General features: G+C 71.2%; 51 protein-coding genes and 4 pseudogenes (1 of these 55 running past the window's edge). 26 read left to right on the top strand and 29 right to left on the bottom strand.

The window, feature by feature from the left end; all coding sequences use genetic code 11:
• The 5 genes in view from ACK1X7_RS02680 to ACK1X7_RS02660 are tightly spaced (at most 52 nt apart) and all read left to right on the top strand, a layout consistent with a single transcriptional unit that may run on beyond the window.
• Nucleotides 1–4,547, top strand: the 3' portion of a protein-coding gene (locus ACK1X7_RS02680; protein WP_413114586.1) for an SDR family oxidoreductase. It extends 1,675 nt beyond the left edge of the window; 4,547 of the gene's 6,222 nt are visible here — the last part of the coding sequence; the start codon falls outside the window, past its left edge; its stop codon occupies nt 4,545–4,547.
• A 25-nt stretch (nt 4,548–4,572) separates the two neighbouring features.
• Nucleotides 4,573–5,613 carry a 3-oxoacyl-[acyl-carrier-protein] synthase III C-terminal domain-containing protein gene (locus ACK1X7_RS02675; RefSeq protein WP_385155393.1) on the top strand — a complete coding sequence of 347 codons (1,041 nt, stop codon included), beginning with the start codon at nt 4,573–4,575 and terminating at the stop codon, nt 5,611–5,613.
• An 8-nt stretch (nt 5,614–5,621) separates the two neighbouring features.
• Nucleotides 5,622–7,082: a cytochrome P450 gene (locus ACK1X7_RS02670; RefSeq protein WP_390794329.1), complete on the top strand. Its 1,461-nt coding sequence runs from the start codon at nt 5,622–5,624 to the stop codon at nt 7,080–7,082.
• Between the two features lie 4 nt (nt 7,083–7,086).
• The gene (locus ACK1X7_RS02665) at nt 7,087–8,196 is read left to right on the top strand and encodes an aromatic ring-hydroxylating oxygenase subunit alpha (RefSeq protein WP_385155386.1); all 1,110 of its coding nucleotides are present in this window, start codon (nt 7,087–7,089) and stop codon (nt 8,194–8,196) included.
• A 52-nt stretch (nt 8,197–8,248) separates the two neighbouring features.
• Nucleotides 8,249–8,551: an acyl carrier protein gene (locus tag ACK1X7_RS02660; RefSeq protein WP_382960187.1), complete on the top strand. Its 303-nt coding sequence runs from the start codon at nt 8,249–8,251 to the stop codon at nt 8,549–8,551.
• 102 nt (nt 8,552–8,653) lie between these two features.
• On the opposite strand, the gene ACK1X7_RS02655 is transcribed toward ACK1X7_RS02660, so the two are convergent.
• On the bottom strand, nt 8,654–9,577 hold the full coding sequence (locus ACK1X7_RS02655) for an alpha/beta hydrolase (RefSeq protein WP_390794327.1): 924 nt from the start codon (nt 9,575–9,577) through the stop codon (nt 8,654–8,656).
• Nucleotides 9,578–9,644: 67 nt separating this feature from the next.
• On the opposite strand from ACK1X7_RS02655, the gene ACK1X7_RS02650 reads away from it, so the two are divergent.
• Entirely contained in the window at nt 9,645–10,121 is a 477-nt protein-coding gene (locus tag ACK1X7_RS02650) for a MarR family winged helix-turn-helix transcriptional regulator (protein WP_390794326.1), read from the top strand.
• 23 nt (nt 10,122–10,144) lie between these two features.
• Here the strand turns inward: ACK1X7_RS02650 and ACK1X7_RS02645 are convergent, their stop codons facing one another.
• The 3 genes from ACK1X7_RS02645 to ACK1X7_RS02635 are packed head-to-tail and all read right to left on the bottom strand — an operon-like array spanning nt 10,145 to nt 13,932.
• On the bottom strand, nt 10,145–12,373 hold the full coding sequence (locus ACK1X7_RS02645) for a molybdopterin cofactor-binding domain-containing protein (RefSeq protein WP_385145064.1): 2,229 nt from the start codon (nt 12,371–12,373) through the stop codon (nt 10,145–10,147).
• A gap of 9 nt (nt 12,374–12,382) precedes the next feature.
• A complete protein-coding gene (locus ACK1X7_RS02640) occupies nt 12,383–13,366 on the bottom strand; it encodes an FAD binding domain-containing protein (RefSeq protein ID WP_385145066.1) in 984 nt (327 codons plus the stop codon).
• A complete protein-coding gene (locus ACK1X7_RS02635) occupies nt 13,363–13,932 on the bottom strand; it encodes a 2Fe-2S iron-sulfur cluster-binding protein (RefSeq protein WP_385145067.1) in 570 nt (189 codons plus the stop codon). Before ACK1X7_RS02635 ends, ACK1X7_RS02640 begins: the two co-directional genes overlap by 4 nt.
• Nucleotides 13,933–14,271: 339 nt before the next feature.
• Between ACK1X7_RS02635 and ACK1X7_RS02630 the strand changes: the two genes are divergently transcribed.
• Nucleotides 14,272–16,395, top strand: a complete 2,124-nt coding sequence (locus ACK1X7_RS02630) for an ATP-binding protein (RefSeq protein WP_385145069.1) — start codon at nt 14,272–14,274, stop codon at nt 16,393–16,395.
• On the opposite strand, the gene ACK1X7_RS02625 is transcribed toward ACK1X7_RS02630, so the two are convergent.
• Nucleotides 16,322–18,088: a hypothetical protein gene (locus ACK1X7_RS02625; RefSeq protein WP_390794323.1), complete on the bottom strand. Its 1,767-nt coding sequence runs from the start codon at nt 18,086–18,088 to the stop codon at nt 16,322–16,324. The genes ACK1X7_RS02630 and ACK1X7_RS02625 overlap by 74 nt on opposite strands.
• Nucleotides 18,089–18,378: 290 nt before the next feature.
• Between ACK1X7_RS02625 and ACK1X7_RS02620 the strand changes: the two genes are divergently transcribed.
• Entirely contained in the window at nt 18,379–18,609 is a 231-nt protein-coding gene (locus ACK1X7_RS02620) for a DUF6480 family protein (protein WP_361498875.1), read from the top strand.
• A gap of 124 nt (nt 18,610–18,733) precedes the next feature.
• A pseudogene (locus ACK1X7_RS02615) lies at nt 18,734–18,871 on the top strand (iron-containing redox enzyme family protein); the annotation flags it as partial.
• Here ACK1X7_RS02615 and ACK1X7_RS02610 read toward each other — a convergent pair.
• Nucleotides 18,851–20,392, bottom strand: a complete 1,542-nt coding sequence (locus ACK1X7_RS02610; protein WP_385145073.1) for an MFS transporter — start codon at nt 20,390–20,392, stop codon at nt 18,851–18,853. The pseudogene ACK1X7_RS02615 and the gene ACK1X7_RS02610 sit on opposite strands and share 21 nt — an antisense overlap.
• A gap of 96 nt (nt 20,393–20,488) precedes the next feature.
• Between ACK1X7_RS02610 and ACK1X7_RS02605 the strand changes: the two genes are divergently transcribed.
• Complete coding sequence (locus ACK1X7_RS02605; protein ID WP_413114585.1) at nt 20,489–21,235, top strand: TetR/AcrR family transcriptional regulator; 747 nt, start codon at nt 20,489–20,491, stop codon at nt 21,233–21,235.
• Nucleotides 21,236–21,291: 56 nt separating this feature from the next.
• Entirely contained in the window at nt 21,292–22,344 is a 1,053-nt protein-coding gene (locus tag ACK1X7_RS02600; protein ID WP_385145077.1) for an acyl-CoA dehydrogenase family protein, read from the top strand.
• Nucleotides 22,345–22,425: 81 nt separating this feature from the next.
• Here the strand turns inward: ACK1X7_RS02600 and ACK1X7_RS02595 are convergent, their stop codons facing one another.
• The 3 genes and pseudogenes from ACK1X7_RS02595 to nac form a co-directional block, all read right to left on the bottom strand.
• Nucleotides 22,426–22,950, bottom strand: coding sequence for a hypothetical protein (locus ACK1X7_RS02595; RefSeq protein ID WP_385145079.1), 525 nt, complete (start codon nt 22,948–22,950; stop codon nt 22,426–22,428).
• 191 nt (nt 22,951–23,141) lie between these two features.
• A pseudogene (locus ACK1X7_RS02590) lies at nt 23,142–23,237 on the bottom strand (sugar phosphate isomerase/epimerase); the annotation flags it as partial.
• Nucleotides 23,238–23,490: 253 nt separating this feature from the next.
• Entirely contained in the window at nt 23,491–24,390 is a 900-nt protein-coding gene (gene nac / locus ACK1X7_RS02585; RefSeq protein ID WP_385145081.1) for a nitrogen assimilation transcriptional regulator NAC, read from the bottom strand.
• Between the two features lie 331 nt (nt 24,391–24,721).
• Here nac and ACK1X7_RS02580 point away from each other — a divergent pair, with 331 nt between their 5' ends.
• The 7 genes from ACK1X7_RS02580 to ACK1X7_RS02550 all read left to right on the top strand — a co-directional run bounded on the left by ACK1X7_RS02580 (nt 24,722) and on the right by ACK1X7_RS02550 (nt 31,381).
• Nucleotides 24,722–25,543 (top strand): LamB/YcsF family protein, encoded by an 822-nt coding sequence (locus ACK1X7_RS02580; protein WP_413114584.1) that lies wholly within the window; start codon nt 24,722–24,724, stop codon nt 25,541–25,543.
• Between the two features lies 1 nt (nt 25,544).
• Nucleotides 25,545–26,258: a 5-oxoprolinase subunit B family protein gene (locus tag ACK1X7_RS02575; protein ID WP_385145085.1), complete on the top strand. Its 714-nt coding sequence runs from the start codon at nt 25,545–25,547 to the stop codon at nt 26,256–26,258.
• Nucleotides 26,251–27,237, top strand: a complete 987-nt coding sequence (locus ACK1X7_RS02570) for a biotin-dependent carboxyltransferase family protein (protein WP_390794319.1) — start codon at nt 26,251–26,253, stop codon at nt 27,235–27,237. The genes ACK1X7_RS02575 and ACK1X7_RS02570 overlap by 8 nt, the downstream gene beginning before the upstream one ends.
• A gap of 127 nt (nt 27,238–27,364) precedes the next feature.
• The gene (locus ACK1X7_RS02565) at nt 27,365–28,681 is read left to right on the top strand and encodes an MFS transporter (RefSeq protein ID WP_385145089.1); all 1,317 of its coding nucleotides are present in this window, start codon (nt 27,365–27,367) and stop codon (nt 28,679–28,681) included.
• 66 nt (nt 28,682–28,747) lie between these two features.
• Nucleotides 28,748–29,491, top strand: coding sequence for an SDR family oxidoreductase (locus ACK1X7_RS02560; RefSeq protein WP_385145091.1), 744 nt, complete (start codon nt 28,748–28,750; stop codon nt 29,489–29,491).
• On the top strand, nt 29,491–30,690 hold the full coding sequence (locus ACK1X7_RS02555) for an aspartate transaminase (protein WP_385145093.1): 1,200 nt from the start codon (nt 29,491–29,493) through the stop codon (nt 30,688–30,690). Before ACK1X7_RS02560 ends, ACK1X7_RS02555 begins: the two co-directional genes overlap by 1 nt.
• Nucleotides 30,691–30,706: 16 nt before the next feature.
• Nucleotides 30,707–31,381, top strand: a complete 675-nt coding sequence (locus ACK1X7_RS02550) for a 4-carboxy-4-hydroxy-2-oxoadipate aldolase/oxaloacetate decarboxylase (RefSeq protein WP_390794318.1) — start codon at nt 30,707–30,709, stop codon at nt 31,379–31,381.
• A gap of 21 nt (nt 31,382–31,402) precedes the next feature.
• Here ACK1X7_RS02550 and ACK1X7_RS02545 read toward each other — a convergent pair whose 3' ends face one another.
• Entirely contained in the window at nt 31,403–31,690 is a 288-nt protein-coding gene (locus tag ACK1X7_RS02545) for a YiaA/YiaB family inner membrane protein (RefSeq protein WP_043236392.1), read from the bottom strand.
• A gap of 319 nt (nt 31,691–32,009) precedes the next feature.
• Between ACK1X7_RS02545 and ACK1X7_RS02540 the strand changes: the two genes are divergently transcribed.
• Complete coding sequence (locus ACK1X7_RS02540) at nt 32,010–32,918, top strand: LLM class flavin-dependent oxidoreductase (protein ID WP_390794317.1); 909 nt, start codon at nt 32,010–32,012, stop codon at nt 32,916–32,918.
• On the opposite strand, the pseudogene ACK1X7_RS02535 reads toward ACK1X7_RS02540, so the two are convergent.
• Nucleotides 32,869–33,069 (bottom strand): annotated as a pseudogene (locus tag ACK1X7_RS02535) (hypothetical protein); the annotation flags it as partial. The gene ACK1X7_RS02540 and the pseudogene ACK1X7_RS02535 sit on opposite strands and share 50 nt — an antisense overlap.
• A 31-nt stretch (nt 33,070–33,100) precedes the next feature.
• A complete protein-coding gene (locus ACK1X7_RS02530; RefSeq protein WP_390794316.1) occupies nt 33,101–33,844 on the bottom strand; it encodes a MerR family transcriptional regulator in 744 nt (247 codons plus the stop codon).
• A 265-nt stretch (nt 33,845–34,109) separates the two neighbouring features.
• Between ACK1X7_RS02530 and ACK1X7_RS02525 the strand changes: the two genes are divergently transcribed.
• Nucleotides 34,110–35,120: a methyltransferase gene (locus ACK1X7_RS02525; protein ID WP_385145101.1), complete on the top strand. Its 1,011-nt coding sequence runs from the start codon at nt 34,110–34,112 to the stop codon at nt 35,118–35,120.
• A gap of 91 nt (nt 35,121–35,211) precedes the next feature.
• Here the strand turns inward: ACK1X7_RS02525 and ACK1X7_RS02520 are convergent, their stop codons facing one another.
• The 4 genes from ACK1X7_RS02520 to ACK1X7_RS02505 form a co-directional block, all read right to left on the bottom strand.
• Nucleotides 35,212–36,030 carry a class I SAM-dependent methyltransferase gene (locus ACK1X7_RS02520; protein WP_385145103.1) on the bottom strand — a complete coding sequence of 273 codons (819 nt, stop codon included), beginning with the start codon at nt 36,028–36,030 and terminating at the stop codon, nt 35,212–35,214.
• A gap of 157 nt (nt 36,031–36,187) precedes the next feature.
• Complete coding sequence (locus tag ACK1X7_RS02515) at nt 36,188–37,399, bottom strand: globin domain-containing protein (protein ID WP_385145113.1); 1,212 nt, start codon at nt 37,397–37,399, stop codon at nt 36,188–36,190.
• A 124-nt stretch (nt 37,400–37,523) separates the two neighbouring features.
• Nucleotides 37,524–37,973: an RrF2 family transcriptional regulator gene (locus ACK1X7_RS02510; protein ID WP_078638339.1), complete on the bottom strand. Its 450-nt coding sequence runs from the start codon at nt 37,971–37,973 to the stop codon at nt 37,524–37,526.
• A gap of 91 nt (nt 37,974–38,064) precedes the next feature.
• The gene (locus ACK1X7_RS02505) at nt 38,065–39,279 is read right to left on the bottom strand and encodes an AI-2E family transporter (protein WP_390794314.1); all 1,215 of its coding nucleotides are present in this window, start codon (nt 39,277–39,279) and stop codon (nt 38,065–38,067) included.
• A gap of 203 nt (nt 39,280–39,482) precedes the next feature.
• On the opposite strand from ACK1X7_RS02505, the gene ACK1X7_RS02500 reads away from it, so the two are divergent.
• Together ACK1X7_RS02500 and ACK1X7_RS02495 are read left to right on the top strand one after the other, a co-directional pair.
• Nucleotides 39,483–40,709: a cysteine desulfurase-like protein gene (locus ACK1X7_RS02500; protein WP_390794313.1), complete on the top strand. Its 1,227-nt coding sequence runs from the start codon at nt 39,483–39,485 to the stop codon at nt 40,707–40,709.
• 120 nt (nt 40,710–40,829) lie between these two features.
• Nucleotides 40,830–42,020 carry an acyltransferase family protein gene (locus ACK1X7_RS02495; RefSeq protein WP_398160895.1) on the top strand — a complete coding sequence of 397 codons (1,191 nt, stop codon included), beginning with the start codon at nt 40,830–40,832 and terminating at the stop codon, nt 42,018–42,020.
• A 45-nt stretch (nt 42,021–42,065) separates the two neighbouring features.
• On the opposite strand, the gene ACK1X7_RS02490 is transcribed toward ACK1X7_RS02495, so the two are convergent.
• From ACK1X7_RS02490 to ACK1X7_RS02480, 3 genes are read right to left on the bottom strand one after another with little or no spacing between them, the layout of a single operon-like run.
• Nucleotides 42,066–43,160, bottom strand: a complete 1,095-nt coding sequence (locus ACK1X7_RS02490; protein WP_413114583.1) for a winged helix DNA-binding domain-containing protein — start codon at nt 43,158–43,160, stop codon at nt 42,066–42,068.
• Nucleotides 43,157–44,197, bottom strand: a complete 1,041-nt coding sequence (locus ACK1X7_RS02485) for an aldo/keto reductase (protein ID WP_385145115.1) — start codon at nt 44,195–44,197, stop codon at nt 43,157–43,159. Before ACK1X7_RS02485 ends, ACK1X7_RS02490 begins: the two co-directional genes overlap by 4 nt.
• 58 nt (nt 44,198–44,255) lie before the next feature.
• A complete protein-coding gene (locus tag ACK1X7_RS02480; RefSeq protein WP_385154520.1) occupies nt 44,256–44,834 on the bottom strand; it encodes a DinB family protein in 579 nt (192 codons plus the stop codon).
• A gap of 99 nt (nt 44,835–44,933) precedes the next feature.
• Here ACK1X7_RS02480 and ACK1X7_RS02475 point away from each other — a divergent pair, with 99 nt between their 5' ends.
• A complete protein-coding gene (locus tag ACK1X7_RS02475; RefSeq protein ID WP_413114582.1) occupies nt 44,934–45,980 on the top strand; it encodes a helix-turn-helix transcriptional regulator in 1,047 nt (348 codons plus the stop codon).
• A gap of 35 nt (nt 45,981–46,015) precedes the next feature.
• Here the strand turns inward: ACK1X7_RS02475 and ACK1X7_RS02470 are convergent, their stop codons facing one another.
• The 9 genes and pseudogenes from ACK1X7_RS02470 to ACK1X7_RS02430 form a co-directional block, all read right to left on the bottom strand.
• Entirely contained in the window at nt 46,016–46,771 is a 756-nt protein-coding gene (locus tag ACK1X7_RS02470) for a FadR/GntR family transcriptional regulator (protein WP_385154514.1), read from the bottom strand.
• A gap of 10 nt (nt 46,772–46,781) precedes the next feature.
• Entirely contained in the window at nt 46,782–47,828 is a 1,047-nt protein-coding gene (denD, locus tag ACK1X7_RS02465; RefSeq protein WP_398159254.1) for a D-erythronate dehydrogenase, read from the bottom strand.
• Nucleotides 47,825–48,619 (bottom strand): 2-oxo-tetronate isomerase, encoded by a 795-nt coding sequence (otnI, locus tag ACK1X7_RS02460; RefSeq protein WP_385154508.1) that lies wholly within the window; start codon nt 48,617–48,619, stop codon nt 47,825–47,827. Before otnI ends, denD begins: the two co-directional genes overlap by 4 nt.
• Before the next feature lie 34 nt (nt 48,620–48,653).
• A complete protein-coding gene (locus ACK1X7_RS02455) occupies nt 48,654–49,961 on the bottom strand; it encodes an MFS transporter (RefSeq protein WP_413114581.1) in 1,308 nt (435 codons plus the stop codon).
• A 55-nt stretch (nt 49,962–50,016) separates the two neighbouring features.
• Nucleotides 50,017–50,691, bottom strand: a complete 675-nt coding sequence (locus ACK1X7_RS02450) for an aldolase (protein WP_385154502.1) — start codon at nt 50,689–50,691, stop codon at nt 50,017–50,019.
• Nucleotides 50,688–51,968 (bottom strand): 3-oxo-tetronate kinase, encoded by a 1,281-nt coding sequence (gene otnK / locus ACK1X7_RS02445; protein WP_413114580.1) that lies wholly within the window; start codon nt 51,966–51,968, stop codon nt 50,688–50,690. The genes ACK1X7_RS02450 and otnK overlap by 4 nt, the downstream gene beginning before the upstream one ends.
• Before the next feature lies 1 nt (nt 51,969).
• Entirely contained in the window at nt 51,970–52,524 is a 555-nt protein-coding gene (locus ACK1X7_RS02440; RefSeq protein ID WP_413114579.1) for an NAD-binding protein, read from the bottom strand.
• A 94-nt stretch (nt 52,525–52,618) separates the two neighbouring features.
• A pseudogene (locus ACK1X7_RS02435) lies at nt 52,619–52,819 on the bottom strand (NAD(P)-binding domain-containing protein); the annotation flags it as partial.
• A gap of 457 nt (nt 52,820–53,276) precedes the next feature.
• Entirely contained in the window at nt 53,277–54,002 is a 726-nt protein-coding gene (locus ACK1X7_RS02430) for a D-2-hydroxyacid dehydrogenase (RefSeq protein ID WP_385154493.1), read from the bottom strand.
• Between the two features lie 189 nt (nt 54,003–54,191).
• Here ACK1X7_RS02430 and ACK1X7_RS02425 point away from each other — a divergent pair, with 189 nt between their 5' ends.
• Nucleotides 54,192–54,464 (top strand): substrate-binding domain-containing protein, encoded by a 273-nt coding sequence (locus ACK1X7_RS02425; protein WP_390794306.1) that lies wholly within the window; start codon nt 54,192–54,194, stop codon nt 54,462–54,464.
• Between the two features lie 17 nt (nt 54,465–54,481).
• Here ACK1X7_RS02425 and ACK1X7_RS02420 read toward each other — a convergent pair whose 3' ends face one another.
• The gene (locus ACK1X7_RS02420) at nt 54,482–55,123 is read right to left on the bottom strand and encodes an MBL fold metallo-hydrolase (RefSeq protein WP_413114578.1); all 642 of its coding nucleotides are present in this window, start codon (nt 55,121–55,123) and stop codon (nt 54,482–54,484) included.
• Between the two features lie 103 nt (nt 55,124–55,226).
• Here ACK1X7_RS02420 and ACK1X7_RS02415 point away from each other — a divergent pair, with 103 nt between their 5' ends.
• Nucleotides 55,227–55,652, top strand: a complete 426-nt coding sequence (locus ACK1X7_RS02415) for a MarR family winged helix-turn-helix transcriptional regulator (protein WP_385154484.1) — start codon at nt 55,227–55,229, stop codon at nt 55,650–55,652.
• A 104-nt stretch (nt 55,653–55,756) separates the two neighbouring features.
• Complete coding sequence (locus ACK1X7_RS02410; protein WP_413114577.1) at nt 55,757–55,954, top strand: hypothetical protein; 198 nt, start codon at nt 55,757–55,759, stop codon at nt 55,952–55,954.
• The last annotated feature ends 162 nt before the right edge of the window (nt 55,955–56,116 follow it).

Here is a 56,116-nt window from a genome sequence, read left to right as displayed (position 1 = left end):
TGCGCGGGCTGATCCCCGGTGACACACAGCATCTGACCCTCGACGCGGCCTGTGCCAGCGGGCTGTTCGCCCTGGACGCGGCGGTCAAGGCGCTGCGCGAGGGCTCCTGCGACGTGGCGCTGGCCGGTGGCACCTCGGTGATCGAGCCGATCGGGTTCACCCTGTTCTGCCGGGCCCAGGGCATCTCGATGAGCGGCCGGGTACGGCCCTTCGACCAGGCCGCCGACGGGACCCTGATCGGCGAGGGCGCCGTCGCGCTCGTCCTGAAGCCGTACGCACGGGCCGTCGAGGACGGCGATCGAGTGCTCGGCGTCATCCGGGGCACCGGACTCGCCGCCGACGGGCGCGGCAAGGGCATCCACGCCCCGGCCACGCGTGGGCAGGAGCTGGCGATCGCCCGTGCCTGGGCCGACGCGGGCGTCGAGGCGGACGACGTGGACTGGGTCGTGGCGCACGGCACCGGAACGCCGGTCGGCGACGAGATCGAACTCCGTTCGTTGCTGTCCCGCCTCGGGCCGGGCGAACGGACGTGTCTGCTGACCTCGAACAAGCAGGTCTTCGGGCACACCGGGGTCCTGGCGGGCCTGGTCTCGGTCGCACACGCGCTGGTCGCCCTCGAACGCGGAGCGGTGCCCGGCCAGCCCGTGGTCACCGATCCGCATCCGCTGCTGGGCGACGGCGAGCGGCTGACCGTGCCGGTCAAGGACGCGCCCTGGCCGGCCGACGGGGCGCGACCGCGCGTGGTCGGGGTGTCGTCGTTCGGCCTCGGCGGGGCGGATGCGCACGTGGTCCTGTCCGACCACGCGCCACGGTCCGTCCCGGCGCGAAGGCAGGGCGTCGACGTACGCGACGACAGGGAGGAACTGGTCGTCGTGGGCTGGAACACCCACCTTCCCGGCATGGAGCCCGACCAGGTGCCCGCCTGGCTGCGCGGCGACGGGCCGCTCCCGGAGCCCGATTTCGGCACGCCGTACCCCCTGCCCTCCCCGCGTGATGTGCGCATCCCGCCGCTGACGATGCGGCACATGGACGCCGCCCACCTGATGGTGCTCCAGGCGCTCGGCCCGCTGCTGGAACAGCTCGGCGAGCCGGGCACGAGCCTGCGGCCCACCACGGCGATCGTGATCGGCTCGACCCTGCCGACCACGCACAACACCCAGGCGGCGCTGCGGGTGCACGCCGCCGAGTGCGCCACCGCGTTCGACCTGCTGCCCGACCCGGCACAGGCCGAGGTGCTCAAGGAGTACCTCGCGAAGGGCATGGCGGAGGCCAAGGGGGTGATCCCCGGCGATCTGAACGAGGACGACTTCACCGGCGCCGTCTCCTGCATCCTGTCGGGCCGGGCCGCCAACTACTACGACTTCCAGGGCCTGGGGACCAGCGTCTACTCCCAGCGGGACTCCGCGCACACGGCCGTCGACCTGGCCCTGCGTCAACTGCGGCACCGGGCCTGCGACCTCGCCCTGGTCGGCGCCGTGTGCCTGCGGCCGATCAGCGGCTGGGACCGGCACCTGGCCCACTTGGTGCCGGAGGGCCGGTCCATCGCGGAGGGCGCCGCGGTCCTGGCGGTCACCCGGCGCTCCACCGCGCTGGAGCACGGACTTCCCGTGCTCGGCACGCTCTCCGCCGAGGTCGCCGTCGCCGACCCCCGGCAGCCGGTCACGCCCTCGCACGCCCTTCCCGTGCTGGCCGGCACCGGACACACGTATCTCTCCCTGGACGCCCTGCTGACGGTTCTCAAGGCCGTCGTCACGGAGACGGACACCGTGGTCCGCCCCGCCGCCACCGGCTCGCCGCTGATCCGGTTCACCCCGCCCACGGGCCCGCGGGACGCGCTCACCGGCTCGGAGCAGGCCGAACCCGTAGGCGCCGACCCCGAACGCGCCGAATCGGAACGCACCGGTTCCGCGCACACCGGTTCCGCGAACGCAGTGTCCGCGAACGCAGTGTCCGCGCGCCCCGACCCAGCCCCCGTCCAATCCGTGCACGCCGCGTCGGAACCGGCCGATGTCGAACACGCCGAGGAGTTCACCGGCCGCCGTCAGACCTTCCGGCTCGTGCCGACCGCCCCGCCACCGGCCGAGCCCGCCACGCCGTCGATCCCGCCGGGCACCGTCGTCGTCACCGACGCCCCGGACCTCGCCGCCGCGGTCACCGGACCGGACACCGCCGTCTGGTCACCCCGGCCGGGCGTCGCGGGCGCCGCCCATGTGGCGCCCGAGGACGGTCCCGGCGCGCTGACCGGCCTGCCGTTCGTCCCGCGCCACATCCGGGTGCTGTCCCGGCTGCCCGTGGACGACGACGGGTGCGAGGAGGCCGAGGCCGCCCGGATGGAGGACCTCCAGGACCTCGCCTTCACCACGCTCCAGGCGGCGCTGCCCGCACTGCGCTCCGGCGGCTCGCTCGCCGCGCTGCTGCTCGGAGCGGTGCCGGACGATCTGCCGCCCCCGCTGAGCGGGCTGTTCACCGGTCTCGTCCGCTCGGTGCGGGCCGAGGTGCCGCAGTGCGGCGGACTGACCCTGATCAGCGACGCGGCGGACGCGGCGACCGCCCTGGACCAGTTGGCGCGGGCGGGCGCCGCCCAGGTGCCCACCCACACGCTGGCCTGCCGCGGGGACGACTGGCTCGCCCTGGCCGTGGCCGACGACCCCGTCTCCCCGTCCGACGGCGCCCCGCTGCCCTCCGGCGCGGTCGTGGTGGCCTTCGGCGGCGCCCGGGGGATCACTCCCGAGCTGCTGCACGAGGTGGCCCGCGGCACCGACCGGCCGTATGTGTATGTCATCGGCCGCACCCCGCTGCCGGACACCGACGACTCGCTGCCATCGCAGGCCGAGTTCATGGCCGCCGAGCGCCGACGGCGTCCCGACGCCTCCGTGCGCGACCTGCGCCTCGCCTACGAGAAGGCCGAGGCGCGCCTGGAGGTGCGCCGTACGGTGCGACGGCTGGCGGAGCTGTGCGGCCCCGACCGGGTCCACCACCGCGTATGCGACGTCCTCGACGCGGAACGCACCACCGCCGTCCTCGGCGAGATCCTCGACCGGCACGGACGGATCGACCTGCTCATCAACACCGTCCTCGACCTGCGCTCGCGCGCGCTGCACGCCAAGACCCTCACGGACTTCCGGGCCGTGCGGGCCACCAAGGCGACCGGCTACCGCAACCTCAAGCGAGCCCTGGCCGGACGTACGCCCTGGATCTGGTGCAACTTCAGCACCCTGGCGACGCTCGCCCCCGCGCCCGGCGACATCGACTACTGCGCCGTCAACGAATACCTCGCGTACGCGAGCGCCAGGGCACAGCGGCACGGGCCGGCGGACCGTCATGAGATCGCGGTCCTGTGGAGCGGCTGGCGCGAAGTCGGCGTCGCCAGCAGCGTCACCATGCGGGAGACCCTCAAACGCAACAAGATGGACGCCTACATCAGCACCGCGCAGGGACGCGCGCAGTTCCTGTCCGCGGTGACCCGGCCGCCCGCCAACGGAGTGGCGTTCTTCATCCGGGAGGAGGAACGCGTCCTGCTGGCCCGGCGCGGCATCAGCACCCACGGCTCCCGCGTCGAGCCGCGGATCGAGGCTCCGGACGCGCCGGCTCCGGCCCCGCCGGATCCGGCGCTGACCACACCGCTGCTCGACGGCGTGCTGTACCGGGGCGACGACTGGGCCGTGTTCACCAAGACCTGGGATCCGGGCACCCTCGCCGAGCGGGACGGGCGATGGATGCGGCACCACCAGGTCAACGGTGAGTACACGCTCGCGGGCACATTCACCCTGGAGGCGGCGGCCGCGGCGGCGGCCACCCTCTGCCCCGGACTGCGGGTCACCGGCTTCCGCGGTCTGGTCTGCCGGTCGTCGATCACGGTCCGGCTCGCCGGGCCGATGCGCACGGTCGCGGTGGAGGCGCGGGTCGTGAGCCGTACGGGCGGCCGCGCCGAGGTGGCCGTCCGGATCACGGCACACCGGCTCGGCAAGAACGGCAAGGTACTGCGCTTCAACGACCTGCTGTGCGAGACGCGGGTGCTGCTCGCGGACCGTTTCCCGGCGCTCGCCGGACCGCCCGACTTCTCGGGCCACGAACCCGAACCCGACTTCGCGATGCCGGTGTACTCCCCGGATCCGCCGATCTCGCTCACCGGACCGTTCGCCGGCACCGGTGACTACGCCCGGGGGCCGGACGGCAACAGCGCCAGGTTCCGTCTGGACCACGCCGCCTGGGCTCCGGTCCTGGCCGGGATGACCGTACCGGCGATCCTGCTGGACGCGATGGTGCACCTGTTGCTGCTGCCGCCGCGCGGTGACCTGCCACCGCTGGTCGGTCCGATGGCCGGCCTCGACGAGGTCGACCTGGGCGGCCCTGGCGACGACTGCCGGCTCAGCGCGCTGCATCCGGTCATCCGGCTGCACTGCGACTTCGCCACCGGGGAGCTGACCGCGCTGACCGGTGACGGGCAGGTGCTGGCCCGGATATCCGGGGTCAGCGCACACGCCCTGGACCACAGCGGAGAACTCGTCCGGCCACGCGGCGACGCGCCACGACCGGTCCGTTCCTGACAGCCCGGGTCCTGACAGCCGATTCGTGACAGCCGAGGAGACAGCAGTGTTGTGGCAGGACATCACGATCGCCGGGACCGGTGGGTGGATACCGCCGATCCGGCAGAAACACGAGCCGTGGGACAAGCCGGTGGACAACGGACCGCCCTCCCTGGTCGCGCTCAACGGATTCACCTCGGCCGCCGTCTCCACGGACAGCACGCCGTCGCAGATGGCCGCCCGCGCCGGTCTGAAGGCGCTGCGCCACGCGGACGTCCCGGGCGCCGATCTGAGCCTGCTGGTGCACGCCAACTTCCAGGACGAGGACCACTACGCGCCCTCCGCCTATCTGCTGCGGGTGCTCGGCGGGCCGGACACCAACGCGATCGAACTGGGTGCCGCCAGCGACGGCGGGGGAGCCGCGCTGGTCACCGCCGCCGAACACCTCACCGCCAAACCGGCCGCGAAGGCCGCGCTGGTGACCGCCGGTGTCCGGTTCCGGCCCGAACGGTGGGGCCATGTCTCGGAGATGGGGCATCTGGCCGGTGACTCCGGCGCCGCCGCCGTCCTCACCCGGGGGACGGGCTTCGCGCGGCTGCTGGCGACCGACCAGGCCGCGCAGCCGCAACTGGAGGTGCTGACCCGGGCCCGGACGGCGGCCGACGGCAGCGGCCGGCCGCTCCTCGTCGAGGAGACCGGGTTCATGCCGTACATCGACGCGCTGCGGCAGTCCACGCGCCGCTGTGTCGAGACCGTCCTGGAGGAGACCGGTGTCCGGCCGGAGGGCATCGCGCGCGTGGTGCCCATCGCGATCGGGGCGGAGGTGCTCGACCTGCTGCTCGGCGGTGCGCCGCTGGGCCTGCGGGCCGCCGACACCAGTTGGACCTTCGGCCGGCACCTCGGCCACTGCGGACCGTGCGACGTCCTGCTCGCGCTCGACCGGCAGTTCCGCTCCGGCACGCTGCGGGCCGGAGATCGGGTCCTGGTCGTGAGTTTCGGGCTCGGCTTCCGCTGGACGACCGCCCTGCTGGAGATCACCCGCGATCCCGTCACCGCGGGGCCGGCCGGCCACTCAACGAAGAAGTGAGGTTCTCCATGACAGACACGAGTACGGCCTCCGCCGGGTCGGTGCCGCTCGCCCCGCGGGCGTGGCCGCTGCTGGGCCACGCGCTGCCGCTGCTCCGTGATCCGCTGGCGTTCATCATGTCGCTGTCCGGATACCGCGAGATGGTCCGCGTCCGGCTCGGCCCGAGTTCCGCCGTGATGATCTGCGATCCCGACCTGACCCGGCAGGTGTTCCTGAACGACCGGACCTTCGACAAGGGCGGCCCGATCTACGACCGGATCCGCGAGGTGATCGGCGACGGCCTGTCCACCTGTGCCTATCCGCTGCACCGGCGGCAGCGCCGGCTGTGCCAGCCCTCGTTCCACCCGACCCGCCTCGCCGGTTACGGCGCGGTGTTCGCGCGGGCGGCCACGGCCAAGGCGGGCTCCTGGCGGGACGGCGACGTCCTCGACGTCACCCAGGAGATGATGACGCTCACCACGCGGGCCACCATGGAGACGATGTTCAGCGGCGCGCTGCCGGCGGAGACCATGCGACGGTGCCTGGCCGACACCGCGGTGATCGTGAGCGCCTTCTTCCGCCGGATGATGACGCCGGCCCTGCTGCGGCGGCTGCCGACCCGGCAGAAGCGGCGCTACGACGACGCCCGCACCCGGCTGGCCGCCACCATCGCGGAGATCATCGCCGAGCGGCGGGCCGATCCGACCGACCACGCCGATCTGCTCTCCACGCTGGTCGCCGCGGTCGACGAGGAGAGCGAGGACGGCCGGCGGCAGCTCAACGACGCCGAACTCGCCGACGAGGCCCTCACGTTCTTCCTCGGCGGCATGGAGACGACGGCCATCACCCTGGCCTGGGCGCTGCACCTGCTCGCGACCAACCCGGACGTCCAGCACCGGCTGAAGGCCGAGACCGACCGGGTCCTGGCGGGCGGGAAACTCGACCCCGCGCATCTGCCCTCGCTCGGCCTTGCCTCCCGGGTGGTGACCGAGACACTGCGGCTGTATCCGCCCGCCTGGATGATGACCCGTGTCGTCCGGGAGGACGCCGAACTGGGCGGCGTGCACTTCAAGGGCGGCAGCACCATCGTGCTCAGCCCCTACCTGCTGCACCGCCGGGCCGACCTCTACGACGAGCCCGACCGGTTCGACCCGGACCGCTGGCTCGACGGCCAGCCCGACCGGGCCACCTACATCCCGTTCGGCGCCGGTGCCCGTAAGTGCATCGGGGACCAGTTCGCCCTCACCGAGGCCATCCTGGCGCTCACCGCCATCATCGACCGCTGGGAGCTTTCCCCGGTCGGCGACCAGCCGTTCCAGCCCAAGGTGGAGACCAGCCTCAGCTCACGCGGACTGCGCCTGCGGCTCACCGAGCGGCGGTCCTCCGGCGCCGGCGACGCGGAGCACGGCGCCGCCGCACCGGTGTCCGCCTCCGTCCAGTCGTCCACCCAGCCGGGCGCCGCCGCCTGCCCGGTGCAGCACGGGAAGTGATCCCATGAGGCCCCACCTCAAGCCCCTGGTGAAGCAGTTGCTCGGCTCGCGGGAGGTCAGCCTGCACACCGCGGAGCCGGCCGACGCCCTGCACGCTCCCTCGCGGCCCTATCCGAACGGGTGGTTCTGCCTGGCCTTCAGCGACGAGCTGCGAGCCGGGTCCCTCACCACCCGGCGGCTCGCGGGCGCCGAGGTCGTCCTCTACCGGACGGCGAGGGGTGTGCTGCGGGCGGTCCGGCCGCAGTGCCCGCACCTCGGAGCCCATCTCGGCGTCGGCGGATCGGTCGAGGGCGAGGACATCGTCTGCCCCTTCCACCGGTTCGCGTTCGACCCGTCCGGTGCCTGTGTGCGCACGGGCTACGACCAGCCGCCGCCGAAGGCGTCGCTCACGCAGTACCCGGTGTGCGAGGCCAATGGCTCGGTCTACGTGTGGTGGCACGCCCTCGGCATGCCCCCGCAGTGGGACGTCCCGCTCTTCCCGATGGACGACCGGCAGCCGTTCAGCCACGGCACGTTCGACATCGCCGGTCATCCGCAGGACGTCATCGAGAACGCCTTCGACTGGGGGCATCTGCCGGCCCTCCACGGTCTGGAGGAGGTCGACATCGAGGGCCTCCCGGTGACGGGGGAACCGGTCAGCACGGTCACCGCGACCGCCCGCAACACGATGATGCGCGGGTTCCACCAGTCCTACACGCTCACGGTGATCGGACTGGCCACCATCGCGGCGCGCACGATCCTGCCCGCGGGCGCCGGAAGCCTTTACGTGATGCTCCACGCGACCCCGACCGCCCCGGGGCGGATGCAGGTCCGCTTCGGCACCAAGCTGGAGCTGAACGGACTCCCGGGCGTGCCGGACTGGCTGGGGCGCCCGGCGGTGCTGCCCCTGGCCCGGCTGCTCAGCGAAATCCTGCAACGGGTGGGCAGCGTCGACACCGGCGCGGACCTGCTGATGTGGCACCACCAGGAGCATGTCGCACGCCCTCGGCTCGCCAAGGGAGACGGTCCGATCGGCCGGTACCGGCAGTGGGCGCAGCAGTTCTACACGGAACCCGCGGGTGACCTGGTCCCACCACGGCCCGAGCGCTCGGAGGCGAGCCGCTCGGAGGAGTGAGGGCCCCGGGGCGGACCGAAGGCGCTTCTACGAGTACGAGGGAGAAAAGGGCATGGCCATGTCATCGGACCGTGCGGTTCCAGAGCCCCTGGGCGACCCCGGCGACATCGAGACGGAACTACTGCGGTTTCTCGAACTGCGTACCGGGAAAACCTGGCTGGCCGACATGGACGTCTTCGGCTCCGGCGGGCTGTCCTCGCTCTTCGCCATGGAGCTGGTGGTTCACCTGGAGCGGACGTACGGCATCGCCGTACGCGGCGCGGACCTCCAGATGGACAACTTCAGGACCGCGCGCAGCATGGCCGCCCTGGTCGGCCGCCTCCGGCGACCGGCCGTGGGCGGCTCCGGCGCATGACGCGGTGGCCGCAGTGGCCTCCGCGGCCACCGAGCCGGTCGGCGACCGGGCGGCCGACCCGCCCACGTCGGGCGGCGGTCTGCGTGAGACCGGCTGCCGGCTTCAGCCTTCCGCGGTGTGTGCCGTGCCCCTGGTGCGGATGCGCTGGCGGAGAAAGAGAGCGGCGCGATCCAGTGCCTCGTCGGCCTCGTCCAGGGCGCCGGCGAATGCCTGGAAGACATGCGGGACGTCAGCGGTGATGTCGAGGATGACGTCCACTCCGGCCTCCCTCGCGCGCGTGGCCATGCGTGTCGAGTCGTCCAGGATCATCTCGTTGGTGCCCGACTGCAGGAGCATCGGGGGGAAGCCGGTCAGATCGGCGAGGGTGGCGGGGCTGAGCATGGGCTGGTGCGGGTCCTGTCCCGCGAGATACATGGCTCCGGTGTGTTCCAGGCCCTCGCGCGTGAAGAACGGGTCGGTGCCCGCCTTGCTGTCCATGCTCTCGCCTGTCCGGGTCATGTCGAGTCCGGGGGAGAACGCCACGATCGCGGCGGGCATGGGCAGGCCCGCGTCGCGGGCGGCGAGGCAGGCGGTGACAGCGAGTCCGCCACCGGCGGAGTCCCCGGCGAACGCGATCGCCGAAGGGGCTTCACCGCTGTCGAGAAGTGCGCGGTAGGCGCTCAGCCCGTCCTGGATCGCGGCTGGGAACGGGTGCTCAGGGGCAAGCCGGTAGTCCAGCGAGAACGCCCTGAACCCGGTTTTGGCCACCAGATTCCCCGTCAGCGACATCGCCGTCTCCGGTGAACCGACCACGTAGGAGCCGCCGTGAAAGTACAGGACCGTCCCGGCCTTCGGAGCGCCGGCCGTCTCGACCAGTACCGCGGGCTGGTCGCCGAGCGTCGCGGTCCGGGAGCGGATCCCAGCCGGGACGACCATTCCCGCCATCATCGCCCTGAACCCGGTGCGGAGCTCCTCCACCGACCGAGGGCCCTGGGGGTGGGGTCGCCGGATCATCGCGTCGATCTCCGCGCGCTGTTGCCTGCTCATGGTCGCCTCCATCGCATGTATATGCCCAGGCATTGTATGCCCAGGCATGTAAGTTACGATACATGCCATGGCATCCAAGTCGAGTAGTGGCCGGGTCCACCTCCCGGGCTTCTTCGCCGATCTCGTCCGCTGCGAGACGCGCCTCTACAACGCACTGAACGACCGCCTTCGCGAGCGGCACGGGATCGTCACCTCACAGTTCGAGTTCCTGCGCTTCCTGCGCGACCACCCTGGGTCCCGGGTGGCAAACCTCGCTGCCGAGTTCGCCATCGGGATCGGCGCGACCAGCAAGGGCATCGACCGCCTGGAGAAGCAGGCATGGGTCATGCGGCGAAACAACCCATCAGATCGCCGCTCATCACTGCTGGACCTGACCGATGACGGCCTGCGACTCGTCGAGGCGGCGGAGGCGACCTTCACCGAAACCCTGGCCGAGCTGACCGCGGGCACCCTCGACGGCCCCTCAGGGCTCGCCGCCGTACGGGCCCTTTCGGCGCTGCGCTCCGTGCTCGAACGCGACCGGATCGGCCTGCCCACAGGCTGACCGGCATGACGCCCGTCGTGCGTTCAGGCGTCCATGGGCGGCAGCCCGGGCAGCAGCTTCTCCAGCGTGATGGGGAAGTCGCGGACACGCACACCGGTGGCGTTGAACACCGCGTTCGCCACCGCCGCACCGGACCCGCAGATGCCCAGCTCACCGATGCCCTTCGCGCCGAGGACATTGGCCTTGTCGTCGTATCCGTCCAGGACGACCGCCTCGACATCGGGGATGTCGGCGTTGACGGGCACCAGGTATTGCGCGAGGTCCCGGTTGACGAAGGCGCCGGAGCGTGGGTCGACGACGGCCTCTTCCTCGAGGGCGGCGCCGACGCCCCAGATCATGCCGCCGATGAGCTGCGAGCGGGCCGTCTGCGGGTTGAGCAGGCGGCCCACGGAGAACACGCCGAGCATTCGCCGCAGACGGATCTCGGCGGTGTCCGCGTCGACGCCCACTTCGGCGAAATGGGCTCCGTAGGTGTGGATCGAGTAGTTGGTGTAGTTGGGCTCATCGCCCATGAAGCGGGTCTCGCCCTCCGCCGCCACACCGCCCGGGTGGTTGCGTGCGACCAGCTCGCTCAGTGGCTCCGACGCGTCACCGATGCGGACGTCGCCGCCGGAGAACACGGCGTCCGCCGGATCCAGGCCCCGTAGCGCGGAGCGCGCGTCGTCGTGCGCCTCGGCCAGCAGCTTCTCGCGCAGCGTCGCGCACGCCCGGTACACCGCGGTGCTGGAGTTCGCGGCGCCCCATGAGCCACCGGATCCCCAGCTCGTGGGGTTGTCGGAACGCCCGAGCTCAACGCGCACCCGGTCGGCCGGCAGGCCGAGCCCGTCGGCCGCGACCTGAGTCAGGATGGTGTACGTGCCGGTGCCGATGTCGGTCATGTCCGTCTGGACGACGGCGGTGCCGTCCGCCTCCAGTCGCACCCGCGCCGCGGTCGGCCCCTGGAGATGCACCCGGATGGCGACGGCCATCCCGTAGCCGATCAGCCACCGTCCCTCGCGCCTGCTCGAAGGAGTGGCGGGGCGGTGCTCCCAGCCGAACCGGCGCGCGCCTTCGCGCAGGCATTCGACCAGATGACGGTCGCTGTACGGCACGCCTCGTTCGGGGTCGAGGGCGGGCTCGTTGCGGATCCGCAGCTCGACCGGGTCCATCCCGAGCGTATCGGCCAGCTCGTCCATCGCCGACTCGATCGCCAGCAGGCCGGGCTCCTCGCCCGGCGCGCGGACGTCCGTCCCACGCGGCAGGTCGAGCGGTGTGAGCCGGTGACTGGTGAGCCGGTGGGGCGCGGCATAGAGGCTGCGGCTGGTGGCGGCGGTCTGCTCGGCGTACTCCACGTCCGGGTTGGTGTGCATGGTGACGTCATGGGCGATCGCGGCCAGCCGTCCGTCCCGCTCCGCGCCCAGTCGGACCCGCTGGCTCGATGTGGAGCGCATGCCGATGAGCTGGAAGATCTGCTGCCTGGTCATCGCGACCTTGACCGGGTGGTCCAGCTCGCGAGCGGCGAGCGCCGCCAGGATCGTCTCGGAGTGGATGCCCAGCTTGGATCCGAATCCGCCGCCGACGAAGGGGGAGAAGACGTGCACCCGTGCCGGATCGATCCGCAGCGTGTTGGCGATCGATGCCTGCGCCGCGTCGACGATCTGGGAGCTGACGTACACGATCAGGTCCTCGTCACGCGGTGCCACCAGGCACGCGTTCGGTTCGATGGGCATGGAGAACTCATACGGCGTCGTATAGAGCTGGTCGACCTTGACCGCCGCGCCATCGAACCCGGCATCGAAATCGCCCACTGACGTGTCCGTGGGCAGTCCGGCGTTGACGGTTTTCGGGACGTACGCCTCCCCTTCGTGCTCGGCGAAGGCGAACCGCCCCCGCCCGCCCGCGTACTCCACCTCGATGAGCTCGGCCGCCGCCCGGGCCTGCTCGAAGGTCTCGGCGACGATCAGCGCCACCGGCTCGCCGTAGTAGTGGATGTCCGGGCCGGTCAGCACCGGCTGGGCGCGCCAGTATTCGAACGGAATGGACTCATCGCGGATGCCTTGCTCGGGGGCGTTGAGATGCGTCATCACCATGCGCACTCCCGGTGCGCGTTCGGCGTCCTCGGTGTCGATCCCGATGATGCGGCCCTTGCCGATGGTCGCGCCGACGATGAACCCGTAGAGCGGTTGGCCGGCCTCCCAGTGCTCGTAGGCGTAGGCGGCCCGGCCGGCGACCTTCAGCGGGCCGTCGACACGCTGCATGGCTTGCCCGATCATCTCGCCTCCTCAGCTCGCCCGGGCCGCTTGCGCCAGCGTGCGGCACAGCGTGCGCTTGGCCAGCTCGATCTTGAAGTCGTTGTCGCCCCGCCCGACCGCGTCGCGCATCGCCGCCTCGGCCGCGTCCCGATAGGTGGCCATCGTGGCCGGACGGCCCGTCAGCGCGCCCTCCGCCTCGATGGACCGCCACGGCTTGTGCGCCACTCCGCCGAACGCCACCCGCGCCTCCCGGATCGTTCCCTGATCGGCCGAGACGATGGCCGCCACCGACACCAGCGCGAACTCATACGACGCCCGGTCGCGCACCTTGCGGTAGATCTGCCGGCCCGGCGGAGGCGAGGGCAGCGCCACGGCTGTGATCATCTCGTCGGGAGCCAGCACGGTCTCGATCTGCGGGGTGTCGCCCGGCAGCCGGTAGAAGTCCGTGATGGCGACGCGGCGCACCGAGCCGTCGGCCCCGAGCAGCTCGATCTCCGCGTCGAGCGCGGCCATCGCGACGGCCATGTCCGAGGGGTGGGTGGCGATGCAGGAGTCGCTGGCGCCGAGGATCGCGTGTATGCGGTTGAACCCGCCGATCGCCGCGCAGCCGGATCCGGGGTTCCGCTTGTTGCAGCCCGCCGCCGTGTCGTAGAAGTAGGGACAGCGCGTGCGCTGCAACAGATTTCCCCCGGTGGACGCCTTGTTGCGCAACTGGCCCGAGGCGCCCGATACCAGCGCCTCCGACAGCGCCGGATAGCGCGTGCGCACCCGGGAATCGGCGGCCACATCGGAATTGCGCGTCTGGGCGCCGATGCGCAGTCCGCCGTCCGGCGGCTCCTCGATGTCCCGCAGCGGAAGCCGGCTGATGTCCACCAGATGGCTCGGGTCCTCGATGTCGAGCTTCATCAGGTCGAGCAGATTGGTGCCGCCGCTGATGAACTTCGCGCCGGCTCGCGCCACCGCGGTGACGGCGGCCTGGGTGTCCGTCGCCCGCTCATAGGTGAAGGACCTCATCCCGGGCCTCCCTGCGCGCTGTCGCGGATGGCCGCGACGATGTTCGGATAGGCGGCGCACCGGCAGATGTTGCCGCTCATCCGCTCGCGGATCTCGTCATCGGTCAAGGTGATCCGCGGCGCGGCCACCTCGGCCGTGGCGTGGCTGGGCCAGCCCGCCGCCACCTCGGCGAGCATGCCGACAGCCGAACAGATCTGGCCGGGAGTGCAGTAGCCGCATTGGAAGCCGTCACGCTCGAGGAAGGCCCGTTGTACGGGACCCAGGTGGTCGGGATCGCCCAAGCCTTCGATCGTCACGATCTCGTCGTCCTCGTGCATGACGGCGAGCGTCAGACAGGAGTTGACGCGCCGGCCGTTGATCAGCACGGTGCACGCACCGCACTGGCCGTGGTCACACCCCTTCTTGGTCCCGCTCATGCGCAACTGCTCGCGCAGCGCGTCGAGCAGTGAGGTCCGCGGATCCACCTCGAGCCGCCGCACCTGATCGTTGACGTTCAACGTGATCGCCGAGAGGGGGGCCGGCTCGCCCTGGCTCCGCCTCATGGCGTCCGTATCCGAAGCGCTCATCACGGCCCGCCTTCCTCACTAGGTGCGGAGGTCACCCCGGATGCGCGGCGCCACTGCCGGGCGCGCCCCCGCGGCCCGTCGCTGCTGCCCGGGCACGCTCCCCTGTCCCCAGCGTCTCGCAAGTACGCGACCGTCGCACCGCGAGGATTTCGTCGCCGGCGGCTCGGCCGCCACCGGCTCCGCGGCCCGAGGGAAGTGACAGTGTGTGGTGTGCCTGTCGCCTATCGTGGTTGCGTGCGCGGCCGTCGAGCGGAGTCGGGGAGACTCGGCTGTTTCCTGTGGTGGCTGCGGGGATACAGTCCGGCCAAGGTCCGGATGGGTACCAGGGGAGGGGCTGGTGTGTTCGAGGTCGTGACGGTGAGTGCGCTCACCGCGTTCCTCACCGCGGTGGGGAACGGCGCCGCGGGGGAGATGGGCAAGCAGATGCTGCTGTCGACGGGCGCGCTGGTGAGACGGACCCTGGGGCGGGAGACACCGCTGCCGGCCACCCCGGAGGGGTGGCAGGTGCTGGCGAGGGAGACGCATGCGCGCCTCAGCGGCGATCCGCGGCGCGGTGGTGAGTGGGCCATTCTGCTGCGGACCTTGCAGGATTCCGAGGTGGCGCTGCGCCCCGGTGCCGGACTGCCGCCCGCCACCCGCGACTTCACCGACCGCCAGGTCGTCCTGCGGCGGCTGAAGCGCGAGGCGACCCGCGCCGCGGCGGGGCGGCCACGCGTCGCGCTGTTATACGGGCCGCCCGGGATCGGAACCAGCGCGGTGGCTCTCCACTGGGGCGCCGACCAGATCGCGCACTACCCCGACGGGCAGTTCTACGTCGACCTGCGCGACGCCGCCGGGGAGAGCGGACTGGAGCCGTCCGCCGTCGTGCTGCGCCTGCTGGGGCAGATGGGCGTCGAGCCCGAGGAGATCCCGCCCGCGGAGTCGGCGCGGGTCGAGCTGTACCGGCGGCTGCTGGCCGGCCGCAGGGCGTTGGTGGTGATCGATCACGCTTCCTCGGCCGCGCAGGTCCGCGGCCTGGTCCCGGCCACCCCGGAGGTCCTCCTGCTGGTGGTCGCCTCCGGCCCGGCCTTCGCACTGGAGGCGGAGCGCATCGCCGTACCGCCGCTGAGCGACCGGGACGCGGTGCGGATGCTGCGCAAGGTGGCAGGGCCGGAGAAGGTGGCGCTGGCCAAGTCCCGGATGCCGTCCCTGCTCGGCCACTGCGCGGGCAACGCCTTCGCCCTGAAGGCCGCGGCGATGAGCCTGCTGGCCGAGGAGCCGCCGCTGCCGGAGGACATGGCCGAGTCCACGGCACGTCATCCCGTACACGGCATGGTGCGGAGCGCCTGCCGCCGCCTGCGGCCGGACACCGCGCGGCTCTGCCGGCTGACCGCTCTGGGCGGCTGGCCCGCGATCGACGCCCGGCTGGCGGGGGACACCGCGGCCGTCGGCCAGGAGGAAGCCGCGGGGATGCTCGCCGAGGCGGCGGACGCACAACTGGTGGAGGCCCTGGGCGATGGCCGGTACCGCTTCCGGCCCGAGGTGCGTCGCGTTCTGGCGGACACCGCCGCCCTGGAACACGGGATCCCGGAGTGCTCCGCGGCGATGTCCCGGGCCCTGGACGGGCTGCTGAACCGAGCGCTGCACGCCGCGCACGCGGCACTGCCGCAGAGCTGGCGGACCGAGCCGGCACCGGCGCACGGCACTGCCTACCGTGACGAGGCCGAGGGCATGGCGGCGCTGCTGGCCGAGACCGGAAACGTGGTCCGGGCGGTGTCCGTGGCGGAGGAGTACCAGCACATCGACACGGCGATGCGGATGGCCCGTGCGCTGTGGCCGGTGCAGCTCAAGGCCGGGTTCTGGGACGAGGTGCTGCCCGCCCTCCGGATCGCGGCCCGGTGCGCCGAGCGGCATCACGCGGATCCCCGCATGGCGGGTGCGCTCCACTTCCAACTGGGCCACTGTCTCGGCGAGTTGAGGCGGTGGGACGAGGCCGACCGTGCGGTGCACACCGCCGTCGGGTGTGAACGCGCCGCGGGACACGTACGGGGCGAGGCGTCGTCCGTCGAGATGCTGGGCCTGCTGAATCTGAACCACTGGCGGTACGACGCGGCGTACGAGCGGTTCGTCGAGGCGGAGCGCGTCTACCGGCGGATCGCTCCCGGCCAGGAGGGCGCGGAGGACCTGCCACGTGCCCTCGCCCTGGCCGAACGCCACCAGGGGCGTGCCCTGCGCGGTCTGGGCCGGCTGGAGGAATCCCGTGCCCGTCTGGAGACCGCGCGGGACTTCTTCGCGGAACGGGGCGAGGCGTACAACCAGGCCCGTGCGCTCACCGACCTTGCCGAGACGCTGCACGACGCCGGTGACGACGCCGAGGCGCTGACGAAGATCGCCGAGGCCGAGCGCCTGCTCAACCCGGAGCGGGCGGCCCCGCATCTGGCGCATCTCGCCCGTCTGCGGCTGCGCTGCCAACCCCCGCGCTAGCGGGCATCACCGCCACCGGGTGCACGCCGCCGGCCGTGTGCACCCGGAGCGTCGTCCCGCCGGGTGGCACGGTCCGGCCGTCCGCCAGCCAGGCGTGCAGCGAGGAGGCGTACGCGGCCGGGTCGGCGTCCGCGCCCGGGCCCGCCTCGAGCTGGAACACGCCGTGATCGCGGCCGCGCACCGTGCACCGGTCCGGCCCGCTCACATACACCGCGAGCGCACAGTGCGGATGCCGGTCCAGCACCTCCGCGCTCCACTCCTCCGGGCCGCCGAGGCGGGGGTCGTCCGGCTGCCCCTCGCGCACGATCACGTCGGCCAGGGCCAGGTCGCCGGGGTCCCGGGTGTCCTCGTGCACGGCGAGGTGTGTTTCGCCGGTCGCATCGTACGGGTGCCCCGTGGTGCGCTCGATACGGACCTCGGTTCCCTGCACACGGGTACGGACGTTCAGGGGAGCCGTGCGCCGTGGCGGATCGTACGGTGGCAGGGGCAGCGGCTCCAGCAGCGCGGGGGCCGCGGGCTCGGGGAGATCCATCAGGCCGTAGAAGAGCCGCCGCAGCAGCGCCGCCGAGGCGCCCGGGGCCGAGCTGGTGAACTCCGCCGGACCGGCGAGCGGCCGGTGCCACGCCAGCAGCTCCTCGAGCTGATCCCGTGGCGGGGCGTGCGGATCGAGCCGCGGCGCCTCCCGGACGAACGTGGCGAGTGGCGCCGCGGGATCCAGCCTGTCCTGTGCGGCGGACGCCAGCAGTACGGGGATGCCCAGCGCCGCGGCGTAGTAGGAGACCGCCCCGAAATCCCCCACGACGACATCCGCCGCCAGCAGGGCCTGCCGCCATGCGTGCACGGGGTCGATCAAGGTGAGGCCGCTGCGGTGGGCCCGGTCCAGCCACACCCGGATCTGTCCCGGGCCGTGCCCGTACCAGATGTTCGGATGCAACACGGCCACCAGCCGGTAGTCGTCGGCCGGCAACTCGGCGGCGAGCCGGGGCAGCAGACTCGGCAGGACGTCATGGCCACCGCCGTTTCCGAACAAACCCTCCGGATTCCAGGTGGAGTTGAGCACCACGAGCCGCTGACCGCGCCGCACCCCCAGGGCGCGCCGGAACCGCTCACGGTAGTCACGGCCGGCCAGCAGGCGGTCGAAGCACGGGTCGCCCGCGAGGACGGCCGCCTCCTCGGCTTCGGGGCATACCCGCCGCAACCGCTCCAACTGCTCCGGATGGGACAGCACGAGGCCGTCCACGAAGGGTTCGCCGTTCGCGAGCAGCCACTCCGGTGACAGCCCGAACGTCGGCTCGCGGCCTCCGGCTTCCGTCACCGGCAGCTTCTTGGTGTATCCGACACCGTGGGACAGTACGGCTAACTTGCCGCGCAGCCGGTCGAGTTGACCACCGAAGCTCGCGGAAACCGCCAGGTCCACCGGTGTCGCCAGCGCCTGCTCCCAGGGCAGCACGGGCAGACCCAGCTCGGCGAACAGCTCGCGGATGCCCCCTTGGAAGGCGGATGACTCCGTCGACGTGGCCAGCAGTTGCACCCGAAAGTCGTCGTGGAACAGCGGCAGCACGTCCAGCAGGCGTCCGGCGGAGGTGACGTTGTGCACCACCAGCAGGACACGGCGAGGAGTGGCCCGGCTGGCCCAGCGATCGGAGCCCTCCCCGACCGGGACCCGTATCGCCAGGGGATCGGCTGCCCCCACTCGCCACCTCCTGCTGGTCACGCGATGTCCTCGGTATGCCGGATCACCCTAGCCAGGTGATCGGGCGCACGGTGAGGCCCGGCCGCACCTGGTGTTCCACACCACCGGCACGGCCGGGAACGCGAAGCACGGATGACGTTCCCGGTGGGCCGCGAACGCCACGCCGTGCCCGGCGTGCTTTCCGCCGTATCGTGGGAAGAGTCCACCGGGGACAGCGCCTCGCACAGATCGTGCGGGGTGGCGGGCCCCGGGCAGGCGGCGCCCCGAAGGCGGAAAGGAGCGCATCGGAGATGGACCAGACGAACCCAGTCCCGAACCCCGAGCGCACTCCCGGACTACGGCCCAGCGTGGGCGTGCCCCCGGGGGAGACCCCACCGGCCGAAGACGGCCTCTCGGAAGCGGGCCCCCAGGAGACGTACAACCCCACGAAAGGCTGGTCGAAGGGCCCCACGATCATCATTTGGGCCTTTGTGGTGCTGTTCGCGGCCTTCTGCGTCGCGTTCGCGATCGTCGTGCTGTAGGCGACCGGGGCGAGCCGAGGTGTCCGCTCGCGCGACGGCGCGGGGGTGTCCCACTACCTCCGGGACGAGGGCGAGCTGTGGCAGTTGCGTGAGTACATCGCGCATCGGTCGCCGTATCCACGAACTCCTGAAGCGCGAACCGGGACTGGCCGCGGACGTGGCGTTCGGCGTCGATGCCACTGTGTTCCTGGAGGACCGCCTCGCCGAGGGGCTTCTGGGCGCCTGGCGGAAGGGCCGGTCCTCACTCCGCGCCCCGCTGTGATCCGGGCTGTCCCGCCTCCCCGGACTCCGGCTCGGGCGCCGTCGCCAGGGTGGTGCGGCCCGGCAGTACGAACAGCGCCACGGCCGCGCCGACCAGGGCCGCCGCCACTCCGACGCTCATCGTGACGGACTGGGCGTCCGTGAAGGCCGAACGGGCCGCCTCGGTCAGCGCCTCGCCATCCGGGCGGTCCCGGGCGTGCGACAGGGTGGCGCCGAGCGAGGACATCGCGTCGTCGGGCAGACCGTCCGGCAGCTTGCCCCGGTAGACGGTGGCGAGCAGGCTTCCCAGTCCGGCCACGCCCAGAGCGATGCCGAGTTGCTGGTGGGTGTCGTTGAGCGCGGATCCCATACCGGCCCGTTCGGGCGGCACCGCCCCCAGCACCGTGCTGGTGGCCGAGGGCCCCGCGATCCCGGATCCGATACCGGCCAGCGCCAGCCCGACGGACACCGTCGCGTAGCTGCCCTCCTCGGAGAGCGAGGCCAGCGTCACGAATCCGGCGGCGGTGACGGTGAATCCGGCGACGATGCAGGCCCGCGGCCCGAACCTGGCCGCGGCCCGGCCGCCCACGGTCGAGCCCGCCACGACCCCGGCCGCGAGCGCCACCGCGGCCAGACCGGTCTCGAAGGCGCTGTAGCCCAGTACCAGTTGCAGATACTGGCTCAGCACGAAGAGGGTGCTGCCGGTGGCGATCGTCATCACCGCCACCGCGAAGCCGGCCCCGGAGAACCGCCGGTCGCGGTAGAGCCGCAGATCGACCATCGGCGTCGCGGAGCGGTGCTGCCGTACGCCGAAGCCGATCAGCGCCATCAGCGCCACCGCCGTCCCGCCCAGCACCGCGGGCGCGGTGTACCCGTACGCCGGGGCTTCGATCAGGGCCCACACCAGGCCGGTCATGCCCGCGGTGACCAGAACCGTGCCGAACGGATCCAGCCCGCGGCCATCGGGTGCCCGTGTCCGGGGCACCAGCCGTACGACCCCGAACAGGGCCACCGACACCACGGGGATGTTGATCAGGAAGACCCCCGCCCAGCTCCACATGTCCACCAGGGCGCCACCGAGCAGCGGCCCCGCGGCCATGCCGACGGAGGCGACCGCGCTCCACACCGCGAAGGCCCGCGGGCGCTCCCGTTCGGGGAAGACCACGACGAGAACCGCCAGCGTCGCGGGCATCACCAGCGCCGCGCCCACTCCCATGAGCGCCCGCATCGCGATCAGCCACCACACCGACGGGGCTGCCGCGGCCAGACCCGACGCCGCTCCGAAGACCAGCAGCCCCAGCACGAGGGTGCGCCGCCTGCCGTAGCGGTCGGAGAGGACACCCGCGGTGATGAGGAGCCCGGCGAAGACCACGACATAGGCGTCGATCACCGCCTGGAGCTGGTCCGTCGAGGCGTCGAACGCGTCGCCGATGGCGGGCACCGCGACATGCAGGACGGTGTTGTCGATGACGATCACGAGCAGGGCGGCGCATAAGGCCACCAGGATCGCCCACCGGCGCGGATGGCCTTCTTCGTCCCTCATGTTCCTCCCTCGTTCCACTTCTCCAACGCTGTTGGCATCTATCCAACACTGTAGGATTGATGGAACGGTGAGGGCAACGGGGTAGGCTGCGGCCTCGTGAGTGCGAAGCCGAACGGGACTGAGGGAACGAGCGGGAACAAGGGAAAGACGGCGCTGGACAACGCGCCGGGAGCGGTGTGGTTCCGCGCCGAGAAGGCGTCCCGCCCACGTCCTCAGCTTTCACATGAGCGGATCATCGCCACCGCCGTCGAGCTGCTGGACCGCGACGGCGTACAGAAGCTGAGCATGCGCCGGCTCGCCGAGCGGCTCGGCGCCCACGCGACCAGCCTCTACTGGCATGTGGCCACCAAGGACGACGTCCTCGACCTGGCCCTCGACGCCGTCTTCGCCGAACTCGACCTCCCCGAGAAGCACAGTGCCTCTTGGCAGGAGGACACCGAGGCGTTCATGACCGGCCTGCGTTCCGCCCTCCTGCGCCACCCGTGGGCCGCGGCCCTGGCCAACTCCCGCCCCCTCATGGGGCCCAACGCCCTGCGCTCCTCGGAGTTCGCCTACACCGCGCTCACCACGGGCGGTTTCGAAGGGGTCCACCTGTCGTCCGCCGCGGCCACCATCACCCACTATGTGATCGGCTCCGCGTCCTCCGAAGCGGTGTGGCAGCAGCGCTCCGACGAGGCGGCGACCCGCTCGGCCGTGGACGCCCACATCCGCGCCCACGTCGACGAATACCCCACTCTCGCCGGTCACTTCCCCCTTCTGGAGGAGGACGACTGGGACTCCCACTTCCACCGCGGCATGCGCCTGCTGCTGGCCGGTCTCACGTCCCCCGACGCTCACGCGTAGGCGGCTCGACGCACCAGGACACCGACCACGCCGACGCGCCAACGAAAGGAGCGGTCATGACCGCCCCGGCCCCGACGCTGATCGAGGCGGCCCGGCGCCTCGCCGACGAGGTGTTGGCGCCCGGCGCCGAGTCCGCCGACCGCGAGGGCGTGTCCCCGGCCACGATCGCCGAGGTCAAGAGGTCCGGGGTGCTCGGGGTGGGCGGACCGGCGGCGTACGGCGGGGCGCAGGTGGCGGACGCGGTTGCCCGGGAGGTCGCCGAAATCCTGGCCGGGGCCTGCTGTTCCACCTACTTCGTGCAGGCCCAGCACCACAGCCCGGTCAGGATGCTCGCCGCGGGCGACTCCCCGGCGCGCGAGCGGCTGCTGCGGCCGCTGTGCGACGGCACGCTGCTGTCCGGTATCGCCTTCTCCCATCTGCGGGCCTTTCCGCGCAAGCCGGTGCGGGTCACCCGGGTCCCGGGCGGCAGGCGCTTCGACGGCCGGGTGCCGTGGTACACCGGCTGGGGCCTGAACGATGTGATGCTCCTCGCCGGGGTCACCGACGAAGGCGAAGCGCTGTTCGCCTTCGCGGACGCTCGTGAGCAGCCCGGTCTGCGGCCCACACCGCAGCTCCAACTGGCAGCGCTGACCGGCACCCGCACCGTCGGCCTGGAGCTGGACGGCCTGGTGGTGCCCGAGGAGGACGTGGTCTGGAGCCGTCCCTACGAGGAGTGGGCCATCGCGGACCGACCGAAGAACACCAACCCCAACCCGGCCGTGTTCGGCGTGGCGGGCGCGGCCCTGGAGCTGCTGGAGGCCGCCGGGGACGCGGAGGCGAAGGAGACGGCGCAGGTGCTGGGCGAGCGGCTGCGTGAGGTGCGCCGGGAGGCGTACGCGCTGGTGGACGAGGTGCCGGCGGGCGAGCGGCTGACGGACCGGCTCGCGGTGAAGACCCGGGCCTACGACGTGCTGCGCGCCGCCACCACCGCGGCGATCGTCGCGGGCGGCGGCCGGGCCTTCGGCCTCGGCAGCCCCGCGCAGCGGCTGGCCCGGGAGGGCCTGTTCCTGGTGGTGCAGGGCCAGACCGCCGACGTCCGCAGCGCCCACCTGCGGGCGTTGCGTGGGTGACCCGCCGTCGCGGTCCCAGATGTGATCGGTGTGCTTCTGAGGGGTGCGGGCAAGGCCACGTACGGTCCGCGCTCGCGCCGCCTACTCCAGGCCGGACGCCCCGAGGATCCCCCGGGTGGCCGTGTCGTCGAGGCTCCGCCCCAGCAGCCGCAGGATCTCCGTGCCGTGCCGCAACGTACCGCGTTCGAGGGAGCGCCGGGCACCGGTGTCCAGCTCATGCCACAGCAGGGGATCCGCGATCAGGACGCCCATGTCGAGGGCCACCCGGTGGCCGTAGACGTCTCGCAGGAGCAGCCGGGTGGCGATCCGGCCGCCCTGCCACACCCCGGTCAGGGCGTCGGTGCGCACCCGGCGGACGCGTACGAAGCCCCGTACGGTCAGCCAGCCGCCGCCCGCCGTCACCCGCGGTGGCCGCAGCACGGTGAACGCCACCACCGCGAGCAGCGCCCACAGATCGGCCCGACCCACGGTGAGCCCGCCCGAGGCCCAGTCGAGGAGCGTCGTCACCCCGCCGAACGCCAGCGCGAGACACACCGCCCACCGCCCGTCCGCACGTGGACGGCCACTACGGGGCGTCCGGGCGGGCCCGCCCATCAGCCGTTCCATACGGGCACGCTAAGCGGGGCACTGGGCGGGCGGGAACGCGCCCTGACGCGCCCTGACGCTCCTCTTACGCCGCCGTGATGACCTTTAACGGGGCTTTGGCGCTCCGCCGGTGTCTCTGCCGGCGCCTCAGTCGGTGTCTCCGCCTGTGTGAAGGTGGCCGGACCCGACGCAGCCGGTCCGGCCACCCCGTTTCACCCGGTGAGCTCCTTGCGGATGTGGTTCGGCATGAAGGCGGAGGACTCCCGGGCCCGTTCCTCCCAGGCGAAGACACAGGCGGTGGCCACGCCGGGTGGAAGGTGTGCGGAGCGCTGGAGGGCGCGACGCCGGAGCCGCGGGAGGCGGTGCTGGATCCGAAGCTGACGGTACGGGGCACCAGCGGACCGCCCCCGGAGGGCATCGGCGCGGGAAATCGGTGACCGTTACGCATTCGCCGATGTCCATGCTAATTTCCGGAAAGCCGCGAGTAAGCGCGCAATGCGGCCGCACGGAGATATTTCGCGTGACGCTATCGGCGGCCGGAATGGATGAACGCGATCCCGGCTAGCCGAAGTCGGCGATCAGCTCGTGGAACAGATCGTGCACGGCGTGGGCGGGTTCCGACAGCGGCTGATGGTCGGAGGTGCAGAGGGACAGCTTGACCTGGATGGCCGGATCGACGATCCGCCGTACCTCCAGGTTCCGCACATCGAGGATGGCGCGCGCCGCCGACCAGGGCAGCACCGTCGCCCCGAGGTCGGCGCCGACGGCGCTGACCAGGGTCAGGACCGATTCGAGCTCACCGATCACCCGGGGCTGGAGCGATGCCTGCTGGAACGCGGCATCCACGACCTGGCGGATGGTGTGGATACGGCTGGGCAGGAGCAGACCGACGTCGGCCAACTCCTTCAGCGACACCTCATCGTCGCCACCCGGAGTGTTCGCGCCCGGCGCGGCGATCAGGAACAGATCCTCGGTGCGCAGCGGCTCGAACTGCACTCCCCGTAGCGGACCGGCCCCGTAGATGAAGGCCATGTCCATCCGGCCGGTCATGATCGCTTCGCTGATGACCCCGCCGAAGTTCTCGTTGATGTGCAGCAGGATGTCGGGGTAGCGCTCGCGCACGCTCCTGAGCAGGGGAAGCGCAAGGGCCGCCCCCATGCTGTAGGGCGCCAGCCCCACCGAGACGCTGCCGGCCGGGGCCCGCCCGGACACATCGACCGCCGCATGTGCGAGATCGACCTGGCGCAGGATGAGCTGTGCGTGCCGGTACAGCGCCCGGCCCGCCTCGGTCGGCGCCACTCCGCGCTTGCTGCGGATCAGCAGTTGCTGTTTGAACTGGGCTTCCAGCATGGAGAGTTGCTGGCTGAGCGCGGGCTGGGCGATATGCAGGATGTCGGCCGCACGCGTGATGCTCCCGGCGTCGACGATCTTCACGAACGAGTAAAGACGCCTGGTGTCCATGGGTGGCCCTCCAGCCTGAGCGGAGTCTCATGGTAGGCCCACGGCGTCCGCCGGACGGTGGCCCGCGTGAGCCACGTCATATCCAGCGGTGATTACGTCACATGGAACGCGTATTTGCCGCCGCCCTACAACGGGATTAGGTTCACCGAAACGCGGATTCAGGGCCGCTCGGCCACGGAAACCGTGTCATTCCAAGTCAACCGTGGGAATGGTTACGACCTTGTCAACGCCGTGAACGCACACCGGGAGCGGGCGCGGACAAGCCAAGTCCACTGAGCCGAAAACGAAGAAGTGGCGACGTCGCCTTTTCTTCCTTTTTCTGGAGGACGTCATGACGTATTTGGTCGATCTCGTGGCAGATCTGGGCGAGGGGTTCGGCGCCTACACCATGGGCGACGACAAAGCGCTGCTCGACGTGGTGACATCGGCCAATATCGCGTGCGGATTCCATGCGGGAGACCCGCGGATCATGGACGCGACCGTCCGCCACTGCGTCCGGCGCGGCGTCGCCGTGGGCGCACACCCCGGCTTTCCCGATCTCGTCGGATTCGGCCGCCGTGCGATGGACCTGACCCCGGACGAGGTCCGGACCGACACGCTGTACCAGATCGGCGCGCTGCGGGCGTTCGCCGCCGCGCATGGCACCCAGGTGCGCCATATCGCGCCGCACGGCCGCCTCGGCAACCTGGTGGCGACCCGGCCGGACTACGCGCAGGCGGTGGCCGAGGCCGTGGAGTCGCTCGACCGGTCGCTGATCGTCCTGGCCCAGGACGGCGCGCTCGCCGACGCCGCCCGTGCCCGTGGCCTGCGGGTAGGCATCGTCGGGATCGCCGACCGGGCCTATCGCGACGACGGCACGCTGGTGCCCAGAAGTGAACCGGGTGCGGTGATCCACGACCCGGGGGAAATCGCCGAGCGGACCGTCCGGATGGTCACCGAAGGGGTGGTGCGCGCCATCGGTGGCCGTGGCCTTCCGGTCGCATGCGACACCGTACTGCTGCACGGCGACACCCCTGGGGCCATCACGCTCGCGCACCGGATACGCCGCGAACTCCTCGCCGCCGATGTGCAGATCACCCCATTGACGAACGTCCTGGACGCCAAGGTCGGCAGCGCCGAGGTCGCCAGTACCAAGACTGCCAGGAGCGCCTGAGATGGGCGGCGACGACATCGTGATCGCGGACTGCGGTGATTCGGCCGTCGTCGTCAAGGCGATGGGTGACCCCGCCCGCGCCTGGCAGACCGTGCACGCTCTGGCCCACGCGTTCGAGGCGGCCCGGCCCGGCGGCGTGTACGGCATCGTGCCCACGTACGACTCGCTGCTGATCGAGTTCGACTGTTTCCACACCGATCACACGACGGTCCGGCGTGCCCTGCGATACGAGGCCGACCGACTCGGCGAAGGAGCCTTCCCGACGACACCTTCCCGGCGCTTCGTGGTGCCGGTGGTGTACGGCGGTGAACACGGCCCCGATCTGCCCGTCGTCGCCGAGCAGTTGGGGCTGACCGAGCACGAGGTGGTGGCGTTGCACTCCGCCGCTCCGCTCACGGTCCGCTGCCTCGGAGCCCCGGCGGCGGCCCCGATGATGGACGGCCCCGCCTTCCCGAAGCCGGTGCCGAGGCTTGCCTCGCCACGGACGAGCGTCGTGCCCGGCTCGATCGCGGTGGCCGGACGGCAGGCCGTCATCTCGCCCATGCCCTCGCCCGGCGGCTGGCCGCTGCTGGGGCGTACGCCACTGCGCGTCCTGGACCTCGACGCCGAGCCACTGGCTCCGTACCGGCCCGGCGACACATTCCAGTTCGTGCCGATCGACCCCGGCCAGTGGGACGAGCACGTCGGAACACCCCTGGCGGCTGCCCATGGCTGACACCCTGACCGTCCACCGTGCGGGCCTCGCCACCGTGCAGGACCTCGGCCGCTTCGGCCACTCCCACTACGGGCTGCCGGTCAACGGAGCACTCGACCAGCATTCCGCCCGCGTCGCCAATGTGCTCGCCGGAAACGACGAGGGAGCACCGCTGATCGAGATCACCGCACTGGACTTCGGCTGCACCCCCTCGGCCGATGTGCTCATCGCGGTGACCGGCGCGCCCGCCGAGGTGACCGTGGGCGGCGTCCGGCGGAACCAGTGGGAGCCCGTGTCGGTACGCGCCGGGGAGACCATCGCCATCACCGGCGTCCGGCTTGGCCTGCGGGTCTACCTGGCCATTCTCGGCTCGGTGGAGACCCCGTCCCTGCTCGGAAGCTGCGCCCCCGACACCATCCTGGGCTTCGCGCACTCCCTGCGTGGCGACGATGAGCTGACCTTGCGCACACCCTGTCCGCCGATCGATCACCCGGTGTTCCGGATACCGCTGTTCCGGCTGAACGTGCCCGTCGCGCGCTTCGGCGACGCGTGGACGATCGATGTGACCGAAGGGCCCGACCACGAGGAGTTCGGTGACACCGCCGAGCGGCTGTTCCGGTCGGCGTTCACGGTGACCCCGCGCAGCAACCACATCGGGCTGCGCATGAGCGGCGACGTACCGCGACGGGTGGCGAGCGGGGAACTGCTCTCCCGGGGAGTGCCCGTCGGCGCGGTCGAGGTGCCCGCCGGTGACGAACTGCTCGTCCTGCACCGCGGCCGCGGCGTCACCGCCGGATACCCGGTGCTCGCCGTGGTGACGGCGACGGGCCTGTCCGCGCTCGGACAGGCCCGACCCGGCCAGTCCGTTCGCTTCCGGCGCCGCACGGTCGCCGAGGCCGTGAGCGCCTACCGAGCCCAGCGACACGCCATCCACGCGCTCAAGGCCCGCGTACGCACGGCCTTCGAAGCCCTGCGCATCCCCGCCCCCGCCACGCCGTAAGACCGCCCCCCGCCGCGACATATGACGCCCTCCCGCCCCGCCACGCCGTAAGACCCTCTTCCGTCCCCTCCTAGCTGTGAGTGATCCGTCCCCGCCAGCCACACCCCGCCAGCAGAAGAGAGACATCATGACCGCCGTCGCCGCTCACCCGGTACCCAACGTCGTCGATCCGAGAACCGCGAAGAAGGTGACGCTCGCCGGCTGTGTCGGCATCTTCGCCGAGCTCTATGACAACGGCATCTTCGGCTTCATGGCGGGCACTTTGGGTGCCGTGTTCTTTCCGGACGCGACCCATGCGGTACAGGTGCAGCTCGTCTTCCTCGGATACGCCGTCTCGTTCTTCTTCCGTCCCCTCGGCGGCATCATCTGCGGCCACCTCGGTGACCGCATAGGCCGACAGCGGATGCTCGTCTTCGTCATCATGCTGATCAGCGTGGCGACGGCGGCGATCGGCCTGCTGCCGACGTACGCGAGCATCGGCGTGGCCGCGCCAGTGCTGCTGATCCTGCTGCGTGTGCTCCAGGGATTCTCCGTCGGCGGCGAGGCATCGGGTGCGATGACCTTCCTCGCGGAGCACGCCCCCGAGGGCAAACGCGGCCTGTACACCAGCTACGCCCAGATCGCCTCCTTCCTCTCCCTGCTGACCGGAACCCTGATCGCGGCGGGCATGACCGGCGGCCTCGGGGCGGACGCCATGGAGTCCTACGGCTGGCGCATACCGTTCCTGCTGGCCATTCCGCTGGGCATGGCCGGGCTCTACATCCGCAGGCGCATCAGCGACACGCCGAACTTCACCCGGCTGCGGGAGGAGGGCGGCCTGTCCAAGAACCCGCTCAAGGAGGCGTTCTCCTCCTCCGAGCACCGCCGCGCCATGCTGCTGGCCCTGTTCATCCCGCTCATGAACGGATCCGGCTACTACGTGCTGTTCAGCTATATGCCGACCTTCATGAGCGGTGAGCTGCACTTCGGCAAGGTGCAGAGCCTCCTCGTCACCGCGGCCAGCCTGGTGGCCATCTCGCTCGCCATCCCGTTCATGGGCGCACTGTCCGACCGGATCGGGCGGAAGAAGGTGCTCATGGGGGCCGCGATCGCCATGGCCATCGCCGGTATTCCCTGTTACCTGCTCATCGGCACCGGCAATGTGGCGCTGGCCGTTCTCGGCGCGTGTGTCATGGCCGTCATCTTCGCGGGCCACACCGGCGTCATCCACATCCTGCTCGTCGAACTCTTCCCCACTCGGGTGCGGTACTCCGCCTACGGCCTGGGCTACAACATCTCGTCGGCCCTCTTCGGGGGCACCGCGCCACTGCTGATGGCCTATCTCATCAGCCGCACCGGGAACGTCACCATGCCCGCCTTCTATGCGGTCATCACCGCTCTCGGCACGCTCATCGCGGTCTCCCGGGTGACGGACAAGGCACATCTGCCGCTGCGGGACGCGTGACGCCGGGCCGCGCCACCACCGGAAGCACCCCGCCAACCCCGCCAACCTCCAAGGAGTGAAGGCCACATGCCCTTTTCCGACTACAAGACCGCACTGGTGACCGGTGCCTCCACCGGTATCGGAGCGGTGGTCGTCGAACGGCTGACGAAGCAGGGCCTCGAGGTCCACGCCCTGGCCCGCAATGTCGAGCGGCTGGACGACCTCGCCCGGCGGACCGGCTGCGTTCCGCACGCCGTGGACATCACGGACACCCCCGCACTCACCGAGGAGCTGCGAGGCATCGATGTCGACCTGCTCGTCAACAACGCCGGCGTATCGCGCTCCGGAAACATCCTCACGGCCGACGAGTTCGCCATCGACGAGCAGATAGCGGTCAACGTCCAGGCGGTCCTCCACCTGGTGCGCCTGGTCATGCCGGGGATGGTCGAACGCGACCTCGGACACATCGTGAACATCAGCTCCATCGCCGCCGTCTACAACTTCGGCGGAAACACCATCTACCACGCTACCAAATCGGCCGTGCACACCCTCTCCCGCCAGCTCCGGGTCGACGGATACGGACGCCGTATCCGGGTCACCGAGATCTGCCCCGGTCGGGTGGAAACGGAGATCTTCGGCCGGCTGCTGGGCGATATGGAAGAGGCGCAGCGCCGCTACTACGACGGCTATGAGTCGCTGAAGCCGGAGGACATCGCGGACGCCATCGAGTTCGCCGTGGGATCACCGCGGCACGTGAACATCGGCCATGTGGAGATTCTGCCCACCTTCCAGGTGCCCGGTGGCCTCAACTTCGAGCGGAGGACGGACTGATGAGCACCGCGCAACGGGTGAGGCGCATCAAGCCCTCGCCGAGCACGGCGGCCGCCCAGCGGGTCCGTGAGCTGAAGGCCCAGGGCCTGGACATCCTCGACCTCACCGTGGGCGAGCCCGACTTCGACACCCCCGCCCATGTGAAGGATGCCGCGATCGAGGCGATGCGGCAGGGCGCGACGAAATACACGCCCGTCAACGGCACCCCGCGACTGCGCGCCGCCATCGCGGACCGGCTCCGGCTGCGGCACGGACTCGACTACCCCGGCGACCGCATCGTGGTCGGCGGTGGCGGGAAGCAGGTCATCTTCCTCGCCCTGATGGCCACCCTGGACGCGGGCGACGAGGTCGTCATCCCCGCCCCGTACTGGGTGTCCTATCCGGACATGGTGCTCGCCAACGACGGCACACCGGTGATCGTGCCCTGTGCGGAAGCGGACGGATTCAAACTGACACCGGGGCGGCTCGCCTCGGCGCTCACCGACCGCACCCGCTGGGTCGTCCTCAACTCCCCGAGCAACCCCACGGGCGCCGCCTACACCGCGGGGGAACTGCGCGCGCTCGCCGAGGTGCTGCTCGCCCACCCGCATGTCCAGGTGCTCACCGACGAGATCTACGACGAGATCTGGTACGAGCCGGGCCGGGTCCCCAGCATGGCCGCGGCCGAACCGCGCCTGACCGACCGGGTCTTCCTCACCAACGGCGTCTCCAAGACCTACGCGATGACCGGCTGGCGGATCGGATACGGCGCGGGCAACGCCGAACTCGTCGGCGCCATCAACACCCTCCAGTCCCAGATCTCCTCGTGCCCCTCGTCCATCAGCCAGGCGGCCGCCACCGCCGCGCTCACCGGCGACCAGAGCTTCGTCCGTGACTGCGTGTCCGTCTACCGCGGGCGCCGCGACGCGGTCGGCAAACTGATCGATGACACCCCCGGGCTGTCCTGCACCCCGCCGAGCGGTGGCTTCTACGCCTTCGTCAACTGCACCGGCGTCCTCGGCAGGCGCACCCCGTCCGGCGACGAGATCCGCACCGACGAGGACTTCGCGGCCCATCTGCTGGAGTCACGGCGGGTCGCGGTGATCCACGGCGCCGCGTACGGCTCACCGGGGTACTTCCGCATCTCCTTCGCGACCTCCGACGACATCCTCACCACGGCCTGCGAGGGCATCGCCCGCGCCTGTGCGGACCTTTCCTGACTCACCGAGGAGCCACATGCTGCGCGTCAACACCCGATTCGACCGGCCCGACCCGGCCCTCGTCGACCAGCTACGCGGGTACTCCGCCGCCACCATCCACGAGGCCCAGGGCCGCCTCGGGGCACTGGACTCCACCATCAAACCGATCGACCCCACCATGTCGGCCTGCGGCCCCGCCTTCACCGTGCGCTGCGCGCCACGGGACAACATCATGCTCCAGGTCGCCATCGCCCATGCCCGACCCGGCGACGTCATCGTGGTCGCCGCGGGCGCGTACGCCGAGGCTGGTTCCTTCGGCGATGTGCTGGCCAACGCGTGTGTGGCCAAGGGGCTCGGTGGACTCGTCACCGACACCGGGGTGCGCGACACACGGGAACTGCGGGAGCTGGGTTTCCCGGTGTTCTCGTACAGCGTCAGCATGAAGGGCACGGTCAAGGAAACCGTCGGCCCGATGGCCGAACCCGTCCTGATCGGCGGCGAGATCGTCCGCCCGGGGGACGTGGTGCGCGCGGACGCCGATGGTGTCGTCGTGGTGCGCCGCGAGGACGTGGCGGACGTCATCCGCAGGTCTCAGGCGCGTGACGAGGCGGAAGACGCGTATATCGCCGACTACCGCGCCGGAAAGAGCGTGATCGAGGTCAGCCGGCTGGCCGAGGTGCTGAAGGCCAAAGGGCTCGTCATCGACGAGTAGTGGCGGACGGCCCGGGGGTGCTTACAGCTTTTCGAAGGGGTCGTGTGCGGCGAGCAGCTTGTCCACCCGCGCCTGGTCGACCCGGCTGACGATCTGCCCGGCCTCCTGCCGGTCCCGGATCACCTTGGCCAGGGTGAAGGCGGACGTCACCAGGTAGAGCACGGAGATGGCCAGGAAGCCGCGCACCCAGGCGTCGGCGCTCAACTGGAAGATTCCGACGGCGGTGGCGGCCATGGCGACGGCGAAGGAGGCGACCGCCTGGCCGTAGAACGCGGCCGTGCTCTGCTGCTTGACCGGTGTCTCACTCATGCGGACAAGAATCGGCGGATGCGGCGGTCCTCGCATCCGTCCGGATACTCAGAAGGTACTCAGAAATCGGGCGTTGTCGCTCTCGTTCACCGCGCCGCTCCCCTCACTGCCGGGCTTGCCAAGCGGAACGACGCTCCGTATCGTTACCGGAGCGAGGTTCCGTTTGCTTGTGTTGGCAGAGCGGGGCCCGGCGACCACCTCACGCATCGCCACCACGCTTCCGCGTCATTCCGGAAGCCGGTCGGCCACAAGCTGTTCCGCTTGAACCTCGGCAGCGCGTCTCGGCCGCCGCTGCCGGTGCCGAAAGGACCGACGCTCCATGTCACACACACCCCCGACCCGTTTCGGGATCATGACCGCCCCCATGCAGGTCGACTACCACGACATCCTGCGGGTCTGGCGCGAGGCGGACACCATCCCGGAGATCGAGCACGCGTGGCTCTTCGACCACCTCATGCCGATCGGCGGCGACCCGGACGGACCGGCCCACGAAGGCTGGACGCTGCTCTCGGCCCTCGCCGCCCACACCCGTCGACTCCGGTTCGGCCTGCTGGTGACCAGCAACCGGTTCCGGCCGCCCGCGATGCTGGCCAAGATCGCCACGACCGTCGACATCATCTCCGACGGTCGGCTGGAGTTCGGCATCGGCGTCGGCTCACGGCCCGGCCACCCCCTGGCCCGGCGTGAATACGCGGCACACGGCCTGCCCTTCCACGACACCGCGCACGCCGTGGGCAGCCTCGCCGAAGCCTGCACGGTGATCCGGCGGCTATGGACCGAGGAAAAGCCGTTCGACTTCCACGGCACCTATCACCAGCTCACCGGAGCGTTCGGCAACCCCAAGCCCGTCCAGCGCCCCCATCCGCCGATCACCATCGGCGGACGCTCGTCCGCGACGCTGCGCGTGGTGGCCGAGCACGCGGACGTATGGAACATGCCCGGCGGTGAGATCGCCGACGCCATCAACCGCAGCGCACTGCTGGACCGCTACTGCGCCGAGATCGGCCGCGACCCCGCCGCGATCACCCGTTCGATCGTCCTGCCCGTCTCCTACGACCGGCCCGGCGTCACCCGGGCCGCGATCGCGGAGGCCATCGACGCCGGTTTCTCGCACATCGTCCTCGGCCTGGCGGCGCCCTACCCCGCCGATGTCGCGCGGTGGGTCACCGACGAGATCATCAGCGCGTCGGCCCAGCGGTTCTCAACCGGCACCGTCCGGACCGGGTGAGCGCGGCGACCGCCTCCCGCGGATCGTCCGCGTGAAACCGGAGCGTATGGGCGAAGCCCTCCGCGCCGAGCGGTCGCACGTACTTCACCGGTTCCGTCAACTCCACCGTCACGGTGGTCCGGCTGCCCACCGCGAGGTCGAGCACCCCGTCACTCGCGCCGCCGCCCGCGCGATCGGAGAACTCATGACGCCCTCCTGTCGCGCAGCCGGGCGGTCACCCCCTCCATCACCCGGCGCACCACCTCGGCCTGGGCGGGCGAGTAGTCGGCGAGAAGCGCCTGCTCGAAGCCGGTCGCCGTCGGGCCGTCCTCCGGGATGGCCGCCAGTAGCTCGTCGGGTACGGCGGCGACGAGGTCGTCGGCCAGCGCCGCCACCCGCGGATCGTCCGCCTCGGCCCCGTCCAGTTCGTCCATCCGCTCGTACAGGGGGAGTATGGCGGGGTCCTCGGCCAGTGGCCGCAGCGCCGCGTACACCGCGTCCCCGCCGACGATCCCGTCCATCAGGATCAGATGCTCGCGGTCCTTGGCGGCGGCCGGCGAGGCGGTGGCGGGCGCCCCCTTCAGGAGCTCGATGAGCGCGGGGGAGAGCGGCGCGTCCGGTGTGAGCGGGCCCTCCAGAAGGGCCTTGAGGACCCTGCGGCGCTGCTGGATCTCGTGTTCCTGGCGCGCGAGGTCGGCATCCAACTCGCCCAGCACCTCCGCCAGTTCGAGCCCGGCGTCGTCCGCGAGGACATCCCGCACCTCGTCCAGGGCGAGCCCGAGCTCGGTCAGCCGCCGGATCCGGGCCAGCAGGATGGCGTCCCTGAGGCCGTAGACACGGTATCCATTGGCCCGCCGCTGGGGCTCGGGCAGCAGGCCGATGTGGTGGTAATGCCGCACGGTCCGGGAGGTGACTCCGACCAGCGCGGCGATTTCTCCGATGCGCATAGTGCCAGTAGAAACCCCGCTGCTGCGTCAAGGTCAAGCGGGCACCGCCGTAGAAGGGCCGACGCGGTCGAGGCTGTGCCGGGCCCTGGCGGCGCTGGTGCCTCCCATGGTCGCTCTCGCACGGTGGGCGGGGCGGGGCCGTGGCTCTCGTCCGGCCGTCCGGCGGCGACCCGTGTAGGGGGCAACGGCACGGTAGCGTAAGGAGGTCGAAATGCGGTCAGGTGCGGTGAGAGCGCACATCCGTGGGAAACAGCGAGGGAGCGTTATGCGGCACGAGATCAGCCCCGAGCCCATACTTCAGGTCGGGCTCGGCTTCATGGCGTCGAAGGCACTGCTCACCGCGGTGGAACTGGATCTGTTCTCGCGGCTCGCCGAGGGCCCCCGCACGGGCGGTGACCTGGGCGAGGCGATCGGGCTGCATCCGCGAGGCGCCGCCGACTTCCTCGACGCGCTGGTCGCCCTCGGATTCCTGGAGCGATCCGAGGACGTGTACCGCAACAGCCCGTCCGCGGACACCTTTCTCGACCGCAGGAAGGCCACCTACATCGGCGGCATCCTGGAGATGGCCAACAGCCGGTTGTATCCCTTCTGGGGCTCGCTCACCGAGGCGCTGAGAACAGGCGAACCGCAGAACGAGCACAAGCACGGCGGCGACGTATTCGACGCCATCTACCGGGACCAGGAGGGCCTCGAGGGATTCCTGCACGGAATGACCGGGCTCAGCATGGGCAAGGCCCTGGTGATAGCCGAGCGGTTCCCCTGGGCCGACTACCGGACGGTGCTGGACGTCGGGGGAGCGGTGGGCTGCCTTCCGGTGGCGGTGGCCCAGCGCCACCCCCATATGAGCGGCGGTGTCTTCGAGCTGCCCCGGGTGCGGCCCGTCTTCGAGAAGTACGTGGCGTCCTTCGGCCTGGAGGACCGGCTCACCTTCCACGGTGGCGACTTCTTCACCGACGACCTGCCCGATGCCGATGTCATCGTGCTGGGCCAGATTCTGCACGGCTGGGGCCTGGCGGAGAAGCGGCTGCTGCTGAAGAAGGCGTACGACGCGCTGCCGGACGGGGGAGCGGTCCTCGTCTACGACGCCATCATCGACGACGGCCGCAAGGAGAACACCTTCGGTCTGCTGGCGAGCCTGAACATGCTCATCGAGACCCGGTCCGGCTTCGAGTACACGGCCGCCGACGGCCGCGCCTGGATGGCGGAGGCGGGATTCCGCGGCAGCCGGATCGAACCGCTGACGGACGGCTACTCCATGCTGGTGGGCATCAAATAGCGGTCCCGTCCGGCCTGTAGGTGCCACCACATCCGCCTGGCCCGGCGCCGGAACCACCCGGCGCCGGGCAAGCCTCCCTCGCCCCGGGCCGCTAGAAGCGGTAGCGCAGGATCCGGCCCACGTCCCGGAAGCCGGGCAGATGCGCCATCACCCGCATGCTCATCCGGCCGGAGGTGGGCATCTTCTCCACCCCCGGCATCTCCACGCTGCGTACCGCGTCCAGGCAGGTCAGCCCCGGATGCCAGGTCTCGACCTCATGGGGGTCGTCCAGGCCCCAGTGGAGTGTGGCGCCCGCGTTGCGCACCGCGGGGACCATCTTCTGGAGCCGGATGCCCAGCGGTCCGTAGACGTCGAAGAGCAACTGGCCGCTGGGGAACCGCTCGGTGATCCGCTGGATCAGCCGCTTGCCGTCCTCCTTGCGCAGATACATCGTCAGCCCCTCGGCGACGACCACCGTGGGCCGGTCGTCGGGCACCTCGCGCAGCCACGCCTCATCGGTCACCGAGGTGCCGACCATCTCGTAGTTCCCCGTCGGCTCGGGAAGCAGCCTCCGGCGCAGATCGATCACCTCGGGGTAGTCGATGTCGAGCCAGCGCACCGACGAGGGCGGGTCGAGGCGCTGCACCCGGGTGTCGAGACCGCAGGCGAGATGGAGGACGGTCGCCTTCTGATGCTCGGCCAGGAACTCCATGGCCCAGTCATCGAGCTGTTTCGCCCGCAGGGCGATGCCGACCGCCGTCGTGTCCGTCATCCCCGTTTTGCTGAAGTCGTAGGCCACACGCTCCACCGCCTCGCGGGCCGCGTGGTCGTGCAGGATGGAGTCCGGTGAACGGCTGTCGACCGCCCTTCCGTACAGCGTGGCGAGCAAGGTTTCCTGAGCGCCGCTGAGAGTGATCTTTTCGCGATCCATGGTTCCTCGTCGATGTGGGGGTACCGGACGGAACATTCCGCATGGTTGCGCACGGAACGGACAGAACCCGTGTCCGTACGGTCCCACGTTCCCCCGGGCAAAAGCGACCGGCGTCTGGGCCATTCGAGTTCATCCGGCCAACATCGGGGACCGGGCGTCAGTGCCCCTCGCCGTCGCCCCGCGGCAGCCACAGATCGGGTCCGAAGACCTCGTAGTGGATCGCGGAGGGGTGCACACCGCGCTCCAGGAGCTGGGTCCGCACCGACCGCATGAAGGGCAGCGGCCCGCACAGATACGCCTGGACGCCGTCCGGGATCCCGATCCCGGACAGGTCGACATGGCCGGTGCGCTCGGCCGGCCAGTCGCCCTCGGGCCGCTCGTACCAAACGTGGGCGGTGCCCTGTGCCAGCTTGGTGACCAGCCGCTCCTGGTCGGCGCGCAGGGCGTGGTCGGCGGGGGAGCGGTCGGCGTGGACGGCGATGACCGGGGCCCGATGCCCCCGGGCCGCCAGCTCCTCCAGCATGGCCACGATCGGGGTGCAGCCGATTCCCGCGGAGGCGAGCAGCAGTGGCGTGTCCGTGGTGGCGAGCACGATGTCGCCGTAGGGCGCGGAGACGGTGAGCGCATCGCCCTCGTGGACGTGGTCGTGCAGATGGCCGGAGACCTCACCGGCCGGGCCCTCACCGGTGTCCACACGCTTGACGGAGAAGGTGCGCACCGTGGCGTCGGGGGCGTTGGTCAGGCTGTACTGGCGGATCTGCCGCGCCCCGTCGGCCAGTTCCACCTGCACCGAGACGTACTGGCCCGCCCGGAACGCCGGGGCGGGGCGGCCGTCCGCGGGCCGTATCCGGAAGGTGACCACATCCGCGGTCTCCCGGGTCCGCTCGATCACCTCCCACTGCCGCCAGGTCCCGCCGGCCAGCACCCCCTGCTCCGCGTACAGCCGCCGCTCGGTCTCGATCAGGGAGTTGGCCATCAGCCAGTAGACCTCGTCCCAGGCGGCGATCACCTCCTCGGTGGCCGCGTCGCCGAGCACCTCCGCGATGGCGGCGGACAGATGACGGTGCACCACCGGATACTGCGCGGCGCTCACCCCGAGCGAGGCGTGCTTGTGGGCGATCCGGCTGAGCAAAGTGTCGGGGCGGACGCCCGGCCGCTCCACCAGCGCGGTGGCGAACGCGGCGATCGCGCCCGCGAGAGCCTGCCGCTGGGTGCCCGCGGCCTGGTGGGCCCGGTTGAACAGATTCCGCAGCAGCGCGGGGTGGGCCGCGAAGAGCTTCCGGTAGAACAGGTCGGCGATGGTGCCGATGGCCTCACCGACGGCGGGAAGCGTGGCGCGGACGGTCTCGGCGGACTTCCGGGAGAGCATGAGCGGGCCTAACTGGTATCTCAGATTCGTATTCTGCGGCATGGGTGCGGCGGACATGGCGACCTCCGTGGCAGCACGGCTCAGTGGGACGGGACCCGGGGTTCGCACCCCGGACGGGGCGGCCTCACGGGGACAGGCCGGGTGCGCGTCCGACCAGCCCCAGCAGCACCGGGCCGGTCGGGGACGCCACCAGATCGTCCACCGTCAGGGGGTCGAGCGAGGCGAGGAACGCCTCCTGCGCCCGGCGCAGCGCCATGCGCAGCCGGCACCCCTGCCGTAGTGGACACGGCGTATCCCCCTCGCAGTCGACGACATCGCCGACCCCTTCGAACTCCCGGACCAACTGGCCGACCGAGGCGGTGCGCCCGGTCGCGGTGAGCGCCAGCCCACCGCCCCGGCCGCGCCGTGTCTCGATCAGGCCCAGGTGCTGGAGCCGGGCCGCCACCTTGGCCAGATGGCTGTAGGGCACCTGCATCTCCCCGGCGACCTGCCGGGCGGTGCAGGGCTCGGCTCCGGTGACCGCCAGCCGCATGATCGTGCGGAGCGCCAGATCCGTTGACTTCGTCAGCCGCATGGCGCCACATTAGCTGAATGCGAATCTGAGATGCCATTTATGCGGGCGTGTTCCGGCCATGGACGCGTGGGGTGTTCCGGCCCCGCGCCGGTCAGGCTTCGTCGGGCGGCCGGCGGCGCAGCGCCCGCGTCACCGACCAGGCGACGGACACCATGGGCACCGCCACGACCGCCCCGATCACCCCCGCGACGATGGTTCCGGCGATGACCGAAATCGCCACCACCACCGGATGGAGCCGTACCGCCCAGCTCATCACCAGCGGATGCAGTACATGGCCCTCGAACTGACCGACCGCCACGATCAGCAGCAGTACCACGGCCGCGATGGCCGGGCCCCGCCCGGCCAGAGCCACCACCGTCGCCACCGCCAGCGCGATCGGCGAACCGATCAGCGGAACGAACGTCGCGAAGAAGACCAGCAGCGTCAGCGGCAGGGCAAGCGGCACCCGCAGCAGGGACAGGGCGATGCCGACCAGGGCCGCGTTGGAGGCCGCCACGACGATGATGCCCCGGGTGTATCCGGCGAACGTGGTCCACGCCGCCCGCGCCGCCCGGTCCCACGGAGACCGGGCGCGCTCGGGGAGCTGGCCCCGGAACCACTGCCACATCCGGTCCCCGGAATGGATGAAGAAGACCGAACAGAACAGGGCCAGGAACAGCGCCGTGCCCGCCTCCACGACCCGCCCCGCGCTGCTGAGCGCCCTGCTGATCAGCAGGGCGCGATGCTGCGACACAAAGGAGGTGACCTTGTCGTGGGCCCCCGACAGTACGCCGCGCCGGACATGGAACGGCGGCCCCTCCAGCCACCGCTCGATCCGGCCGATCCCGCCGCGCAGCTCACCCACGAGCCGGCCCGCCTCCGCGGCCGCCGCGTTTCCCACCAGCGCCAGCAGCCCCAGCACCACGAACAGCGTGCCGAACACCGCAAGCGCCACCGCCGGCGGCCTCGGAAGCGCCCGCGCCAGCAGATCGGCCAGCGGCCGCAGCAAGGCGGTTGCCACCAGCGCGAGAAACACCGCGACCGCGACGAGCTTGAACTGCCCCAGCACCGAGAACGCCAGATAGACGGCCACGCCGATGACCATCAGCCGCCATGCGTAGGCGGTGGCCAGACGCAGCCCGGGATGCACCCGCGCCCTCTCGTTCCCCGCCCGGCGCACCGCCGCCGCCAGGGCCGCGGAGCCGGAGTGGCGGGCCCGCGCCACCGCCCGTGAGGCACGCCCCGCGGGGTCGCCGGTCACACCATGCCGAGCGCGTCTCTCCCGCCCCTTCGGCCGCTCGGGCGGGGGAGGAGCGTCGCTGCTCATGTCGGCGCCACCGCCTTCCGTGCCCCGGCCCTGTGCAACGGAAGAGGAGGGTGATTAATCCCCATACGTACAGATTCAATCAGGGCGGCTGACGGTGCGCCGGAACACCTCTCCCCGGCGCGGCGACCCCACCCCGCCCCCTGCCGCCCCGCACCCGTGCCTGCATAAGATCGCCCTGGTCACCCCTTCGCAAGGAGTCGCTCGTGGCATACGACATCACCGCCATCCGCGCACAGTTCCCCGCACTGAAGGCCGGATCGGCCCACTTCGACGGCCCCGGGGGCACCCAGACCCCGCTCCCCGTCATCGAGGCCATCACCGACGCGCTGGCCAACCCGCTGGCCAACCGAGGCCGACTCACCGCGGGGGAGCGCAACTCCGAGGCCCTCGTCCAGTCGGCCCGGCAGGCCATGGCCGATCTGCTCGGCGCAGACCCGGCCGGGGTCGTCTTCGGGCGCAGCGCCACCGCCCTCACCTACGACTTCTCCCGCACCCTCGCCAAGACCTGGTCACCGGGGGACGAGGTCGTGGTGTCCCGGCTGGACCACGACTCCAACATCCGCCCCTGGATCCAGGCCGCCGAAGCCGCCGGGGCCACCGTCCGCTGGGCCGACTTCGACCCCGCCACCGGCGAACTGACCCCCGACGACATCAGCGCCCAGCTCGGTGACCGCACCCGGCTGGTCGCGGTCACCGCCGCCTCCAACCTGATCGGCACCCGCCCGGCCATCCCGGAGATCTCCCGGCGGGCGCACGCGGCCGGGGCGCTGCTCTACGTCGACGGCGTGCACTACACCGCCCATGCCCATGTCGACATCCGGCAGCTCGGAGCTGACTTCTTCTGCTGCTCCCCCTACAAGTTCTTCGGCCCCCACCTCGGCGTCCTGGCGAGCCGGCCCGAACTCCTGGAGACCTTGACCCCGGACAAGCTGCTCCCCTCGACGAACGCCGTCCCCGAGCGATTCGAATTCGGCACCCTGCCCTATGAATTCCTCGCCGGCACCCGCGCCGCCGTCGACTTCCTCGCCACCCTGGCCCCCGGCGCCGAAGGCAGCCGAAGGGAGCGGCTGGCGTCGTCGTTCACGGCCCTCGAACAGTACGAGGCCACCCTCCGCCGGCGCATCGACGAGGGCCTGGCCGCCCTCGACCCGATCACCATCCACTCCCGGGCGGCGGACCGCACCCCGACCGTGCTGCTGACCATCGACGGCCGCGACACCACCGACGCCTACCGCCACCTCGCGAGCCGCGGTGTCGACGCCCCCTCCGGCTCCTTCTACGCGGTGGAGGCATCCCGCAGGCTTGGCCTGGGCGACACCGGCGGCCTGCGCATCGGACTGGCGCCCTACAACAGCGCCGAGGACGTGGACCGCTTGCTGGCGGCGCTCTCGGACTTCCTGAGCACGCCGGCCCGCCTCGCACAGCCCTGAGTCCTTCCGTAGGTGGTGGTCTTCGCCTGGATGTTCCCGTGGGGGCGGTATTGGGGCCGGGGCGGTGCGACGGGCAGGCTCGTGGGTGCTGTGTCTGCGTCGTTTGGGGAGGGGTCTCCTGTGGCCGATGTGTTACCGCGTGGCGATCGGCTGCCGTCGTTGACGGGTCTTCGCTTTCTGCTGGCCGGGGTGGTGCTGGCGGGCCATGTGCTGACGCTGGGCAGATTCTTCGAGGACCAGGGCGTCTATGAGGCCGCCGATGCCTCGTCCATGGCCAGCGCGGCGGCGGTCTCCTCCTTCTTCCTCCTCAGCGGCTTTGTGCTGGCGTGGAACGCGACCCCGGCCGACACCGCCCTCCGGTTCTGGCGCCGCCGACTGGTGAAGATCTTCCCCAACCATGTGGTGACCTGGACCTTGATGCTGGGCCTGCTCATGGTGACGGGCACCGCCGCCCTGCTTCCGGTGCCGGATCCGGGGTTGGGGCAGGCGGTCCGGAATCTGCTGCTGGTGCACGCCTGGGTGCCGGACATGGCCGATTTCAGCAGCGTCAATCCGGTCACCTGGTCCATCTCCTGCGAGGCGTTCTTCTACCTCCTCTTCCCCCTGCTGATCCGGCCGGTGCACGCGCTCCCGGCACGGCTGCTCTGGCCGGTGATCGCCCTGGTGGCGGGGCTGGTGGTGACGATGCCGCTGGTGGCGATGGCCGTCACCGACGAGGCGGCCCCGGGGAGTTGGTCACCGCTCTCGACGGAGCGGTGGTGGCTGATCTACTTCTTCCCGCCGGTACGGCTGCTGGAGTTCATCCTCGGAATGGTGCTCGCCCGGGCGGTCCAGCTCGACCGCTGGCCGCCGCTGCGGCTGCACTGGCCGCTGCTCGCCCTGGCGGGAGTCTTCGCGGCACGGCCGCAGTTGCCGGAGGAGTACGTATGGGGAGCGGCCACCTGTCTGCCGGTGGCCGCCCTGATCCCGGTCATCGCCACCCGCGATGTCCGGGGGCGCGGGAGCCGGCTGGGGCGCCGCGGCTGGGTGGTGCTGGGCGAGGCGTCGTTCGCGCTGTACATGGTCCACTTCCCGGTGCTGTACGCCATCCGGGTGCAACTGGACCAGCGGACCTTCGACACGGTGATCGCCACGGCGCTGTCCCTCGTGGTGTCGGCGCTGTGCGTGGCGGTCTCGCTGCTGCTGTGGCGCGGCGTCGAGATGCCGATGATGCGCCGCTTCGCCCGCCCCCGCGCCCGTTCGACGCCGACCGCGCACCCCGCACCCGGCGGCCGGAGCACACCCATGCCCCAGGAGGACCCCGCCCCATGACCGGGGGCCCGGTGCATACCCGAGCGTGGCGACGTACGGAACCGCTCAACGTGGAGTGACGCGCACGCGGTGGCTTTCGCCGTCGGAGAGGAACGCCGCCAGTTCCCGCCCCTCCTCGGCGACGGCGGTCCGGTCGGCTTGGGACAGGCGGCCCAGCGGGGTGACGGCCACGGTGCCGGTATCGACGCTCCAGGTCGCGGCGACTCTGCCGTCCACCAGCACCACACGCTCCCCGGCGACCGAAAGGCCCCGGTGAGCGTCGTCGATGATCCGGCCGCGGTCGTGGTACCCGAGGATCGCGTTGTCGAACGCGGGCAGGAACCGCACGGGGGCGGGTGTGTCGGGGTCCGGACGTGGCGCGCCGGGAAGGTCGAACAGCTCGCGGCCGCGTTCATCGCGGAAGCTGACCAGCTCCTCCCGTATCGCGGACACGGCGGCCGGGAGCCCGGCGAGGCCGCACCAGGCGCGCAGATCGGCTGAGGCCGCGGGGCCGAAGGCGGCCAGATAGCGCCGTACCAGCGCCTGGCCGACCGGGTCGGAGCCATCGGGGGAGGGCGGGTCCGGCTGTCGGCCCAGCCAGGAGGAGAGCAGGACGTTGCGCACCCCCGCCTTGGTGCGCCACAGCCCGCGGGGCGGCGTCTGCGCCACCGGGACGAGGGCGGCGATCAGCATTTCGCCCAGTGCCCGCGGTGGCGGGGCAGGCCAGCGCGCGGTGAGCGCCCCGACCAGCTCGGCCATCGAGCGGGGCGCGCCGTCGGCCATCACCGCCCGGCCCGCGGCGCCGAGTTCGTCGAGGTCTATCCCCTCGAGCTCGCGGCGGTAGGTCCCGAGCACCCGCTGGCGCAGCATGGCCTCGTGGCGGGCCCGCCAGGCCAGGGTGTCATCGGCGGTGAGCAGGTGGACGGTGCGGCGCATGAGGTGGGTCCGCACCAGGCCACGCCCGCTCAGCAGGTCGGAGAGGACCGCCGGGTCGAACACGCGCAGCCGCGACCAGAGCCCGATGAACGGCTCCTGCGGCTCCTGCGCCTGCATGCCGCACAGGTGCGCGACGGCGTCGAGGACCGGTACGTCCGAGCGATCGAGCAGCAACTGGCGGGCGAGCGCGGCGCGGCCCAGCGCCCGGTTGCCGAGAACGGTCATCGTGTCACTGCGGCGCGCTCGTCGGCCGATCGCCGCCGCAGGGCCGCGCGTTCGAGGGCCGGTGGGGTGTAGGACACATCGAGCGGGCCGATGTCGGTTCCCGGCGGCACGATCCGGTCGATCCGGTCGAGCACCTCGTCGTCGAGGGTGACCGCGGCCCCGGCCAGGAGATCCTCCAGGTGCTCCATGGTGCGCGGCCCGATGATGGCCGAGGTGACGCCGGGGTGGGTGATGGCGAAGGCCATCGCCAGGTGGGTCAGCGACAGACCGGCCTCCTCGGCCAGCGGGATGAGCCCCTCGACGGCGTCGAGTTTGCGCTCGTCGGTCAGATGCCGGGGCACCCAGTTCATCCGCGCGTTCCGCACCGGGGGTCCGCTCTTGCGGTAGCGGCCGGTGAGCAGGCCCATCGCCAGCGGGCTCCACACCAGCGTGCCCATGCCGTACCGCCGGCAGACGGGCAGGATCTCGCGCTCGATGCCGCGGTTGAGAAGGGAGTACGTGGGCTGCTCGGTGCGGAAGCGGTGCAGTCCGCGCCGGTCGGCGACCCACTGCGCCTCGACGATCTCCGAGGCCGGGAGGTTGGAGGAGCCGATCGCGCGCACCTTGCCGCTGCGCACGAGGTCGGTCAGGGCGGAGAGCGTCTCCTCGATGTCGGTCCGCGGGTCGGGGTGGTGAATCTGGTAGAGGTCGATGTGGTCGGTTCGCAGGCGGCGCAGCGAGTGCTCGACCTCGGCGATGATCCAGCGCCGGGAGCTGCCGCCACGGTTGGGGCCCTCACCCATCGCGCCGTTGACCTTGGTGGCCAGCACGATGTCGTCGCGCCGGCCCTTCAGCGCCTTGCCCACGATCTCCTCGGACATCCCGTGGGGTCCGTACACATCGGCGGTGTCGACGAAGTTGATGCCCGAGTCCAGCGCCCGATGGATGATCCGGGCACAGTCGTCGGGATCGGGGTTGCCCACCTGGCCGAACATCATCGTGCCCAGGCAGTAGGGGCTGACCTGAATACCGGTCCGCCCCAGCTCACGCGTCTTCACGGTCGCGCCGTTCCCTTCGGTTCCTTGGCTCTTGGGTTCCGAGGAGATCCGGCAGCGGTCAGCTCGACTTCTGCCCGTCGAGCGACTCGCGGATGATGTCCGCGTGCCCGGCGTGCTGGGCGGTCTCGGCGATGACATGCATCAGCACCCGGCGCACGCTGTGCGCCGCCCCCGGCTCGTTCCAGGGCGCCTCCGGCAGCGGATGTGTCGCCGACAGATCGGGGACGGTGGTGATGATCTCCTCGCTCCGGGCGGCGACCTGCTCATAGCGCTGGAGAATCCCGGCCACCGTCTCACCGGGCAGCATCTGGAAGTTGGTCTGGTTGTCGATCGCCCACTGCGGGATCTCCTGTGCCGTACCGGCCGCGAGGTCGGCCCAGGTGACACCGTCGGGCAGGTCGTAACGGAGCGCCGAGGGGCCTTCGAGCACGAAGCGCAGCCATCCTTCCTCGATGGCCGCGACGTGCTTGATCAGCCCGCCCAGGCACAGCGCGCTGGCCGTCGGGCGCTCGCCGGCCTGCTCGTCGCCGAGCCCGCGCACCGTGGTGGTCAGGGCGGATCGTGCGGCGGCGAGCTCGGCGAGCAGATCGGCCCGCTCGCCGTCGAGCGTGGTGGGGGGTGTGGTGGTGGCGGTCACGGTGATGGGGTCCTTCTGTCGTTCTCGTTGTCTGACAGAGACAACGGTCGCAGGGGTAGCGGACAGGTTGTGGCCGCTTCTCGGGGGAGAATGGATGTCATGCCGAAGACATCAGCGCGACTGCTGTCACTGCTCTCCCTGCTCCAGGCACGCCGGGACTGGCCGGGGCAGTTGCTGGCCGAGCGGCTGGAGGTGAGCCCGCGCACCGTGCGCCGCGATGTCGACCGCTTGCGCGAGCTGGGCTATCCCATCGCGGCCATCAAGGGTCCCGACGGGGGTTACCGGCTCGGCGCCGGTACGGAACTGCCGCCGCTGCTGTTCGACGACGACCAGGCCGTGGCCCTCACCGTGGCCCTTCAGACCGCCGCCGTCACCGGGGCGGGAATCGAGGAGGCGGCGGTGCGGGCGCTGAGCACCGTCCGGCAGGTCATGCCCGCACGGCTGCGCCATCGCGTCGACGCCCTCCAGGTCACCGCCGTCGACGGCGCGGGGACCCGGCCGTATCCGCGGGTCGCCCCGGACGTTCTCCTGACCCTCAGCGCGGCCGTCCGCGCCCGTGAAGTACTGCGCTTCGACTACGTCCCCGTCTCGCCACCGGGAACCGCCGCCCAGGCGGACCCCGCCGCGACCGCGCCGCGCCGGGTGCAGCCGCACCACCTCGTCACCCGGGGCGGGCGCTGGTACCTCGTCGCCTGGGACCTCGACCGCGACGACTGGCGCACCTTCCGCGTCGACCGGATCACCCCGCGCACCCCCACCGGGCCCCGCTTCACCCCGCGCGAACTGCCCGGAGGGGATGTGGCGGCCTTCGTCGCCGGCAGATTCCGGGGGGCCGACTTCCAGGGCTCCGACAGCACCGGCGGCTGGCCCTGCCACGGTGAGGTCATCCTCGACCTTCCCGCCTCCGTCGTGTCCACCTACACCCGGGACGGAGTCGTCGAAGAGCTCGGCCCGGACCGCTGCCGGCTCGTCCTGGGCGCATGGTCATGGCCCGGACTGGCCGCCAGTATCGGCAGGTTCGACGCCTACATCGAGGTCATCGGGCCGACCCAACTCAAGGACGCCTTCGCCCACCTGGCCCGCCGCTACGCACGAGCCGCGGCCGACGAACCCGCCGAGCCGACCACGCCACCACCGAGCCGATGAGCGACCCGCGCCGCATCGCGTCCAGGGGACTTGCCTCAGGGAGCGGCGTCGAGATCCACCTCGAGGTTCTCGGCCTCGGTCCAGAACCCCTCGTCCGCGTCCTGAAGCCGGGACGCCGCATGCCTGAGATGGAGCAGCGCCGCGTCCCGCGCCGCCTCGGCGTCGCGGGCCTCGATGGCGGCCAGGATGGCGTGGTGCTCATGCCGGACCGCTTCGAGGAAGTCGCCGCGGCGCGCCTCGTTCGCCCGCGTGACACGGATTCCGCTGCGCAGCACCTCGCCGAGGTAGCGCAGCGTCGAGAGCATCACCGGATTCCCGGTCGAGTCGGCGATGGAGCGGTGGAAGGCGAGATCCTCGTCCACGCCGTCGCCCCCGGCCGCCACCGCCGCGTCGATGGCCTCCAGGGCCTGACGCATCCGGGCGAGGCCGTCCGGAGTGGCCCGGGTGGCCGCGAGGTACGCCGCCTCGCCCTCGATGGGGCGGCGCACCTCCACGATCTGCCGCACCTTGGACTTGGTGTCCTCGGCGGTCTCGGCCTCCAGGTCGAGCGGCCGGGTGCGCCGCGGCATCACGAACACGCCGAGCCCCTGACGGGGTTCGACCAGGCCCGCGTTGCGGAGCCTGGAGACGGCCTCGCGTACGACGGTGCGGCTGACGCCGAGCTGCTTGACCAGCGCTACCTCGGTCGGGAGCTTGTCGCCCTCGGCCAGCCGCCCGGACTCGATCTCTTCCGAGAGTATCGCCGCGACCCGATCCGCGAGCCGCACGGGACCGCTCACCTTGGAGAACATGGTCTTCAGTTTATCGGCACCGTCCCGGCCGCCCTGGCCGCCAAGGGCGCGCACCGTCCACGACCGCGTCGGCGTGGTCCTCGAGGTAGGCGCGCACCACCGAGGCGAAGTCCGGGTCGGGTGCCAGTCCGAGCGCGGCGGCGCGTGCGTTGTCGAACGCGGCGGGCCACGAGCCCACGAGGGCCTCGACGCCGGGATCGGGCGCGATCGTCACCAGGTCGGCGACGGCGTCCCCGGCCACCTGCCGCAGCGTGCTCAGCATGTCGGCGACCGAGACCGTGAGCGCCGGAAGGTTGACCGGAACCCCACCGTCGATCCGGCCCGGCCCGGCCCCGCGCTCGGCCTCCGCGATGCGCAGGATGCCCTCGACGGTGCGCCGTGGCGAGGCCAGGGCCACCTTCAGCTCGGGGTGGACCGGGCAGATCGCCGGGAGGCCCGCGAGCGGTTCGCGGATGATGCCGGACAGGAAGCCGGAGGCGGCCGCGTTCGGCTTGCCCGGCCGTACCGACACGGTCATCAGGCGGGCGACGCGCCCGTCGAGGAAGCCGCGGCGGGTGTAGTCCGCGATGAGCTGCTCGCAGACGAGCTTCTGGATCCCGTAGCTCGACCGCGGTGTGGGCAGGGTCGACTCGCTGACGACGGGCGGCAACGGCAGCGCGGGGTCGGAACCGTAGACGGCGACGCTGCTGGAGAACACCACCCGCGGCATCGGCCCCCCGGCGGCCGACTGGGCCCGCGCGGCCTCGAGCAGTGCGCGCGTCGTGTCCACATTGGCGCCCATGCCCAGGTCGAAGTCGGCCTCGCATTCGGCCGAGACCGCGGAGGCGAGGTGGATCAGCACATCCACCGGCTCCGCGAACACCTCGTCGAGCCGGTCGGCCAGGTCGCCCCGTACGACGTCCACGAGGGGGTCGGCGGCTGTCGAACCGGACGGCACGACGCGGTCGGCGAGCACCAGCCGGTCGATCGGCGCACCGCGGAACGTCCGCGTCGTGAGCAGTGCGGCGGCGACCCGCTGCCCCAGGAAGCCGAAGCCACCCGTGATGACGATCCTCATGCGTTGTCTCCTCGGTAGTCGTGTCGCCAGCCGAGCCCCTCGCTCGTACCGGCGCTGGGGATGTACTCGCAGCCGATCCACCCGTCGAAGCCCAGGTCGTCGATGACGCCGAACAGGTGGCGGATGTCGAGCTCGCCGCGGTCGGGCTCATGGCGATCGGGTACGCCCGCGATCTGTAGATGGCCGACCCGGCCGGTGGGCAGATCGCGGCGCAGGGTCGTGGTGAGGTCGCCCTCGACGATCTGGCAGTGGTAGAGGTCGAGCTGCACCTTGAGGTTCGCGGCTCCCACCTCCCGTACCACGGTGTGCGCTTCGGACTGCCGGCTCAGGAAGTAGCCGGGCATATCGCGGCCGTTGATCGGCTCGATCAGGATGGCGACGCCCGCCGCGGCGGCCCGCTCCGCGGCCCAGGCGAGGTTGGCCAGATAGGTGTCGCGGTGCTCGGCCGGGTCCTGTGCGGGCCCCACCAGCCCGGCCATCATGTGCACCCGTGGGCAGCCGAGCTCCGCCGCGTACTCCAGAGCCCGCTCGATCCCCGAGCGCGCCTCCGCCTCGCGTCCGGGCAGCGCCGCGAGCCCGCGCTCGCCGGACTCCCACGCGCCGGGCGGAGCGTTGAACAGCACCTGCCTCAGACCGTGGTCGTCGAGCCGGCGGCGCAGCTCGGTGGCGTCGTACGCGTACGGGAAGAGGTACTCGACGGCCTCGAAGCCGTCCGCCGACGCCGCGGCGAAGCGGTCGGGGAAGTCGTGTTCGGTGTACATCATGGACAGGTTCGCGGCGAACCTCGGCATGCTGGCTCCTGCGTTCGGGCCGGGACCGTCCCGGTCAGCGGTTGACGATGTGCTTCTTGGTGGTGAGCACCGCGGCGGCGCCGACGACCAGGCTGAGCGCCAGGACATGCATCGGGATCGACGCCGAGCCGGTGGCGTCCTTGAGCGCGCCGATCATGTAGGGGCTGACGAAACCGGCGAGGTTGCCCACCGAGTTGATCATGGCGAGGCCCGCCGCGGCGGCGGTGCCGCCCAGAAACGCGGTGGGGAGCGACCAGAACAGCGGAGCGCAGGTCAGCACCCCGGCCGCGGCGATGGACAGCGCGGCCAGGGACAGTGCGGTCGAGCCGTTCCAGACGGCGGACAGCGAGAACCCGACGGCGCCCATGAGGCTCGGGATGACCAGGTGCCAGCGGCGCTCGCGGCGCTTGTCCGCCGAGCGGCCGAACAGGTTCATCGCGACGAGCGCGGCCAGGAACGGCACGGCGCTGAGCACACCGATCGCGAAGTTGCCCTCGATGCCGGTGGACTCGACGAACGAGGGCATCCAGAAGGTCAGCGCGTACTGGCCCATCACGAAGCAGAAGTAGATGAGGCACATCAGCCACACCCTGGGCTCACGGAAGGCGTCCCAGACCCGGCCGTCCACCGTCCGGCGCGTGGTGTCGTCGGCGACCGCCCGCTCGACGACGGACTTCTCCTCATCGGTCAGCCACTTCGCGGCGCGCACGTCGTCGTCCAGGTAGAAGAGGGTGACGACACCGACGAGGAGCGCGGGGACGGCCTCCAGCAGGAACATCCACTGCCAGCCCTGCCAGCCGTTCACGCCCTGGAAGTGGTCCATGATCCAGCCGGAGAGCGGATTGCCGAAGATACCCGCCACCGGGATCGCCGACATGAACATCGCGATCACCCGGGCCCGGCGGTACGAGGGGAACCAGTAGGTGCAGTAGAGGATCACTCCCGGATAGAACCCCGCCTCCGCGGCACCGAGCAGAAACCTCAGCACATAGAACGTCGCCTCGTTGGTGACGAACATGAACGCCGCCGAGACCAGGCCCCAACTGATCATGATGCGGGCGATCCAGGTGCGGGCTCCGACGCGTTGCAGCATCAGGTTGGAGGGGACCTCCAGGATGAAGTAGCCGATGAAGAACAGGCCCGCCCCCAGGCCGTACGCCGCCTCGCTGAACCCGAGGTCGTCGGACATCTGGAGCTTCGCGAAGCCGACGTTGACCCGGTCCAGATAGGAGGCCACGTAGCAGAGGATGAGGAAGGGGACGATGCGGCGTACGACCTTGCGGTAGACGGTGTTCTCGCGGGCGAGCGCGGGGGTCTCGGCCGCCACTGCGGGCATGGGCATGACGAATCCTTTGTGCGGCTCAGGGGATTCTGCGAACGGGGAGGGGAGAGCGGGTTCACCAAGCGGCGCCGAACGTGGCCCTCAGTTCCTCGATGGCGTCGGTGGTGAGCGGCCCCGGTCGACGGTCGGTCAGGAGCCAGAGACGTGCCGTCTCCTCGAGTTCTTCGAGGACGGCGAGGGCGGCGGCCGCGTCCGGGCCCCAGACCACGGGGCCGAGCCGGTCGAGCAGAACGGCCCTGATCGGTGTGTGGCTCGCCTGGTGGTCGGCGATCCGGGCGGTCACCAGGTCGGCCACGCGCGGGTCGCCGGGCCGGTGGTAGGGGATGAGCGGGACGTGCCCGACCTTCATCACGAAGTAGGGAGTGATGGGCGGGAGCACGTCGTCCTGGCTCCACACACCGGCCAGGGTGAGCGCGACCAGGTGGGTGGAGTGGGTGTGGACGACGAATCGGGCCGTGGGGTCGGCCGCGTAGATGCGCCGATGGAGCGTCAGGGTCTTGCTCGCGCGGTCGCCCGCGATCTGCTCACCCCGGGCGTCGACCAGCGCGAGGCGGTCGCGCCGGAGAAAGCCCAGGGCGGCGTCGGTGGGTGTGATCAGGTGGCCGTCGCCGACCCTGGCGCTGATGTTCCCGGCGCTGGCGTGCACATAGCCCCTGTTGAACAGGCTCGTGCCGACCCGGACGATCTCGTCGCGTGCCTCGTCCACGGTGGCGTCGAGGAGCTCGGTCATGAGACCTCCCGGTCGAGCAGGGCGAACGAGTCGGTGAAGAACGCGGGGCCACCGAAGTTGCCGGACTTCAGGGTGATGTGGAGCGTGTCGCCGCCGGGAAGCGGCGCCGCGCACCATGGCACACCGGGGTCGATCTGCGGTCCGATCCGCAGTCCGGTGACGCCGAGCGCGCGGACGACCGCCCCCGAGGTCTCGCCGCCCGCGACGACCAGTTGGCGGACACCGTGCTCCACGAGGCCCTGGGCCACGCGGGCCAGGGTCCGCTCCACCAGTTCACCGGCCTCGACGGCGCCGAGCTTGCTCTGGACGGTGCGGACCGCCTCGGGCGCCTCGGTGGAGTAGAAGAGGACAGGACCGTCGGCCAGATGGGATTCGGCGAAGGCGAGAGCCTGGCCGGACACGTCCTCACCGGCCGTGATGCGCAGCGGATCGACGCTGAAGGCGGGCCGCCCGGCCCGCAGGAACTCCAGCACCTGGCGGTTGGTGGCGGTGGAGACCGATCCGGAGATGACGGCCCGGTGGCCGGTGGGCGGTGGTAGCTGTGCCGCGGCGTGGGACGGCGTGAATCCCCAGTTCGCGGGCAGCCCGATGGCCAGGCCCGAACCGGCGGTCACCAGGGGCAGCCCCTGGACCGCCGCGCCGAGACGCACCAGATCCTCGTTGGAGACGGCGTCGGCGATGGCGATCCCGGCGCCCTGCTCGCGCAGATCGTCGATCCGGGCCCGGACCGCCTCGGCATCGCGGCCGACGACGGTGTGGTCGATCAGGCCGACCGCCCGTGTGGTCTGCGCACCCAGGACCGAGACCAGATTGGGGTCGGTCATCGGGGTGAGCGGGTGGTGGCGCATACCGCTCTCGCTGAGCAACACGTCGCCGACGAAGAGATGGCCCTTGAAGACCGTGCGCCCATTGTCGGGGAACGCGGGCGTCGCGATCGTGAAGTCGGTGCCGAGCGCGTCCATCAAAGCCTCGGTGACCGGCCCGATGTTGCCGGCCGGCGTCGAGTCGAAGGTGGAGCAGTACTTGAAGTAGATCTGCTCGGCACCCGCGGACCGCAGCCAGGCGAGGGCCCGCAACGACGCCTCGACGGCCTCGGCGGCCGGAACGGTCCGCGACTTGAGCGCGATGACCACGGCGTCCGCGTCCACCGGCCGCTGTGCGCCGTCAGGCGGCACATCGATGAGCTGGACCACGCGCATGCCCGCGCGCACCAGGTTGTTGGCCAGGTCCGTGGCGCCGGTGAAGTCGTCGGCGATGCAGCCCAGTCGGATTCCCATCTCAGGCCCCCATCGGCCGCGGCAGATCGATCCCGGGGAAGATCTTGATGACCGCGCTGTCGTCCTCGGCACCCAGACCCGACGCCGACGCCTGGAGGAACATCTGGTGAGCCGCGGCCGCCAGGGGGAGCGGGAACCGCTCCGGCCGTGCGGAGTCGAGGACGAGCCCCAGGTCCTTGACGAAGATGTCGACCGCGGAGAGGGCCGTGTAGTCACCGGCGAGCACATGCGCCATCCGGTTCTCGAACATCCACGAGTTGCCGGCGCTGTGCGTGATGACCTCGTAGAGCGCCTCGGCCGGCACGCCGGCCTTCAGGCCCAGCGCCATCGCCTCGGCCGCCGCGGCGATGTGCACACCCGCGAGCAACTGGTTCACGATCTTGACCTTGGAGCCGAGACCGGGCTGCTCACCCAGGCGGTAGACCGTGGCGCTCATGGCCTCGAGCACCGGGTCGGCGACCGCGTACGCCGCGGCGGGGCCCGACGTCATCATGGTCAGCTCTCCGGCCGCGGCGCGTGCGGCGCCACCGGAGATGGGGGCGTCCAGGTAGAGCACACCCCGCTCGGCCAGCCGTTCCCCTAGCTTCCGCGGACCAGCCCGGGTCGACGGTGGAGCACATCACGAAGACGGCCCCCGGGCGGAGCCGGGCGGCGGCCCCGTCGGCACCGAACAGCACCGACTCGACCTGCGCCGCGTCGACCACGACACCGACCACGACGTCCACCGTGGCCGCCAGGTCGCCGGGGGAGGCGAACGCCGTCCCGCCATCGCGGGCGAAGCCCTCGGCCACCTCCGGTCGCAGATCGTGGACCCCGACCTGGTAGCCCGCCTTCCGCAGGCTGCGAGCCATGCCGAGTCCCATGGCCCCGAGCCCCACCACGCCCACGCGCGGCTGTGCCGGCCTGTCCTGGTCGCTCATGCCCCTCCTCGTCCTGTGTGCCGTGCTTATGGGGAGCGCCGCCGTCCTGTGCTGTGCTGTCCGAAGGCGCAATCGGCCTCCGGCCTGGGCGGCGATCGGGTCATATGATGACCTGAAGACAAGGTTCGCGCATACAGTGACGTCCGTCACATGGGGTGGGGGTATGCGTGTGGGACCCCGCTGAAAGACGGGTCCCACATCAGGTGCACGGCCGGAACGGGGGCCGCGGCCAGTAGGAAGCCGGCATCCTCCTGCTGACCGCGGCCGCATGGCACGGTGCTCAGGTGTGCTTCACCGTGACCCCGTACAGGGCGACCTCGCCGTAGTTCGAGTTGCCGCACGGCGAGGCGGCGAGGCCGATGTCGACCTCGCTCAAGCGCTGACCTCATCAGCGCACGGTGGACGGGCTGTCAGTCGATGCCCTTCGGAACCATTGCGACTTGTCCACCACGTTGATCAACGGCTGCCCGGCGGCGAACCGCCGCGCGTTCTGGGCGAGCACCTCGAAGCGGCGCTCCGCGGCGTGCGGTCCGGCCCCCGCGACGTGGGGGGTGAGCAGCGCTCTGGGGTGACGCCACAGGGGGTGGTCCGGCGGCAGCGGCTCCTGCTCCATGACGTCGAGGGCGGCGCCCCGCGGATGCCCCGAGTCCAAGGCCGTGACCAGATCGTCCAGCCGGACGATGGGACCGCGGCCGACGTTGATGAGGCAGGCTCCCTGTTTGAGCAACGCGATACGGTCGGCGTCCATCAGCCCTTCCGCCCGCGGAGTGTGCGGAAGGGTCAGGATCACGATGTCCGCCTCAGGAAGGACGCGATCCAGGAGGTCGGCGGGCAGAACCCGGTCGAAACCCGGCGGCGCCTCGGTGATCCGGGCATCGACGCCCTCCACGGGGGTTCCGAACGCTGCGAGCGGCCGCCCCGTCTCGGCGCCGACCGCACCCGTACCGACGACGAGCGCACGCGCCTCACCGAGGGGAAGGACCCCGCCGTCCGGCCAGTCCGGTGCCCAGTTGGCGGCGGTCTGCTCGCGCACATAGTGGGGGAGTTGCCGGGCCAGAGCCAGGACCAACGCCAGCGTGTGCGTGGCCACATGGTCGGTGTACGTGTCCCGCATATTCGTCACCTGCACCGGATGACGCACCAGCGGGGGGTAGAAGCCGGGCGGAGGCCCCGCCTGAGGAGCCTGCGACCATCGCAAGTTCCCTCCTGCGCGTTGGCCGCGCGCAGCGCCTGGAGTCGGGCGGCGAGGCCAGGCCCGCGTGGTACTGGCGGATCCGCTGAGCGCCGGCGGCCAGCAGTCGTGGTGGCATTCGGTGCGATGGCGGCGTTGGCGGAGTCGGGCCTGCGGATCCCCGAAGACCTCTCGGTGATCGGCTGCGATGACATCTCCGTTGACGACCTGCCCAGTTCGCGCCGACTCACCACGGCCACGATGGCCCGGGACGAACTGGACAGGCAGGCAGCCCGCCGACTGGAATCCTTGATGGCCGCCGATGGCGACACCGAACCCCGATCGATTCCGATGGAGCTTCGTGTGCGGCTCACCAGCGCGCCGCCCGCGGCATCGCCGGGCTGAGGGCGGGGGGCTCGGCGTCAGCCGATGTCGATGGAGTTGCCCGCGGCCAGCCGGTGGTAGCGGGCCCCGATGCCGGGGCCGTTGTCGCCCAGGAACCCGCCGACCATGGCGGTGCCGACGTCGTTGAGGGCGCCGTCGTGGATGGCGTAGGCGTCCTGCGGGGCCACCTCTCGTACGTAGTCGATGAGCCGGCCGGTGGTGGACCAGGGGCCGTGTACGGGCAGCAGTAGGGTGTCGACGGTGGCGTCCGGGACGGTGAGCGCGTCTCCGGGGTGGAAGAGGGCGTCGTCGATGAGGAAGCCGATGTTGCCGATGGGCGGGATGTCGGGGTGGATGGCCGCGTGCCAGGTGCCGTAGACCTTCACATCGAAACCGCCCGCGGTGAAGTTCTCGCCCTCGCCGACGGCGGTGACCCGGGTGCCGAGGCTGTCCAACTGCCTGGCAACGGGCGTGTTGGTCCAGATGCGCAGGGCCGGGTTGTTCGCCGCGGCCTTGCGGAGCGCCTCCTCGGAGAAGTGGTCGAAGTGTTCGTGGGTGACCAGGACCGCGTCCGCGCCGTCCAGCGCATGCGGTTCGGTGAGGCCGCCCGGGTCCACGACCAGGCGGCGGTCGTCCTTCTCGACGCGGACGCAGGCGTGGCCGAACTTGGTGAGTCGCATGGGGTCCCTTGATCCCTTCCCGAAACTGTACAATCTGGTTGTGCAATTTAACTGTACAACGAAGTTGTACAACTCAGATTCATGACATGGGTAGAGTGGGGCCATGGAAGATGACGCGCTGGCTGAAGACCTGCGGCAGGCCATCGGGGAACTCGTCCGTGCCGTGCGGGCCGCCGACACCATGCCCTCCGGTGAAGCCGCCATCCTCGGCCACCTCGACCGCGGCGGCCCGCAGACCACGGCCGACCTCGCGCACCGGCGCGGCGTGACCCACCAGTCGGCCGCCAAGTCCGTCAAGGAGCTGCTCGGCGCCGGTCTGGTGCGCACCGAACCTCATCCCAGCGACGGCCGCAAGCTCCTGCTGGACATCACCGACACCGGCCGCGCTCGACTCCGGCAAGAGCGCGCGCAGCGCGCCACTTGGCTGGACGCCGCCATCAGCGACGCGCTCAGCCCCGATGAACAGCGGCGGCTGCGCGACTGTGTGCCCCTGCTGACCCGCCTCACCACCCGCATCACCGGAAGGTGATCGTGGTTGGACGAGAATTCCGGACGCGCGTATCCGGACGCGCGTATCCGGACGCGCGTGTCAGGACGAGCTTGGCCTTGTGGCCGCTGACCGACCGTACCCAGATGCTCAGGCTGTTGAGCCTGATGGTGCCGCCCGGACTGGTGCTGCCGCTCAGGCGCGCGCCACCCGTAGTGGTGGCCGACATCTTCACGGACCGGGAGCTGATGTGGGTGATCCGCAGCTTCCCGAAGCCGAACCGGTGGCTGTCGACCGTGATGTTCGTGGGCCTTGACACGGTGGTCGTGCACCGCCCGTCGTAGCAGGGCCCGTGGGCGGCGGCCTGCGCCACCGGCGTCATCAGGCCGAGTCCCAGTGTGCCCGCCAGAGTCATGGTCGCGGTGGCCGTCGCGGTCGTCCAGCGCATGCCGATACCCATCAGTTGGACCTCCTGTTTCGGGGATTCCTGCGCGGCATTTCCAACC

The organism is Streptomyces sp. CY-1 (assembly GCF_047218265.1).
GTDB classification, from domain to species: Bacteria; Actinomycetota; Actinomycetes; order Streptomycetales; family Streptomycetaceae; genus Streptomyces; species Streptomyces niphimycinicus.
Note: the sequence above shows the minus strand (reverse complement) of the source record. Positions and strands in the feature narration are given on the sequence as shown.

Coding starts and splice junctions, on each gene's coding strand:
- ACK1X7_RS02545 (WP_043236392.1), bottom strand. CDS start 31,690: ATGAGTGAGACACCGGTCAAGCAGCAGAGCACGGCCGCGTTCTACGGC.
- ACK1X7_RS02520 (WP_385145103.1), bottom strand. CDS start 36,030: ATGGATCGCGAAAAGATCACTCTCAGCGGCGCTCAGGAAACCTTGCTC.
- ACK1X7_RS02610 (WP_385145073.1), bottom strand. CDS start 20,392: ATGAGGGACGAAGAAGGCCATCCGCGCCGGTGGGCGATCCTGGTGGCC.
- ACK1X7_RS02510 (WP_078638339.1), bottom strand. CDS start 37,973: ATGCGGCTGACGAAGTCAACGGATCTGGCGCTCCGCACGATCATGCGG.
- ACK1X7_RS02415 (WP_385154484.1), top strand. CDS start 55,227: ATGGAAGATGACGCGCTGGCTGAAGACCTGCGGCAGGCCATCGGGGAA.
- ACK1X7_RS02660 (WP_382960187.1), top strand. CDS start 8,249: ATGGCCATGTCATCGGACCGTGCGGTTCCAGAGCCCCTGGGCGACCCC.
- ACK1X7_RS02570 (WP_390794319.1), top strand. CDS start 26,251: ATGGCTGACACCCTGACCGTCCACCGTGCGGGCCTCGCCACCGTGCAG.
- ACK1X7_RS02450 (WP_385154502.1), bottom strand. CDS start 50,691: ATGACCGAGCTCCTCGACGCCACCGTGGACGAGGCACGCGACGAGATC.
- ACK1X7_RS02410 (WP_413114577.1), top strand. CDS start 55,757: ATGCTCAGGCTGTTGAGCCTGATGGTGCCGCCCGGACTGGTGCTGCCG.
- ACK1X7_RS02600 (WP_385145077.1), top strand. CDS start 21,292: ATGACCGCCCCGGCCCCGACGCTGATCGAGGCGGCCCGGCGCCTCGCC.
- nac (WP_385145081.1), bottom strand. CDS start 24,390: ATGGACACCAGGCGTCTTTACTCGTTCGTGAAGATCGTCGACGCCGGG.
- ACK1X7_RS02525 (WP_385145101.1), top strand. CDS start 34,110: ATGCGGCACGAGATCAGCCCCGAGCCCATACTTCAGGTCGGGCTCGGC.
- ACK1X7_RS02515 (WP_385145113.1), bottom strand. CDS start 37,399: ATGCTCTCCCGGAAGTCCGCCGAGACCGTCCGCGCCACGCTTCCCGCC.
- ACK1X7_RS02580 (WP_413114584.1), top strand. CDS start 24,722: ATGACGTATTTGGTCGATCTCGTGGCAGATCTGGGCGAGGGGTTCGGC.
- ACK1X7_RS02550 (WP_390794318.1), top strand. CDS start 30,707: ATGCTGCGCGTCAACACCCGATTCGACCGGCCCGACCCGGCCCTCGTC.
- ACK1X7_RS02575 (WP_385145085.1), top strand. CDS start 25,545: ATGGGCGGCGACGACATCGTGATCGCGGACTGCGGTGATTCGGCCGTC.
- ACK1X7_RS02555 (WP_385145093.1), top strand. CDS start 29,491: ATGAGCACCGCGCAACGGGTGAGGCGCATCAAGCCCTCGCCGAGCACG.
- ACK1X7_RS02505 (WP_390794314.1), bottom strand. CDS start 39,279: ATGAGCAGCGACGCTCCTCCCCCGCCCGAGCGGCCGAAGGGGCGGGAG.
- ACK1X7_RS02560 (WP_385145091.1), top strand. CDS start 28,748: ATGCCCTTTTCCGACTACAAGACCGCACTGGTGACCGGTGCCTCCACC.
- denD (WP_398159254.1), bottom strand. CDS start 47,828: ATGAGGATCGTCATCACGGGTGGCTTCGGCTTCCTGGGGCAGCGGGTC.
- ACK1X7_RS02430 (WP_385154493.1), bottom strand. CDS start 54,002: ATGCGGGACACGTACACCGACCATGTGGCCACGCACACGCTGGCGTTG.
- ACK1X7_RS02490 (WP_413114583.1), bottom strand. CDS start 43,160: ATGACCGTTCTCGGCAACCGGGCGCTGGGCCGCGCCGCGCTCGCCCGC.
- ACK1X7_RS02540 (WP_390794317.1), top strand. CDS start 32,010: ATGTCACACACACCCCCGACCCGTTTCGGGATCATGACCGCCCCCATG.
- ACK1X7_RS02670 (WP_390794329.1), top strand. CDS start 5,622: ATGACAGACACGAGTACGGCCTCCGCCGGGTCGGTGCCGCTCGCCCCG.
- ACK1X7_RS02530 (WP_390794316.1), bottom strand. CDS start 33,844: ATGCGCATCGGAGAAATCGCCGCGCTGGTCGGAGTCACCTCCCGGACC.
- ACK1X7_RS02650 (WP_390794326.1), top strand. CDS start 9,645: ATGGCATCCAAGTCGAGTAGTGGCCGGGTCCACCTCCCGGGCTTCTTC.
- ACK1X7_RS02645 (WP_385145064.1), bottom strand. CDS start 12,373: ATGATCGGGCAAGCCATGCAGCGTGTCGACGGCCCGCTGAAGGTCGCC.
- otnK (WP_413114580.1), bottom strand. CDS start 51,968: ATGGGAATCCGACTGGGCTGCATCGCCGACGACTTCACCGGCGCCACG.
- ACK1X7_RS02455 (WP_413114581.1), bottom strand. CDS start 49,961: ATGCCCATGCCCGCAGTGGCGGCCGAGACCCCCGCGCTCGCCCGCGAG.
- ACK1X7_RS02475 (WP_413114582.1), top strand. CDS start 44,934: ATGCCGAAGACATCAGCGCGACTGCTGTCACTGCTCTCCCTGCTCCAG.
- ACK1X7_RS02565 (WP_385145089.1), top strand. CDS start 27,365: ATGACCGCCGTCGCCGCTCACCCGGTACCCAACGTCGTCGATCCGAGA.
- ACK1X7_RS02640 (WP_385145066.1), bottom strand. CDS start 13,366: ATGAGGTCCTTCACCTATGAGCGGGCGACGGACACCCAGGCCGCCGTC.
- ACK1X7_RS02655 (WP_390794327.1), bottom strand. CDS start 9,577: ATGAGCAGGCAACAGCGCGCGGAGATCGACGCGATGATCCGGCGACCC.
- ACK1X7_RS02620 (WP_361498875.1), top strand. CDS start 18,379: ATGGACCAGACGAACCCAGTCCCGAACCCCGAGCGCACTCCCGGACTA.
- ACK1X7_RS02635 (WP_385145067.1), bottom strand. CDS start 13,932: ATGAGCGCTTCGGATACGGACGCCATGAGGCGGAGCCAGGGCGAGCCG.
- otnI (WP_385154508.1), bottom strand. CDS start 48,619: ATGCCGAGGTTCGCCGCGAACCTGTCCATGATGTACACCGAACACGAC.
- ACK1X7_RS02420 (WP_413114578.1), bottom strand. CDS start 55,123: ATGCGACTCACCAAGTTCGGCCACGCCTGCGTCCGCGTCGAGAAGGAC.
- ACK1X7_RS02595 (WP_385145079.1), bottom strand. CDS start 22,950: ATGGAACGGCTGATGGGCGGGCCCGCCCGGACGCCCCGTAGTGGCCGT.
- ACK1X7_RS02665 (WP_385155386.1), top strand. CDS start 7,087: ATGAGGCCCCACCTCAAGCCCCTGGTGAAGCAGTTGCTCGGCTCGCGG.
- ACK1X7_RS02470 (WP_385154514.1), bottom strand. CDS start 46,771: ATGTTCTCCAAGGTGAGCGGTCCCGTGCGGCTCGCGGATCGGGTCGCG.